Genomic DNA, 56,746 nt, shown 5'->3' with positions numbered 1-56,746 from the left:
GCGAGGTCGAAGGTTTCAAGCGCTATGTGCAGACGCCCCAGGTAGCGCCGCTCAGCGATGGCCGCGGCGGCACCCTGGGCGGCCAGCGCGAGGACAGTGTCAGCTATGTGGCCACGGCCGCCGGGGATTTCAGCCTGCCGGCCATCGAGCTGAAGTGGTGGGATGGCGCGACGGGCGAGGCGCACACGGCTTCGCTGCCTGCGGTGCAGGTGCAGGCACAGGCGGGCACCTACCAGGCACCGTTCTCCCTCACGCAAGACCTGCAGGCCCTCGGCCAGGGGGCGCAGGTCAGGCTTTCCGGCCATTGGCTGGTGCTGCTGGTAGCGCTGTCGCTGTTGGCGGCATTGGCATGGGCCGGGCGTGAATGGGGGCGGGCAGGCTGGCACTGGCTGCGCGGTTGGCAGGCCCGGCGCCACCAGGCCTGGCTCGATTCGCCAGGCTTTGCCCTGCGCCAGGCCCGGCAGCAGGGCGCCCGCCTGCCGGTGCGCCTGGACGGCCTGTACCTGTGGGTTCGGCGCCGCACCGGGCGACGTGTGCTGTCGTCAAGTGAACATCCCTGTGGCGAGCAATCGCAGGGCGATTTGCTAGCCTTTTTCCAGGCTGCGTACGGTGCCCAGGGCGAGCCTGCACTCAGCGCCGCTGCGCGCAAGCGCCTGCTGCAGCGCTTGCGCCAGGAGGCTGCCACGGGCCAGCCGAATTGCGCTGACAAACACGCGCTGCATGATCTGAACCCCCGAAGCCGCTGATCGAGGTAAGGCAATGACGCAAGCGAGGCTCACCCTGCGCGACTCGGCCCGCGGCGCTGCGCGCCAGGCCGGTTTGTGCCTGGTGCTCATCCTGCTGCCACTGCTGGCCCAGGCGGCCGACCCGCTGCCGGCCTGGCGCGAAGGCCCTTCACGCAGCGCCATCGTGGCCTTCGTCGAGGCGGTCAGCCAGCAAGGCGGGCCGGACTACGTCGTACCCGCCGAGCGCATCGCCGTGTTCGACAACGACGGCACCCTGTGGAGCGAGCAGCCGCTGTACTTCGAGGTGTTGTTCGCCATGGACGAGGTCAAGCGCCTGGCCCCTGAACACCCCCAGTGGCGTACCCAGCAACCGTTCAAGGCGGTGCTCGAGAGCGACCATCAGGCCCTGGCCGCACAAGGCATGGATGGCCTGCTGAAGATCGTCGCCGCCACCCATTCGGGCATGAGCAGCAGCGACTTCATTGCCCGCAGCCGCGCCTGGCTTGCCAGCGCCCGCCACCCGCGCACCGGCAAGCCGTACACCGAAATGGTGTTCCAGCCGATGCTGGAGCTGCTGGCCTACCTGCGCGACAACGGCTTCAAGACCTACATCGTCTCGGGTGGCGAGGTGGCCTTCATGCGCGCGTTTGCCGAGGAGGTGTACGGCATCCCGCCGGAACAGGTGATCGGCACCACCCTGGGGGCCCGCTTCCAGGACCAGCAGGGCAAATTGAGCATCCAGCGCCTGCCCAACATCCAGCACAACGACGATGGCCCGGGCAAGCCTGTGAGCATCGACTGGGTCATCGGCCGCCGGCCGATCCTGGCCTTCGGCAATTCCGACGGCGACCTGCAGATGCTGCAGTGGACCATGGCCGGGCCAGGCCGACGCTTTGCCGGGTTGGTGCACCACACCGACGCCCACCGTGAATGGGCCTATGACCGCACGAGCAAGGTCGGGCACCTGGACAAGGCCCTGGACCAGGCGCAGGCCAAGGGCTGGACCGTGGTCGACATGGCCGGTGAGTGGCGCCGGGTTTACCCCTTCCAAGCACCATGAAACTTCAACAACCAACCGCAGGAGTACTGGGCCAGCCCCGTGTCGGTAACCCATGTGCCCGAAGTCGTGGACTAAAGCAGTGACGTGAAACGGAGAACGTAGCTATGAAGTCCAGAAGAGCATGGTTGTCGGCGGCCGCCCTCGCGGCCACGGCAACGTTCGCGGCGGGCCTGGCCAGTGCGGCGGACAAGCCGAACATCCTGGTGATATTCGGCGACGATATCGGCCAGACCAACATCAGCGCCTACGGCAAGGGCGTGGTCGGCTACCAGACGCCGAACATCGACCGCATTGCCAAGGAAGGCATGATGTTCACCGATTACTATGCCGAGAACAGCTGTACGGCGGGGCGTTCGACCTTCATCACCGGCCAGTCGGCGTTGCGCACCGGCTTGTCCAAGGTCGGCATGCCGGGGGTGCCGGTGGGCCTGCAGGCGCGCGATGTGACCATTGCCCAGGCGCTCAAGGCCGAAGGCTACGCCACCGGCCAGTTCGGCAAGAACCACCTGGGCGATCGCGATGAATACCTGCCCACCAACCACGGTTTCGACGAGTTCTTCGGCAACCTCTACCACCTTAACGCCGAAGAGGAGCCGGAGCGCCCGTACTGGCCCAAGGATGACCAGGAGTTCATCAAGGCTGCCTCGCCGCGCGGGGTGATCAAGGCCAGTGCCGACGGCAAGATCGAGGACACCGGCGCGCTGACCAAAAAGCGCATGGAAACCATCGACGACGAGACTACCCAGGCTGCGATCAACTTCATCGACAAGCAGGTCAAGGCCAACAAACCGTTCTTCGTGTGGATGAACACCACCCGCATGCACGCCTTCACCCATGTGCGCGAGTCGATGCAGGGGCAGAGCGGCATGGTCGGCAACGAGTATGCCGACGGCATGCTCGAGCATGACGGCGATGTCGGCAAGCTGCTCAAGACCCTGGACGACCTCAAGGTCGCCGACAACACCATCGTCGTCTATACCACCGACAACGGCCCCAACCAGTGGTCCTGGCCGGATGCGGCGACCACGCCGTTTCGCAACGAGAAGAACTCCAACTGGGAGGGTGCCTTCAGGGTGCCGGCGATGGTGCGCTGGCCAGGCAAGATCAAGCCTGACTCGGTAAATACCCAGATGATGTCCGGCCTCGACTGGTTCCCGACCTTGCTGGCGGCAACCGGCGACGTCGACATCAAGGACCGCCTGCTCAAGGGCGCCGATGTCGGTGGCAAGAACTTCAAGGTGCACCTGGACGGCTTCAACCAGCTCGACATGCTCACCGGCAAGACCGACAAGAGCGCGCGCACCGAGTTCTACTACTTCAGCGACGACGGTGAACTGGTGTCGATGCGTTTTGGTGACTGGAAGCTGGTGTTCTGCGAGCAACGTGCGCCGGGCGGTCTGAAGGTGTGGAGCGAGCCGTTCACCTGCCTGCGGGTACCGAAAATGTTCAACCTGCGCATGGACCCTTACGAGCGGGCGGACGTGGTATCCGACCAGTACTACGATTGGCTGACCAAGAACGATTACCTGATATTCGAAGGTACCCGCAAGGCGGCGGCGTTCTTGCAGACGTTCGTGGACTATCCTCCTAGCCAGCGCCCTGCAAGCTTCAGCATCGACCAGATCCGCGCCGATGTGGACAAGAAGATCGAGGAGAAGATGAACAAGCAGTGAGCCCCCCCTGTGGGAGCCGGTTTTCCGGCGATGCGGCCAGCCGAGGCACTAGCGCAGCCTGTTCGGCCGCTATCGCCGGCAAGCCGGCTCCCACAGTCATTCATCGGTAGCAACCTTCACCAGACAAGGGCTTCGTGCATGGCATCACCTGCAGCATCCTCCGTCGTCACCGCTGCGCCGCAGAGCAAGGCGCACCTGCAGGTGCTGTTACCCGCCACGCTGCTGTTCCTCTCCGGCGCCGCCGGCCTGGTCTACCAGGTGCTCTGGATCAAACAACTGTCGCTGGTGGTCGGCGTGGAAGTGCACGCCGTGGCCACCGGCATCAGTGCCTTTTTCGCAGGCCTTGCCCTGGGCGGCCTGCTGTTCGGGCGCTGGGCCGACCGCTTGCAGCGCCCGGTGCAGCTCTACGTAGGCCTGGAGCTGGCAGTGGCGGTGCTTGGCATCGGCGCCACCCTGGGCTTGGCCCACGCCGCCGGGCCGTTCGCCCGCCTGGAAGGCAGCGCCGGCCTGTTGGCCTGGGCCTTGCCGTTTGCCCTGGTCGGGCTGCCGGCCTTGCTCATGGGCGGCACCTTGCCGGTGCTGGTGCGCGCCGTGGCACCGGCCAGCGGCCAGTTGGCGGAGGCGGGTGGCCGGCTGTATGCGGCGAACACCGCAGGCGCCATCGCCGGCACCTTGCTGGCCGCGTTCGTGCTGCTGCCTCGCCTGGGGGTTAGCGGTAGCGCCTGCGCCGCCGCCTCGCTCAACCTGCTGGCCGCCCTGGGCGCCTGGCTGGCCCGCCGGCGCGATGCAGCGTTGCCGCCCGCGGCCCTGCGCACGTCGACCCCGCGAGGTGCTCAAGCGCGCCTGGCCATCGGTTTGTACTGCCTCGCCGGCGGCGTCGCCCTGGGCTATGAGGTGGTGTGGAGCCAGTCGATCGTGGCGTTCATGAGCACCCGTGCGTTCGCCTTCGCCGTGGTGCTGGCCACCTACCTGGGCGGGCTGCTCGCCGGTAGCGCTCTGTATGCGCGGCGTGCCGATCGAATTCGTGATCCCTGGGGCCTGTTCGGCCTGCTGATCGCCCTGGCCGGCTTGCTGGCCCTGTTGCAGCTTGCCGGGCTTGGACGCTGGCTGGTGCTGGCCCAGACCCAGGCCGAAATGCTCGCCCTGCAGTTGTTCGGCAGCGAGCTGGCCGGGATGTGCGCCCGCTTCGCCACGGCGGCGCTGTGCATGGTGCTGCTGCCGACCACCTTGCTCGGCGCGGCCTTCCCCCTGGCCTTGCGCCTGGCGGTGGACAGCGGCCATGTCGGCCGTGACGTGGGCGCGGTGGTGGCGCTCAACACCTTGGGTGGCATCGTCGGCGTGTTGCTGACCGGTTTCGTGCTGGTGCCGCAACTGGGCCTGGTGCGCGCCCTGGGGGTGCTGGCCGGCCTAGCCGCAGTGGTCGGCCTGCTGGCGGTGTGGCGGGGGCAGGGCGTGCGCCGGCCCATGGCTTTCGCGGTGGTTGCGGTGGCCGCTGCGACCCTGCTGGTGGCGGCCCTCACGCCGCCCCAGCGCCTGGCCGAGCTGCTGCCCGGTGCGCGTAACGGCCAGCTCACCTACTACCACGAGGGCAAGGGTGGCACCGTGGCGGTGGTCAGCCAGGGGCGCCAGGGCCAGACCTTCAACCGCCTGTACATCCAGGGCGTATCCAACACCGGCGATGCCATGCCCTCGCTGCGCTACATGCGCCTGCAGGCCCTGTTGCCGCTGCTGATCCACCGCGGCGAGCCGCGTTCGGCGCTGGTGATCGGCTTCGGCACCGGCATCACCGCCGGGGCGATGCTGCGCTACCCGGGGCTGCAGCGCCCGGTGGTGGCCGAGCTGCTGCCCGAGGTGCTGCAAGCAGCGCCACAGTTCAAAGGCAATTTCTCCGCCGTCAGTGATCCTCGCCTGGAAATTCGCCTGCGCGATGGCCGCCGTGAATTGCTGCGCAGCGAACAGCGCTACGACCTGGTGACCCTCGAACCACCGCCCCCCTCGGCGGCGGGTGTGGTCAACCTGTACTCGCGCGACTTCTACCAGCTCGCTGCCGCACGCCTGGAGCCAGGCGGCCTGGTCGCGCAGTGGCTGCCGCTGCCGACCCAGAACGAAGAGGACAGCCGCGCGCTGGTGCAGAGCTTCATCGAAGTCTTCCCCCATGCGTCGCTGTGGACCACCGAGTTCCACGAAATGCTGCTGATCGGCTCGCTGCAACCGTTGCAGCTGGATGTGCCCAGGATTCGCCAGCGCCTGGCGCAGCCTGCGGTGGCCCAGGCGCTGGCGGAGGTGGGTGTGGACTCGGCGCAGGCGCTGCTGGCGACCTGGGTCACCGACCGCGATGGGCTGCAACGATTTGCCGGCGACGCCAAGCCTGTGACCGACGACCAGCCGCGCATCGAGTACGCCGGCTGGGTACGGCCGCGGGAAATCACCCGGGTGCTGCCGGCGCTGCTGGCGCTCAAGGGCGCGCCACCCCTGCAAGGCGCCGACCCTGCCTTCGCCAGTGCGGTGAACGACCGCTGGCAGGCGCTTGCGCGCTTCTACAGCCTCAGCCTGCATGCCTACAACGGCAACCGCCAGGCCTGGGCGCGGGAGGCCCGCGAGCTGGCCAGAAGCGACGGCGACAACCCTTATTTCCGCTGGTTCCTGGGGCCAGGCCCCGGCCAGTGAACCCTGTGCTATCACTACACAGATGCCGTGCGTCCGAGTGCCCATGGAGTGTGCAATGAACCACCTTTTCCGCCTGCTGCTGGTGTGGCTGCTGCTGTTGCCCGCCGTGGGGCAGGGCAGTGACAGCGCCGCCAGCGCCACCGACGGTGTGCCCGCCGACCCGGCCGAGCTGGTCATCGCCAACCGCAGCATCTTCACCTTCAACGCCACGCTGCTGGGAGAAACGCCGGCCGCCCGGGTGCAGCGCGCCACGGCGGTGATCGAAGAGGCGCTGCGCGGCACCGACGACCTGCAGGTCAGCGTCGACAGGATTCTCAACAGCCACATGGTGCTGCTCGGCGGTCATCGGGCCTTCATCGTCGCGCCCCTGGATGTGGGCGTGAACGGCGGCGACACGCGCCTCGCCGCCGAGCAGGCCGCCGCGGCGCTGCGCCAGGTGGTGGAAGAAACCGGTGAAGCGCGCAGCCTGCGCTTCCTGCTCAAGGCGGTGGGCTGGTCGGCAATGTCCACCTTGCTCTTCGTGGTGCTGATCAAGGGCGCCAACTGGGGCCGACGCAAGCTGCGCGGGGTGCTGACGCGGTTGATGCGCGAGCGCGCCAAGCAGATCCGCGTCGGCCAGCTGCCGCTGTTCGACATGCAGTACGTCTACTACCTGATCGATCGCCTGCTGCGCCTGTTGTACTGGGTGGTGGTGTTTCTGCTGAGCTACCAGTGGCTGAGCTTCGTGCTGTCGCAGTTCCCCTATACCCGGCCCTGGGGCGAGAGCCTCAACGTGCACTTGCTCGACCTGCTGCGCTATCTGCTGCATGGCATGCTGCAGGCCATCCCCGGCATTGCCGTGGCGGTGATGATCTTCTTCATCGCCCGCGGCATCAGCGGCTTCAGCCGGCGCATCCTGGAGCGCATGGCGCGCCCCGGCACGCTCAAGTGGCTGACCGAGGAAACCCTGCAGCCCACCACCCGCCTGACCTCGCTGGCGATCTGGCTGTTCGCCCTGGTGATGGCCTACCCGTACCTGCCAGGCTCCGGCACCGATGCGTTCAAGGGCTTGTCGGTGCTGCTCGGCTTGATGATCTCGCTGGGCGCCTCCAGCGTGGTGGGGCAGGCCGCAGCCGGGCTGATCCTGACCTATTCGCGCACCCTGAAGGCGGGCGAGTACGTGCGGGTGGGCGACAACGAAGGCACGGTAACCGAAGTGGGCATGTTCAACACCACCATTCGCACTGGCCTTGGCGAGGTGCTGACCTTGCCCAACTCGATGATCACAGGCTCCGTGACGCGCAATTACTCGCGGGTGGTGCAGGGCCGCGGCTATATCGTCGACACGGTCGTCACCATCGGCTACGACACGCCCTGGCGCCAGGTCGAGGCGATGCTGGTGGAGGCTGCCGAGCGTACCGAAGGCATCGTTGCCAAGCCCCGGCCGCAGGTGTTCCAGACCGGGCTTTCGGACTTCTACCCGGAATACCGCCTGGTGGCCCAGGCCGTGCCCAGCGAGCCGCGGCCGCGGGCCGAGCTGCTGAGCCTTTTGCATGCCAACATCCAGGACGTGTTCAACGAGTACGGCGTGCAGATCATGTCGCCGCATTATCTGGGTGACCCGGCGCAGGAGAAGTGGGTGCCGCGGGAAAAATGGTTTGCCGCGCCGGCCCGGGATCCCTCCAGCAAGCCGCAGGACAGGCAGGGTTAAAGCTGGGCGACCTGCGGGTCGCCATGCTGGCGGCGGTGTTCCAGCGGCGTCATGTCGAACCAGCGCAGGTGGGCGCGGCAGAATGACGTGGTGCGCCGGTAGCCCAGCTCGCTGGCGATCTGGCCCACGCTCAGGCCGGTGCTGCGCAGCATCTGCTGGGCCTGGCGCCGGCGCATGCCATCGAGGTAATCCTCGAAGTCGATGCCATCGCTCGCCAGGCGCCGCTGCAGCGTGCGCGGGTTCAGCTCAAGGGCCAGGGCAACTTGCTCCAGGGTGCAGCGTTGGCTGGGCAGCAGCATCTGGATGATGCGTTCGACCTGGGCGCGCAGGCTGTCACAGGGCGCCGCCTGCTGCTCCAGGTAATGGCGCACGATGGCATGCAATGCCGCGTCATGGTGAACGCAGGCCTCTTGCAGCACATCCGCCGGCATCAGCAGGCAGTTGTGCGGCTGATCGAACAACACCGGGCAGTCGAAGTAGCGCAGGTAGCCGGCCGGCTCGCCCAGCGCCAGGTGGCGCAAGGTCACGGCCTTCGGGCGCAGGGGCGTGCCGCGCAGCTCGCCGATCAACAGCCTGGCGCCCATCACCGATTTTTCGACGACCTGCGGTGTGTGCCGCGAATCGGGCAGGCCACTGTCGAAGTACAGCAGTGCCTGGCCGGCGCGGTGCTCCAGGCGAAAATGAATGGCCGGGCTGTAGTGGCGCATGTAGCGAATCACCGCCACCAGCGCATGGCCGACGGTGGGCGCCGAGTTGGCCAGGTGGCGCAGCGGGCCGACCAGGGTCGCGCCTTGCAGCAGCGCCAGTTCCAGGCCGAAACGCGGCAGGCTGAGGGCGTGCGCACTGCCCTCGAACAATTGCACGAGGTTGAGGTAGGGCAGGCGCTTGGCATAGTTGCCGACCACCTGCGGGTCGATCTTCAGTGGCGCCAGCAAGTCGCGCTGCCGAGCGCCGTGCTCGGTCAGCAGTTGGTCGAATTGCAGCAGAGCGCTGCCGCGAATGCTGTCCATGGGATCGCGCCTCGGTGGTGCCGAGTAAGGGTGCTACGCCCCACTGCAGGCTCGGCCCTGCAGTGGGGTGGGGCGGTTTACTTTCTCAGGGCCTGGAACGAGCTGACCATGTCCTTGGCCCAGCCATCGAGCACGGCCTTGGCGTCCTTGGCCTGCATCACCTGGGACGAATCATCCAGCTCGGTGCCGGCGCCCTTGCGCACCACCTCGGCCACTACCTGGTTGGTCTCGCCATCGAGGAACGCCGCTTCCGTGGCGATGCTGGTGTCCTGGTCGCGGATGCCGGTGGCGGTGCTGATGCCGGCGGCAATCAGCGCGATCGGGATCACTTCATACGGGCGCAGGCTCTTGGTCTGGGCGCTGACGGCGGTGATCGCCGGGCGCACTACCAGTACCCGTGGGCCAGGGCTGCTGGCCAGTGGCAACACTTGGGAGAAGTGGTTCTTGAGGGTCTGGTCGTAGTACTGGGTGATGCCCTGCAGGGTCGACTGCGGCACCTTTTCGGTCGGCTGCGGTTTCGGGTAGAGCTGGCTTGGCTCGATGTACACGCTGGTGTAGCGCTTGGCATCTACCCCTGATTTGATCCAGCGCATCACCGGTGCGCCCGAGGGCGACTTGTCTTCCTTGAGGATGCTGTAGTCCTTGAGGAAGCCCGAGTACTGGTCGGACTCCACGTATTTGCTAGCGCAGCCCTGCAGCATGAGCGTTGCAAGGCACAGCGATGCAGCTAACGTCTTGGTGTTCATGCAGCTTCTCCTTCTTACGATGATCGGGTCTGCGGGCGCGCAGGGTGGTTCAGAAACGCCAGGTCGCGCCACCGCCGAGAATGTGCAACGCACTGTTATCGTAGCTGCCCGCCAGCGTGCTGCCAGAGCGCGCCTTGGTCTGGTCGATGTCCATGTCGCCGAGCCACACCAGGGTGTAGGCCAGGTGCAGGTCCAAGCCTTCCTCGACCTGGTAATTGACCCCCGCCGCCAGCCGCCAGGCTTCGCCCATGGGGTTGTCGACGGTGCGGTCCTTGTCGTCCACGGCCGAGCTGTCGTAGCCCAGGCCCAGGCTCCAGCGCCATTGCCGGGTGGCCTGGTACTGGGCGCCGACAGAGGCGTGCCAGGTGTCCTTGTATTTGCGATCGACCGTGCGGCTGGTGCCGCCGGCATTGCTGTCGACCTCGACGCCGACATCGCCGAAATCGCTCCAGTCCTGCCAGTTCAGGCTGCCCAGCAACGTCCATTGTTCGTCCAGCTCGTGGGCGATGCTGAAGGTCGCTGTCTGCGGCACGTTCAGGTCAACCTCCAGCGAGTCGACGTCCAGCCGGCGCAGGGCGACGTTGAGCAGGGGGTTGCTGATGTCCTTGAGGTGCGGCTTGTCGTCGAACTCCAGCTTGACCTTGCTGGTGTAGGCCAGGCCCACGCGGGTGCGCGGCGTGACTTGGTAGAGCAGGCCGAGGTTGACCCCCACGCCGACATCGGTGTCCTTGTATTCAAGCTGCCCGTCCGGCCGGTCGGCCAGGCCCAGCAGGTTGTTGTTGATGGCCATTTCGGTGCGGTAGTAGCCGACCATGATCCGCGGGCCGATGCCGATCGACAGGTCGTCGGTGAACTTGTAGGCCAGGGTCGGTTGCATCGACACGCCGATCACTGCCGCTTCCTGGGTGAAGTAGCGCCCGGCCCAGTCATCGTCGTAGTCCAGGGCCAGGCCGAAATTGCCGTACATGCCAAAACCGATGGCGGCACGGTCGTCGATCTGGTGGCTGATGAACAGGCTGGTGCCGGGCAGGTACTGCAGTGCGTTGCCGCCTTCGTTGCCGTCGAACTGGTTGCCGCTGCCCCGCGAGAAACGGATGTCGCCGAGGATCACCTGGGCGTTGGCGCTGATCTGCGTGCCTTGGAGCCGGGTGATGCCTGCCGGGTTGCTCATCAGCACGCTGGGGTCATTGGCCAGTGCGGCGGAGCCGGCGTTGGCCAGGCCGTTGCCCTCCTGGCCGGCTTCGTAGATGAGGATGCCGCCAGCCCAGGCGGGGCTGTCCAGGCACAAGGTGGCGAGGGCTACGGCGGCGGCGAACCTGGCGCCCTGGGCCTGAACGTTTCGATAGATGGACATGACGATGACTCCGCTTCCCATGCCGTTGATCTTGGTACCAAGCGGTATTGCCGGTGAGCAGGGCAGGGCCTGCGGCCCTGCCAGCTGCTCGTGCCTCCATTACGGCGTGACGATGGGGAACCAGAACTCGAAGTTGTCCATGTAGCTCATCAGCTCTTCGAGCTTGCCTTCGGTACCGTCGACCTTGACCTGGCCAGCAGCGACGGCGTCCTTGAGCGTGGTTTCCTTGAGCATCAGCTTGTTCAAGGTGTCGCGGGTCAAGGTAACCGTGGCATCGGCCTTGTCTGCCTGCAGGCCTTCGGTGTGGTTGAGCACGCCGTTGACCATTTCCAGCAGGTACTTCTGCTTGAGATCGGTGAAGTCCAGGTTCAGGGTAATGTGCTTGTCTTCCACCTCAGGCCCTTTCAGGCGCATGGCCAGGTAGTCGAAGAACAGGTCCAGGTCCATCGCCTTGACCGTGTCGGGGCTGGCGGTGTCGGGGGTCGGCAGTTGCTTGACGCCTTCGCGCAGCTCCTTGGCGCCAGTGAGGTAGAAGTTGCGCCATGGGCCGCTTTCGGCCTGGTAGCCAAGCTGCTCGAGGGCATCGGCCTGCATGTTCTTCGCGGCCTGGTTGCTCGGGTCGGCGAACACCACGTGGTTGACCACCTCGGCCACCCAACGGAAGTCACCCTTGTCGTAGTAGGTCTTGGCCTTGCTCAGTACGGCGTCGGCACCGCCCATCATGTCGACGTAGCGCTTGGCCTCTTCCTCCGGCGGCAGCTCCCAGAGCGTGGCCGGGTTGCCGATGAACCAGCCCAGGTACAGCACGTAGGTGGCCTTGACGTTGTGGTTGAGCGAGCCGTAGTAGCCGCGGTTGGAGAAGCGCTCGGCAATGCCCTTGGGCAGCTTCACCTGCTCGGCGATCTCGGTCATGGTGTAACCCTTGTTGGCCAGGCGCAGGGTTTCATCGTTGATGTAGCGGTACATGTCGCGCTGCGACGACAACTGCTCGCGCACCTCCTTGTTGCCCCACACCGGCCAGTGGTGCATGGCGTACATCACCTGCACATCGTTGCCCCACATCTTCAGGGCTTCGTTGAGGTACTTGGACCACGGCAGCGGCTCGCGGATCTTCGCCCCGCGCAGCGAGTAGGTGTTGTGCAGGGTGTGGGTGGAGTCCTCGGCGGTGTTGAGGGCCTTTTTCTCGTGGATGTAGTAGAGCATCTCGGCCGGCGCTTCACTGCCCGGCGCGTACAGGAACTCGTAGGTCAGCCCGTCGATGGTGCGCTTCTCGCCGGTCTTCTCGATGATGTCGGTCGGCGGGATGAGGGTCACGGTGCCGGCCGAGGTGGTGGTCCCAAGGCCCGCGCCCAGCTGGCCGGTTTCGCTCGGCGGCAGCAGGTTGCCGTACATGTAGCTGGCCCGCCGGCTCATGGCGGTGCCGGCCATCACGTTTTCGGCCACCGCGTGTTCGAGGAAGCCCTTGGGCGCGTAGATCTTGACCTTGCCGGCCTTGACGTCGTCTTCGCTGATTACGCCGCGCACGCCACCGTAGTGGTCGACATGGCTGTGGGTATAAATCACGGCCACCACCGGCTTTTTAGGCCGATGCTGGTAGTAGAGGTCGAGTGCCGCCTTGGCGGTTTCACTGGAAATCAGCGGGTCGAAGATGGTGATGCCATCCTTGCCTTCGACGATGGTCATGTTCGACAAGTCGTAGTTGCGCACCTGGTAAATGCCATCGGTGACTTCGAACAGGCCGGAAATATTGATCAGTTGCGATTGGCGCCACAAACTTGGGTTGGTGGTGGCCGGGGCTGTTTCACCTTCTTTGATGAACCCGTATTTGTTCGGGTCCCAGATCATGTTGCCACTGGGGCCTTTGATCGGCTCGGAGGGCAGCGGCGCGATAAAACCCTTGTGCGCCAGTTCGAATGAAGTCTTGTCATTGAACGGCAACTCTTTGAGCAATGCGTCGTTGGCGGCCTTGGTGGCTTCGGTGGCCGGCTTGGCTTTTTCTTCCGCCCACGCCAGCGGGGCGGCGGCAATGGCACGGGCCAGCAGGAAAGACGAGCCCAGTTTCCACAGGCTGGACGACCTTGCAGTGTTCTTGTGGCGCGCGAACGGTTTGGCAGTCAATCGCATGACAAGCTCCTTTTGAGCTGACGTGCTGTACCGAAACGGCAACTACCAGCAACTTCGTTAAGCGGCAAAGGCAGATTAGCGCTGTTCAAGCCGGTTCACGTTGGCGGCCCATGCTCTTTTCACGACAACCAAGCGAATCTGAATAAACAGCGAATCTGATAGTGAGAATTCATACCTTAGCCGACACATTTTGACCTGCAAGTTCGCTATTGCTTATTGGCAATTAGGTTTATGCGCTTATTCCATTCAGCACTCAGGCGAAGGCGATGATGATCGGGCCGCAAACGGCCAGCAATACATTGGAAACGGCATAGCAAACAGTAAAACCGATGACGGGCGTATTACTGCCGGACTGTTCGATGATCTTGTTCATCGAGGCGGCCTCGGTCTGTGCGCCGGCCAGGGCACCGAACAGGATCATCGGGTGCAGGCGCAGGATGTAGCGCCCGAAAAACAGCGTCACCAAGGGCGGGATGAGGGTTACCAGGGCGCCGGCGATCAGCAAGTCCAGGCCTTGCTCCTTGATGGCCGTGAGCGCCGCCGGCCCCGCCAGCAGGCCGATCACGGCGCCGAAGGCCGTCAGGCCGAACTCGGAGAAGGCCCACTGCGCCGCCGGGGGCAGGGCGCCGAGTTCGGGGTGCCGCGAGTTGTACCAACCAATCAGCAACCCGGCCAGCAGGATGCCCCCACCGACACCCAGCTCCACCGGGATCATGCCGATATGGGTGGATAGCAGCCCGGCCAGCGACCCCACGACCAGGCCCATGGCGTGCAGGGCAATGTCGCTGCGGTAGCTCGCTTCGCGGATACGGCCCAGCTGCAGGGCCAACGCCTCGACGCTGCTGGCGCGCCCGGTCAGGCTGATGACATCGCCACGGCGCAGCACCGTTTCGGGCAACAGCGGCAGCGCCAGGCCCTGGCGGGTGATGCCGGTGAGAAAGCAGCCCATGCGCTCGGCGCCGGTCAGCGCCGCTTTCACCTGATGCAGGGTGCGCCCGGCCAGGCGCCGGTTGGTCAGCACGATGTCGGCGCTGCGGGTGGGAAAGGACAGGCTGTCGGGGTGGTCGATCTCCGGGCCGATCCAGTCATGCAGGTCGCTTACCGCCTCGCGCAGGGCATAGATGCCGAGAATGTCGCCCTTCACCAGCACTTGCTCAGGGTCGCGGTCGAACACCTTGCTGCCACGGGTGATGCGCTCGACGCTCAACGATGGGTGCAGGGCTTCGACATCGGCCACGCTCAGGCCGATGGCCGTGGCCGCGTTCAGGCGATGGGCGCGCACCACGATGCGGGTGTAGGGGATGCTGATGGCATCTTCGTTGCGCTCGATCCCCAGTTCACGCTCCAGCGCCTGGGCGCTGGCGCGCAGGTCGACGCCGAGCAGGCGCGGTGCCAGGCTGCCGACGAAGACGATCAGGCCGACCGTGCCGAACACATAGGTGATGGCGTAGGCCACGGCCATGTGGCTGTTGAGGGTGGCCTTGGCCGCTTCGTCCAACGGCAACTGGGCGATGGCGCTGCTGGCGGTGCCCATGATCGCGGTGTCGGTCAGGGCGCCGGCGCCAAGGCCTGCCGTGAAGCCTGCGTCGAAGCCGTAGAAGGCATTCATGGCCAGGATCACCGCCAGTGCGGTGGCGCACAGCACCACCGACAGCAGCACCAGCTTGAGCGTGCCGCGGTTGAGGCTGCCGAAGAATTCCGGGCCGCTCTTGAAGCCGACCGCATAGATGAACAGCGCGAAGAACACCGACTTGAGTTCGTGGGGCACCTGCAGGCCGACCTGGCCGATCAGCAACCCCATCAACAAGGCCCCGGCCACCGAGCCGAGGTGAAAGCTGCCCAGCTTCACGCGGCCCAGCACGATGCCCAGGGCGATGGCGAGAAACACGGCGATTTCCGGGTTGGCGCGCAAGGCGCCCACAAGCAGGTCCATGTTCCAGTGCTCCCTCGCTGCGGACCTGCTTGAGTATGCGCACAAACGCGGCGCTGGCCACGGTTGTCAGCAAATGTTCAGGCAGGCGCTAGCGTACTCGCAGCACACGGTCCAGCGACCAGGCGCCGCCGCCGCGGGCGATCAGCAACAGCAGCAGCCCGGCCCACGACAGGTGGGTCGGCCAGGCGTCGGGGTAGACGAACACCTCGATTACCGTGGTCATGCCCAGCAGGGCCAGGGCCGACAACCGGGTGCACAGGCCCAGCACCAGCAGCAGCGGGAACAGGTGCTCGGCGTAGGTGGCAAGGTGCGCCGCCAACCAGGGGGAAACCAGCGGCAGGGCGTATTCGGTCTGGAACAGGTCGTAGGTGCTGGGGGTGATGCTCAGCAGGCCCTCGACCTTGGTGCGGCCGGACATGAAGAACACCGAGGCGATGCCCAGCCGCGCCACCAGGCACAGCACGCTGTCGGTCAGCCAGCCTTGCAGGTGCTCGGCCAGGCTGTTCCAGCGCTGGCGCAGGCTGTGGGTGGGGGCGTTGGAGCGCAGAGTTTCCATGGCCGTTACCTTCAGGCGAATGTGAGGGGGCGAAAGGCCTTGGCTTGCAGCAGCCGGCCGAGCAGGCCGCTGAAGTCCAGGTCGGGTTGGCATTGCTGGGCGAGTTGCGAGGCCTCTTGCAGTGAGTGGCCTGCGGCGCAGGCGTCGAGGAAGGCGCAGGCGCCGATTTCCAGGGGCTGATGGCTGACGCCGTCGCAGCCGCCGCTCAACAGGGCGCCTTCGGCGACCCAGGGCTGCTCGGGCGACCACGGCAAGCCTTCGCGGCTGACGCGCCACAGGCTATAGGCCGGGTGCGCGGCGAACCACTGCCAGCGCACGCTGCGCCGGGGCGCCAGGTGGCCGCGGGCGAGGTCGGCGGCGGTCATGCCGGCCAGCTCGGCCAAGGTCAGGCAGGGGTCTTGCTCGGCGCTGAAGACTGCGCACCAGTGCCAGTCCAGGCGCGCGACGTCGGCCAGGTACGGCAGGTCGTGGCTGGCCTGCAGCGCTTGCAGGAAGTCGGGAAAGGCTTCGCCGTAGTGGATCAGCCGGGGGTCGTGCGGCGGCGATTGCTGCGCATAGGCGCTGGCCACCTCCTGCATCCAGCCGGGGCCGACCAGCGTCTCGATGCTGGGGAAGTTGGCGCGCAGTGCCTCGACACAACCGCTGAGCACGGTATTGCGATAGACCGCGAACGCCGCCTGCCCGGTGAGGCTGGCCAGGGCCGGGGCAGGGCGCTGCTGCAGCGCTTCGATGAAAGCGTCCTGGAATTGGCCGAGGGACAGGTTCATGGCAAGGCTCCTGCGCGGGCAAGTGTGGCTTGGGCGATGGCGCGTTCGGCCAGCAGGTCGGCGAAGGCGGGGACGTTGCCGTCGCGCTCGATCAAGGTCGGGCGCGGGCCGATGCGGCTGATCAGCTGGCGATACAGCGCCCATACGGGTTCGGCGATGGCCGCGTCGTGGGAGTCGATCAGCAGCGCCGCCTGTTGGTCCTGGCTGTGCCCGGCAAGGTGCACTTCGCTGATGGCCTGGGCCGGGAAACGGTCGAGATAAGCAGCCGCGTCGTAGCCCAGGTTGTGCGCACTGACGTGCACGTTGTTGACGTCCAGCAGCAGCGTGCAGCCGGTGCGGCGTACCAGTTCGTCGAGAAAATCGATTTCGTCCCAGTCATGGCCTTCGAGGTGCAGGTAGTGGCTGGGGTTTTCCAGGGCAATGCTGCGCCCCAGGGCATCCTGGGTGCGCAGGACGTTTTCGCTGATGCGGTTCAAGGCTTCATGGCTGCGCGGAAACGGCAGCAGGTCGGGGTGGTACTGGCCACGCCAGGTGGACCAGGCCAGGTGCTCGGACACCAGCACCGGCCCGACCCGCTCGATCAGTGCGCGCAGGCGGCGCAGGTGGCCGGCATCCGGTTCGGCGTCGGCCGCCAGTGACAGCGCCACGCCGTGCAGCGACAGGGCATGGCGCTCGGCCATGCGTTCCAGCCAGGCCAGGCGCGGCCCGCCGACCATGTAGTTTTCCGGGTGCACCTCGTACCACAGGCCTTCGGCATCGCATGCCAGGGCCTGGGCATAGTGCTCGGCCTTGAGCCCGAGCCCGGCGCCGAGGGGGTTGTTCCGGTTCATGGTCGGCGGCCTCCACTCAGGACTTGGCTGGGGTCAGCGAGCCCATGCCGTTGGGGGTCTTGATCGAAGTGCAGGTGCCGGCCGGGACGTTCTTCCAGTGCATGGCGTCGTAGTCTTTCTTGGCGCTGCCCGCGCAGGTGGTGCCGGCGCCGGCCTTGCAGTCGTTCTGGCCGGCCATGGCGACGCCGTAGCATTTTTCCATGGCAGCACCGGTGCTCGGGGCCGTGGCGGCAACGGCGACACCGGCCAGCGAAGCGAGGGCCAGGGCGGCGGCGGAAAGGGCGAGGTTGTTCATGGTGATGACTCCAGGGTAGGGGGCCGCGGCGAATTACCGGCGGCTCATCGAATAGTTCGCGGGGTTTGCGGTTACGGTTACAGCGCCGCGAAAAAATATTTTTTCGCCGCCAGGCCAATCTCCCGGTGCGCTTGGCGCAGCGTCTATGGTTGGATAAAAAGAAATGCTTCCAAGGTGTAACCCTGGCGCGCCATGCAACGAACTAACTCACAAGACCTGCTCCGTGCACGCGAGACGCATCTGCAGGCGCTGCTGCTGCGCGGCCTGGCGGGCGATGCGCGGGCGTACCAGGCGTTTCTCGCGGCGCTGGCCGCGCACCTGCGCGGGTTTCTGCGGCGGCGCCTGGCACAGCGCCCGGCCGAAGTCGAAGACCTGCTGCAGGAGGTGCTGCTGGCCGTGCACAACGCCCGCGACACCTACCAGCCGCAGCAGCCGCTGACCGCCTGGGTGCAAGCCATCGCCCGCTACAAGCTGGTCGATTACCTGCGCCGCTACGGCCAGCGCGAGGCGCGGCACGACAGCCTGGAGGAGGACAGCGAGCTGTTCGCCGCCAGTGACGAGGCACCCGCCGAGGCCCGCCGCGACCTCGGCAAACTGCTGGGGCAATTGCCTGAGCGCCAGCGCCTGCCGATCGTCCACGTCAAGCTCGAGGGCTTGTCGGTGGAAGAAACCGCGCGCATCACCGGGCTGTCCAGCTCGGCGGTCAAGGTGGGCATACACCGTGGGCTCAAGGCCCTGGCCAGGCGGATTCGAGGTGGTAACGACGATGAAGACCGATGAACTGATTGCCCTGCTGGCCAGCGGGGAAGGGCCGGTAGACCGGCACGTGGCGGCCCGCCGCCTGGGCCGGGCGCTGCTGCTCGGCATGCTCGGCGCGCTGCTGCTGGCGGCGACCCTGTATGGGGTGCGCAGCGACCTGGCCGAGGTGGCGCGCACGCCCTTGTTCTGGGCCAAGCTGGCGCTGCCGGGCAGCCTTGCGCTGCTCGGGCTGTGGCTGACCCAGCGGCTGGCCAGGCCCGGGGTGCAGGGCGGCGCGCTGTGGGGCCTGCTGGGCGTGCCGTTGCTGCTGGTGTGGCTGGGCGCGGCCATCAGCCTGGCCGGCGCCCCGGTCGATGCCCGCGCCGAGTTGATCTTCGGGCGCACCTGGCGCACCTGCGCGCTGAACATCACGCTGCTCTCGGCGCCGTTGTTCGTCGCCGTGTTCTGGGCCTTGCGCGGCCTTGCGCCCACACGCCTGCGCCAGGCCGGCGCGGCCGGCGGCCTGCTGGCGGGGGCGACGGCGACACTGGCCTACTGCGTGCACTGCCCGGAGATGCAAGTGCCGTTCTGGGGCGTGTGGTACCTGCTGGGCATGCTGTTGCCCACCGCCCTGGGCGCGGCGCTGGGCCCGCGCCTGCTACGCTGGTAGAACTGCGGGGAGTATTTCCGCTAGAATGCCGCCCGGGTGCTAGCTGCATGAAGCAGTGAAGCAGGTTAAACAGCTACGCAGGTCGGGCCGCCTTGCGGGAGTGCTTGCGCCCATGCAAAAACATGTCTTGCCCCGTGCCCAGCGAATCGCCCAGCGCGCATTCGCCAATCTAGAGCGTTTCCTGCATATCGAGGCGGTCAGTGGCATCGTCCTGCTGATCGCTGCCGTGGCGGCCCTGATCTGGGCGAATTCGCCCGCTGCCGACAGCTACGATGCCCTCTGGCATGCCCCGGTGACCTTCGGCATCGGTTCGATGGTGTTCTCCCAATCCCTGCACTTCTGGGTCAACGATGGCCTGATGACCATCTTCTTCCTGGTGGTCGGCATGGAAATCCGCCGTGAAATCCACGAAGGCGCGCTGTCGAGCCTGCGCCAGGCCACGCTGCCGATGGCCGCGGCGGTCGGCGGGGTGGTGGTGCCCGCGCTGATCTACCTGGCGTTCAGCCATGCGCCCGCCGAACAGCAAGGCTGGGCGGTGCCCACCGCCACCGACATTGCCTTCGCGGTCGGGGTGCTGGCCTTGCTCGGCAAGTCGATCCCCTCGAACGTGCGGGTGTTCCTGCTGGCCCTGGCGATCATCGATGACATCATCGCCGTGCTGATCATTGCCTTCTTCTACACCGGCGGCCTGGATTACAGCGGCCTGGCGGTGGCCGGCGTCGGCCTGCTGCTGGTGCTCGGCCTGCAGAAGATCGGCATCGGCTCGGCCTACGCCTACGTGGTGCCTGGCGCCATCGTCTGGCTCGGCGTGCTGATGACCGGCGCCCACCCAACCCTGGCCGGCGTGATCCTCGGCCTGATGACGCCGGTCCGTTCGATGCCCCTGGGCCAGCGCCCGGTGGAGGCGATTTCCCGCGTGACCGATGAACTGCTGGGCCGCGCCCAGGAAAGCGACAGCAGCAGCCTGAACCACCCGTTGAAGCAGCTGCGCCTGGCCCAGCGCGAGCTGGTACCACCGGTGACCCGCGTGCAAACCAGCCTGCACCCGTGGGTGGCCTACGGCATCATGCCGCTGTTCGCCCTGGCCAACGCCGGGGTGAGCCTGGCCGGGGTCGACCTGTCCGCGCCCGGGCCTTACTGGGTGATGGTTGCCGTGGCGGTGGCGCTGGTGCTGGGCAAGCCGGTGGGCATCGTCCTGGTCAGCTGGCTGATGGTGCGCCTGGGCTGGGGTGCGCTGCCGGCGGGGGTGACCTGGCGCAGCGTCACCTTGATCGGCCTGTTGGCGGGTATCGGCTTCACCATGTCGATCTTCATCGCCAACCTGGCCTTCGCCGACCCAGCCGCCCTGGGCGCCGCCAAGCTCGGCGTGCTGTCGGGCTCGGTGATCGCCGCGGTGCTGGGCCTGGCGTGGGGCACCCTGAGCCTGCGCAAGGCAAGCAAGGCCGTGCACGCCGAAGCGAGTTGACCGCGGCCCAACGCGGCCAGGCAAAAAAAAGCGACGCTCAGGCGTCGCTTTTTTTATTCAGTGCGCTTGCTCCAAACGCCGCTTGCGTGGGGCCGGCACGTCGCCATGGCCGTCGTCCTCCGCCAGCACCGGCACTTCGTTGCCGTCGCAGTCGAACAGCTTGCCATCGCGGAAGAAGTCACCGTCATGGAGCCCGGCGATATCGCGGTAGCGCAGGGTGCGCTCGCTGGCGGCGACGAACACCGACTGCTGGTCGGAGTTGCCGGTGCGCATGTGGTTGAACAGCAGGTTGAGCAGGATCGCCATGATCGCCGCCGAGCTGATGCCGGAGTGGAAGATGGTTTCGACCCAGGCCGGGAAGTGGTGGTAGAACCCAGGGGCGGCGATCGGGACCATGCCGAAGCCGATCGAGGTGGCGACGATGATCAGGTTCATGTTGTTGCGGTAGTCCACCTGGGACAGGGTGCGGATACCACTGGCCGCCACGGTGCCGAACAGCACCACGCCGGCACCCCCGAGCACCGAGGTGGGCACGGCGGCAATCAGCCGGCCCATCACCGGGAGCAAGCCCAGGGTCAGCAGGATCAGCCCGGCGCTCGCCACCACATAGCGGCTCTTCACGCCGGTGACGGCCACCAGGCCGACGTTCTGAGCAAAGGCGCTCTGGGTGAACGAGCCGGCGAAGGGCGCCAGCACGCTGGAGATCATGTCGGCACGCAGGCCATTGCCCAGGCGCCTTGAGTCGACCTTGGTGCCGATGATCTCGCCCACGGCGAGAATGTCGGCCGAGGTTTCGACCATGGTCACCACGATCACGATCAGCATCGACAGGATCGCCGCCAGCTCGAAATGTGGCGCGCCCAGCGGCAGCACCTGAGGCAGCGCGACGATCGGGCCTTGCCATACCTGGGAGAAGTCCGTCATGCCGAAGGCGGTGGCCACCAGCGTACCGATCACCATCGCCAGCAGGATCGACAGGCGCGAGATGCTGGCGTTGCCGAGCTTGCTGAGCAGCAGCACGGTGGCCAGGGTGAAGGCTGCCAGGGCGATGTTGGAGGTGCTGCCAAAATCGGCCGCCTGGCTGTTGCCGCCCATGGCCCAGCGCGCCGTCACCGGCATCAGGGTCAGGCCGATGGTGGTGATGACGATGCCCGTCACCAGCGGCGGGAAGAACTTGATGATGCGCGAGAACAGCGGCGTTATCAGCAGGCCGATCAGCGACGCGACGATCACCGCGCCGAACACCGAAGCCAGGCCGCCACGGCCATCGCTGCCGATGATCGCGACCATGGTCGCCACCCCCGCAAAGGACACACCCTGCACCAGCGGCAGCTGGCAGCCGAAGAAGGGGATGCCCAGGGTCTGCAGCAAGGTGGCCAGGCCACCGGCGAACAGCGAGGCGGCGATCAGCAGGCCGATTTCGGCAGGGGTGAGGCCCGCTGCCTGGCCGATGATCAGCGGAACGGCAACAATGCCACCATACATCGTCAGCACATGCTGAAGCCCGTAGGCCACGTTGGCACTGACGCCGAGGTTCTCGTCTTCCGGACGAGGTGTAGCGGGAGAAGTCATGGTGAGTAGCTCGCTTTTTTTATATTTGATGCGTCTAACAGCACGGTCTCAGTCGCGGTGGGTGAAGCGGGGTAGCAGATAGGGGCAGGCCGTTGCCTCAAGGCGACGGGCAACGGCCTGGGTTGGGTTACTCGCCGATCACCAGTTGGTGTGCCAGCTGGTTGTGGCGCTCCAGCACGCGCGGCAGGTCGACGGTGGTGATGCGGCCGTCCTTGACCACCACGCGGCCGTTGATGACGCTGGTGTCGACGTGGGTCGGGGTGCAGAACACCAGCGCGGCCAGCGGGTCGTGCAGGGCGCCGGCATAGGCCACGTGGTTGAGGTTGAAGGCCACCAGGTCTGCGACCATGCCCGGGGCGAGGGCGCCGATGTCGTTGCGGTTGAGCACCTTGGCGCCACCCAGGGTGGCGATTTCCAGGGCTTCGCGCGCGGTCATGGCGTCGGGGCCGAAGCCGACCCGCTGCAGCAGCAGCGCCTGGCGCACTTCGCCGATCATGCTGGCGCCGTCGTTGGAGGCCGAGCCGTCCACGCCCAGGCCCACCGGCACGCCGTGGTCGCGCATCTTGCGGATCGGCGCGATGCCCGAGGCCAGGCGCATGTTCGAGCACGGGCAGTGGGCCACGCCGGTGCCGGTGCGGGCGAACAGTTCGATGCCGTGCTGGTCGAGCTGCACGCAGTGGGCATGCCACACATCGTGGCCGACCCAGCCCAGGTCCTCGGCGTATTCGGCGGGGGTCATGCCGAACTTTTCGCGGCTGTAGGCGATGTCGTTGACGTTCTCCGCCAGGTGGGTGTGCAGCGACACGCCGTAATGGCGCGCCAGCACCGCGGCTTCGCGCATCAGGTCACGGCTGACCGAGAACGGCGAGCACGGCGCCACCACCACGCGCAGCATCGAGCCGTGGCTGGCGTCGTGGTAGTCCTCGATCAGGCGCTGGGATTCCTTGAGGATCGCGCTTTCCTTCTCCACCACCGAATCCGGCGGCAGGCCGCCCTGGCTCTGGCCCACGCTCATGCTGCCGCGCGCGGCATGGAAGCGCATGCCGATTTCTTCGGCGGCATGGATGCTGTCGTCGAGCTTGCAGCCGTTGGGGTAGATGTACAGGTGATCGCTGGAGGTGGTGCAGCCGGAGAGGATCAGCTCGGCCATGGCGGTCTGGGTCGATACCGAGATCATTTCCGGGGTCAGCCGGGCCCAGATCGGGTACAGGTTGGTCAGCCAGTTGAACAGCTCGCCATCCTGCGCCGCCGGCACCACGCGGGTGAGGCTCTGGTACATGTGGTGGTGGGTGTTGACCAGGCCTGGGATGACCACCTTGCCGGTCATGTCGAGGATTTCGTCGGCGTGCTGGGGCAGCTCGTCGCTGGGGCCGACCTGCTTGATCAGGTTGTCTTCGATGTACAGGCCGCCGCGTCTGATTTCGCGGCGTTCGCCGTCCATCGTGACCAGCAGTTCGGCGTTCTTGATCAGTAATGTCTTGGGCATAGGTGTTCCATTCCCGCGTGGGGTTCTGGTTGCAATTGAAGGTTTGCAGACACCCGGTTTTCGATTAGAGCCAAACCCTAGAAACCAGGCGCTGATCAGGGTTGGTCAGAGCAACGGCGCACGCGTCGACGGCGCCTGGGCACATGGGCTCGGCGTGGGGCGACGGGGGGAGTGGCGGCTCGGTGAAACAGCGGCGAATGCGGTGCTTCGCGCAGCGGGCTCGGGCGGGGCGAGCAGGTAGGGGTAATGCATGGCTTTAGCCTGTCGCAATACGCAGCGGCGATTACCGCTGTCGTAGGCGTGGGCTAATGTAACCAGAATTGTGGTTTTTTGTATACGAAAAAAATGCCTGTCTTGGGGGGGGTGGGGATGCACAGATCGAGCGCCGCCCGCGCGGCGCATCGCGGATAAATCCGCTCCCACATTTGTTGCAACGTACCAATGCCTGATGGGCCATGGTTGTCAGCCTTGTTTGTACGACGCGGTTTCTCGGCGGGCACCAAGAGCGGACAACCATGGCCTGACAGACTGCGGCACGTTGCAACAAATGTAGGAGCGGATTTATCCGCGATGCGCCGCGCGGGCGGCGCTCGATCTCACAGGCGCCAAAAACCCCAAGCCAAGCCCCCGCAGCTACAGCGCCTCAATCCCGCGCGGCGCCATGAAGTACAACCACACCAGCGCCACGAAATACACCGCCGGAATCAGGGTGAACAGCACCGCATAGTTGTTGTGGGTAAGCGTCAGCACGCTCCCGACGATCTGCGTCATGAACATCCCCCCCACCGCCGCGCACATGCTGCCGAAACCGAACACCGTGCTCACCAGGTGCTTGGGCGTGTAGTCCATCAGCAGGCTCCAGATGTTCGCCGTCCAGGCCTGGTGCGCGCCCACTGCCACGGCAATCGCCAGCACCGCCAGCCACAGGCCGCTGGCGTGGGCGGCGAAGGTGACGCTGACGATGGTGCAGGCGAACAGCAGCATCGACACCAGCCGCGCGCGGGTGGCGCGCATGCCACGGCCGATCAGCCACGACGACAGGATGCCGCCGCCGATGCTGCCAAAATCCGCAGTCAGCCAGATCAGGATCAGCGGGATACCCATCTGGGTCACGCTGATGCCCAGGTCATACTGCTGGTTGAGAAACGGCGGCAGCCAGTACAGGTAGAACCAGAACACCGGCGCGGTGATCGCGAACGCCACGGCAAAGGCCCAGGTGCCGCGCATGCGCAGGATGCGGGTGAATGGCACGCGCACCGCTTCGGGCTCCACCTCCTGCTGGATGTAGGCCAGTTCGCTCTGGCGCACATGGGGATGGTCCTCGGGGTTGTAGTACTTAAGCCCCCACAGCGCCACCCAGGCAAGGCCCAGGCAGCCCATGGCGATGAACGCCGCCTGCCAGCCCCAGGCCGCCAGGATCACCGGCAGCAGCGCCGGGGTGATCATCGCGCCGACGTTGGTGCCGGCGTTGAACAGCCCGGTGGCGATGGCCCGCTCGCCGGCCGGGAACCACAGGCGCGTGGTCTTCACGCAGGCCGGGTAGTTGGCCGCCTCGGTCAGGCCGAGGATGAAGCGGCAGACCATGAACCCTGCAGCCGACGTGGCCAGGCCATGGGCACCGGTGGCCAGGCTCCAGAGCAGCACCGCGACGAAGAACGCGCGCTTGACCCCGACCTTGTCGATCAACCGGCCTTGCAGCAGGAAACCGATGGCATAGCCCACCTGGAACCAGAAGTTGATGTTGGCGTAGTCCATCGCCGTCCAGCTCATGTCCTTGGCCAGCATCGGCTGCATGATGCCCAGGGCGGCGCGGTCGATGTAGTTCAGGGTGGTGGCGAAGAACACCAGGGCGAGCATGCCCCAGCGCGTCTTGCCGACGGCGAAGGCGCCGCGCATCTTGCTGCCGATGGAAGCCTGGGGCAGGGGGCTGTCGATTTTCGAGGGCGTCATGGGCGTGTTTCTTGAATTTCTTGAAATTGTAGTGAGCGGCTGGTGGCTGCGGCCAGGTTCGGGGCAGGCGGGCGCGCAACGCCAGGGAATGGTGAGCAGCGCAGGCTCGAGCGTCAATGCAAGGTTGCGGGCAAGGGTTCGATTATCGAACGGCATTGCTCATCCACGCCTTAAATGCACGATATTTCCCAACAGATGGGAATCGAATTTCACCCTTTGGGAAAACACTGTGCACCATGACGCACCTAGGAGGCACACATGACCTACAACAGCCCCACCGACCGCCTGCTGCAAATTCTCGTCGCCCTCGGGCAAGCCGATGAGGCGGTGGCGGCCAAGGAGCTCAGCCTGCAGCTGGCGCAACCCTTGAGCAGCACCTACCGGCACCTGAAGACCTTGCTGCGCTGGGGCCTGGCCGAAGACAACGGCTACGGCCGCTACCTGCCAGGGCCGGCCTGCCTGCAACTGGCGAAAAAGTTCGACCGCCAGGCACTGCTGGTGTCGCAGGCGCTGCCCGAGCTCAAGCGCCTGGCCGAGCTGAGCCGTGAAAGTGTCGCCTTGATGGTGCCGAGCAACGGCCAGGCCATTTGCATCGAAATGATCGACAGCCCGCAGCCGCTGCGCTGCTGCTACCAGAAGGGCCTGGCCCAACCCCTGTTGGTGGGGGCTTCGGCGCGGGTGCTGCTGGCCCACATGGAGCCCGAGCGCAGCCAGGCGTTGCTCCACGAACAGGGCGTGGATGGCGCAGGCATTGCCCAGTACGCGGACAGCTTCGAGGCCATCCGCGCCCAGGGCTTTGCCGTCAGCCTGAGCGAAATCGATGACGGGGTGTGGGGCGTCAGCGCACCGGTGCTCGACAGCCGCAACCGCCTGCACGGGGCGATCAGCCTGATGGCGCCGGCCTTCCGTGCCCAGAAAAACAGCGAGCGCCTGACCCACTGGACCTGCGAAGTCGCCTTGCGCGTCGGTGCGCGGCTGGACTGAATGACACCTGGAGTTCTTATGACAGACCCTCTTTCCCTGCCGGTGTGGCAGGGTCGTATCGACGCGGCCGAAGGCGGCCTGGCCTTGCGCTGGCACCAATGGGTGCAGCCCTGGGCGGCCGAGCAAGCCCCAGGCTTTGCCCTGGTGGGCCTGGCCTGCGATGAAGGCGTGAGCCGCAACCAGGGCCGCACCGGCGCCCGGCAGGGCCCGCAGGCCCTGCGCAAGGCGCTGGCCAACCTGGCCTGGTGCGGCCAGCGCCCGGTCTATGACAGCGGCGATATCGCCTGCCAGGGCACCGACCTTGAAGGCGCGCAACACGCCTATGCCCAGCGCGTGGCGCTGCTGCTTGGCCAAGGGCACCTGCCGCTGGGCCTGGGTGGCGGGCATGAAATCGCCTATGCCAGCTTTCTGGGCCTGGCCCGCCACCTGCAAGGCCTGGAGCAACGCCCGCGCATCGGCATCGTGAATTTCGATGCCCACTTCGACCTGCGCAGCGCCGAGCAGAGCAGCTCCGGCACGCCGTTTCGGCAAATCGCCGAGTACTGCGAGCAAGCCGGGCTGGCGTTTGACTATTGCTGCCTGGGCGTGAGCGAAGCCAACAACACCCAGGCCTTGTTCGAACAGGCGCGGCGCCTGAACGTGCGCTACCGCCTCGATCGGCAGATGCAGCCGTGGAACATCGCGGCCATCGAAGCCTTCGTCGATCAATTCCTGGCGGGCATCGACCATTTGTACATGACGATCTGCCTCGACGTGCTCCCGGCCAGCCAGGCCCCTGGCGTCAGTGCGCCTTCGGCCCATGGCGTCGACCTGATGGTGGTCGAGCACCTGGTTCGGCGCGCCAAGGCCTGCGGCAAGTTGCGCATGGCCGATGTGGCCGAGCTGAACCCCGCGCTCGACCAGGATTCGCGCACGGCAAGGATTGCCGCGCGGTTGCTGGCGAGCCTGGTCGACTGACCCCACTCCCTCTCTCTCTACGTATAAAAACAAGAGTGTTTCCCATGCTGACGCTTAAACTCGATGCATTGACCACCGTCGCCCTGGCGCTATTGCTGCTGGCCATGGGCGCGCAATTGAAAAAGCACAGTTACTGGCTGCGCCAGCTCTGCGTCCCGGCCCCGGTGATCGGCGGCTTCGGTTTTGCCCTGGTGGTGTGGTTGCTGCGCAACCAGCAGTGGCTGGACATCACCCTCGACACCGCCATGCAAACGCCGTTGATGGTGGCCTTCTTCACCACCGTCGGCCTGGGCGGCAGCCTTGGCCTGCTGCGCCAGGGCGGCAAGATCCTGTTCGTCTACCTGGGCGCCTGCTGGGGGTTGGCGCTGCTGCAGAACCTGGTGGGCGTGGGGATGGCCAAGGCGCTGGGGATCGACCCGCTGCTAGGCATCATGGCCGGCGCGGTCTCGCTTGAAGGCGGCTTTGGCGCAGCGGCCGCCTTCGGCCCCATCGCCGAGAGCCTGGGCACTTCCGGTGCAACCACCGCGGCACTGGCTTCGGCCACCTTCGGCATGGTCGCCGGCGGCCTGCTGGGCAGCCCGGTGGCGCGCTACCTGATCGACCGCAAGAAACTCGCCGTGCAGGCCGACAGCGCCGACACCCTGGTAGCGCTGGAAAAAGCCCACGAAGCGCCCAGCGTTGCCATCGACGCCAAGGTGCTGCTGCGCCTGCTCACCTGCATGCTGGTGATCATGGTGTTGGGCTTCTGGATTGGCGATGCGCTGAAGGCGCACCTGGGCATCGTCTTGCCGGTGTATGTCGGCGCCATGTTCGTCGCGATCATTGCGCGCAACTTCAATGACCGTGCGCGCTTGCTCGAGATCCCGGACAACGCGGTCAGCACCTTGGGCGACATCAGCCTGGGCATGTTCCTGACCATGGCCATGATGAGCCTGAAGTTCTGGGAGCTGGAACAGCTGGGCCTGCCGTTGCTGGTGATCCTGGTGGTGCAGGTGCTGATCATGGTGGCGCTGTGCGTGTTCGTGCTGTTTCGCCTGTTCGGCGGCAACTACGACGCCGCGGTGCTGTGCGCAGGCTACATGGGCCATGGCCTGGGGGCGACGCCCAACGCGGTGGCCAACATGGGGGCCATCTGCGACCACTACAAGGTGTTCTCCTACAAGGCCTTCATCATCGTGCCGCTGTGCGGTGCGGTGCTGATCGACATCGTCGCCTTGCCGGTGATCACCTGGTTCATCAACGCCTTCAGCTGATTGAAAGCAGCGCCTGCCACGCAGGCGCTGCTGCATCGAACCTGCCGTTGCCTCAGCCAGGCTGGGCGGCCAGGCTGTTGCTGACGTTACGCCCCAGCACCAGCACCGTGACGAAGCCCACGCCCACCAGCGCCGTGGCCAGGCTCAGCAGCATCGCGCTGCCGAACTGGTCGACGATGCGCCCACCGAAGAATGAGCCCAGGGCGATGATTACCTGGAACATCGCGACGAACAGCGGCATGCCGCGTTCCACGTCCTTGGGCGCCACCACGAACATCCAGATGCTGGCACAGGCCGGGAAGGCGCCGAAGGCGAAGCCCCAGAGCGCGATCAGCATGGCCGCGCCGGTGAGGCTGGTGGCGAAGTAGGGGAACAGCGCGGTGCTGATGGCGATCAGCAGTGCCACCAGCATCAAGGTGTAGCGCACGCTCTGGTTGGCGGCAAAGCCGGCGAACAGGTTGCCGATGACCCCGGCCACGCCGTACAGCAGCAGCAACGAGCCGATGGTCGGCCCATCGAAGCCTGCGCTTTGCTTGAAGAACGGCGCCACGTAGGTGTAGGCGGCAAAGTGCGCCAGGCCGATCAGCAGCACGGCAATCAGGCCAACCCGCGCCAGTGGGTTGATGAACAGCGCCGGCAGGTCACTGATGCGGATGGCCTTGTCCGGGTTGAGCCGCGGCAGCAGCAGTACCTGCGCCAGCAACACCGGGATGCCCAGCAGGGCGGTGACCAGGAAGGTCATGCGCCAGCCCATCAGGCCGCTCAGCCAGGTGCCCACGGGCACGCCCAGCACCGTGGCCAGGGTTACCCCGACCATGATGATCGAGGTGGCCTGGGCCACGCCCACACCCTTGGGCGCCAGGCGCCCGCTCAGGGCAATGGCCGTGGCCCAGAAGCCGCCGATGCTGATGCCCAGCAGCACACGGCCGAACAGCAGCAGGCTGAAATCGCTGGCGTAGGCCACCACCGCGTTGGCGATGATCATGATCAGCGTCAGGCCGATCAGCAGGTAGCGCCGGTCCATGGCGCCGATGCCCACCGACAGCAACGGGGCGGCGAGGGCGGCCATGATGCCCGGCAGGGTCACCATCAGGCCGGCGTGGCCGGCGCTGATGCCCAGGTCGCTGGCCACATCGTTGAGCACGCCCACCGGGAGGAATTCGCTGGTGACCAGGGCGAAGGCGCCCACGGCCACCGAGAGAATCGCCAGCCACTGCTGTTTGACGCTTTGTTGGTTATGTTCGGGAAGGCCGTGAGAGGCCTGGCTGTCGCTTGGCATGGTGCAGGTTCCAAGGGGTATGTCGCCTGGGGCAGGCGAGGGGAAGGGAGAAAATTGAAGGCGATTATAAAAGTCGGTTTCGCCAACCTCACAGGCGGCCGGCTCGATAGTAATCATCAGTGCTATCGATAAGTCGCTCTAGGACGAGCGCTTGCGGCCATCAGGGCGCGGCTGTGCCGGCGTTCGATGAGGGCCTGTCGGCCACCAGTTTGTAGGCGACATAGTACTTGTAGATGTTGCCCACGTAATCCACGGTCTCCCGCCCGACCACCTGGGCCGCTGCCTGTTCGACATTGCCGAACCCGATGTTCTTGTCGAGCCCGGACTGCTCGGCCAGCGCCCGGAACTTGCGCAGGTTGCCGGGGCCGGCGTTATAGGCGGCGAAGGTCATCAGGGTCTTGTTCATCTCCGTCAACTGCGGGTCGTTCAGGTATTTGTCCGCGAGCAGGCGCATGTACTTGCTGCCGGCTTCGATGTTCTTGTCGGCGCTCTTGTCGATGCCGCTGATGGCCACCGTCGGGTCCATGGCGGTCCTGGGCAGCAACTGCATGACGCCGACGGCGCCGCGGGGGCTGTGCGCCTTCTGGTCGAGCTGCGACTCCTGGAAGCCCTGGGCCATGAGCATCAGGTAATCGAACCCGTAGGTACTGGCGTGGCGGCTGAACACCGCCACCATCTCCTGGAACTTCTTCAATTGTGCTTCAGAGGTGGCGTTGAGTACCCGTTTGCTGCTGTTGGTGACGTATTTGTTTTTAAGGCTGTTGCCGAAGGCGGTGCCGACCTTGTGGGTTTCACGAATTCGGCCAGTTGGCTTTTCAATTGCGGGCTGCCCTTGCGAATGGCCCAGGCAAATTCCGAGTTGCCGTGCAGCACGATCGCCTCGTGTATCTGCATGTCGGTGTACAGCGGCGCCCAGATCCTGGCCAGGTAGCGGTCGACCACCGTGGCCTTGAGCAGCCCGGCGTTGACCATCTGCATCAGGTCTTCGGACTCCAGGTTTTCGTCGGCCGCCTTCAGCTCGATCGGCGCAATGCCCTTTGCCTTGAACGCGGCGTTCAGTGCCTGCAGGTGCTCGTAGTAACTGCTCGACGCCCTGACGGTGATTGCCAGGCCAGACAAGTCCTCGAGTTTTTCCAGCGCCTTGGTGCCGGGTGCGGTGACCAGGATTTCCGGGATGTTCACGGCAAAGGGGTCGGCAAAGTCCATGTTCTCAAGCCGCCCCTGCGTCACGGTCAGGCCACCGGCGGCGATATCGCCCACGCCTTCATTGAGCTTGCTCATCAATTCATTGCGCGCAGTAGGGATGAACATCACCCGCCATTGCATGGACTTGCGGGCGTAGGGCTGGGTCTTGTTCAGCCAGGCCTCCAGCCCCTTGCCCAGCTCATAGCTCAGGCCGCGCTGACGGCCGCGGTCCAGTTCGAAGAAGGTCTTGCTGTAGGGCACCAGCACGCGGATCAGCCGGCGCTCGCGCATGCCTTCGAAATCCCCGGCCCAGCTCTCGGGGATGGGCAGCACCAGGCGCTGCACTTCGGCTTTTTCGGCGGGCGTCAGCTCTACGGCGGGCAGCTCCGGTTGCGTGGCGGCCAAGGCGATGTTCAGCCAGCAAAGCAGGCTCAACAGGGCCAACTTGTGAACGCAAGGCCAGGCGATGTTCATGTTCGCGCACCGGGAGGGGCAGGGGAACGGGGCGTCTTTGAGTATGGCAAAGGCTGGGTCTTTTACCCCTGCAGGGTTTTCGAAATATTTTGAACAGATTTTTTACATCAATTGTTATAACGTTACGAACCGCGTTGCGGAGGACCGTGAACCCGGGGGGCACGGCACGCAGCGCCCGGTACTTCCTGGAGTCTTCATGAGCGTCGATCTAGACACCGAGGCAATAGACCTCGATGGGTTGCCCCGTTTTCAGCGTTCGCCGGTGCACACGCGCTGGCTGGTGCCGCTGACCTATCTGTCGGCGGCTGCCGCCCTGCTGTTGTGCTTGCTGCAAGGCGCTGTCGGGCTGTTCAGCCCGAACACTTGCTGGTTGGCCCTGCTGGCTGTCAATGCCGCCGCGCTGTGGCTGCTGGCTGCAGCGGCGCAGTCGGCCTGGTGGGTGGCGAGCTGGCGTGCCACGGCCATGGGCAAGGCGCCCGCGGCGCTGGCGTTCTGGCGTGGCGCCGAGGTGACGGCGGCCGAGCCTGGCTCGCTCAGCCGCTACGACCGCTGGTGCCAGGCGGTGGCGGCGGCTTGCCGGCGCCAACTGGGCAGGATCGGCGCGCAGCGGCTGTGGCTGTTCGGCCTGGCCGGGCTGGCGATGGGCTTGGTGAACAGTGCCTGGCGCTTCGATTTTGCCGTGCCGGCGCTGGCCGGCCAGGTGAGCTGGTTTGCCGTCTGCCTGCTGGCCGCATCCGCGTTCGGCCTGGTGGTGCTCGAACGCCACCTGGTGGCCGAAGGCGAGGCGGCATGGCCCGAGGCCGAGCCGCTTGCCGCCTTCATTCGGGTGGTCATCGCCGTGCAGGTGCTGAGCATCGTGTGCCTGGTGTGCATCGATGGCGAACGGCTGTGGCCGGCGCGGCTGGCGGCCTTGATCGGCCTGTTGCCGGGGCTGGCGGCGCTGGAGCTGCTGCTGCGCACCGGGTTGTCGATGTTCCGCCCGCAGCGCCCGCGTGCAGAACCGACGCTGGTGGCCCGCAGCGTGGTGGGCGGCCTGCTGCAATGGCCGCCCCGGCCAATGGCGGCGCTGCACGACGAACTGCAGCAGCGCCTGGGTATCGACCTGCGGCAGGTCTGGGCGTTTTCGTTCATGCGCCGGGCGTTCCTGCCGGTGGCGTTGCTGGTGGCGCTGGTCGGCTGGCTGCTGACTGGCATCGGCGAGGTGCCGATGAACGGGCGCGGGGTGTACGAACGCTTCGGCAAGCCCGTGCAGGTGTACGCACCGGGGCTGCATGCCGGCCTGCCGTGGCCTTTTGGCAAGGTGCTGAAGGTCGACAACAGCGTCATCCACGAGCTGGCCACCTCGGGCGCCGATAGCAGCGCAGACCCACTGGCGGCCGCCGAGGGGCCGGCGCCCGGCACCTCCAACCGGCTGTGGGATGCCACCCACCTGAGCGAGAACTCGCAGGTGATCGCCGGCAGCGAGGGCGGCCGCCAAGGGTTCCAGATCGTCAACATGGATGTGCGCTTCATCTACCGCATCGGCATGAGCGACGCGGCGGCGCTGGCCGCCACCTACCACAGCGCCGACGTCGCGCAACTGCTGCGCAGCATTGCCAACCGCGTGCTGGTTCATGACTTTGCCGGCCGTTCGCTGGATGGCTTGCTGGGCGCCGAACGTGAAGCGCTCGGCCGCGACATCGGCCGCGCAGTGCAGGCAGACCTGGACCGCATGGACAGTGGCGTGGAACTGCTGGCGACCTCGGTGGAGGCGATCCACCCGCCTGCCGGCGCCGCCAATGCCTACCACGCCGTGCAGGCGGCGCAGATCACGGCCCAGGCGCTGATCGCCCGCGACCGCGGGCGATCAGCGCAGCAGGCCAGCCAGGCCCGCCTCACCGCCACCGGGCTGACCGACCAGGCCACGGCCCAGGCCCACGAGACGGCCACCGGCGCCAGCATCGCCGCGCTGCGCTTTGCCGCCGAGCGCACCGCCTGGCAGCAAGCCGGCCAGGCTTTCATCCTCGAGCAGTACCTGGACAAGTTGTCGCAAGGGATGGCCGGGGTGAGCAGCCTGATCATCGACCACCGCCTGACGGCGGGCCAGGCACCCACGCTGGACCTGCGCAGCTATGCGCTGCCGGTCGACCCCACCCCGCAAAAATCCGTATCTGGACGTAGCCAGGAGCGTAACCTTTGAGCGCCAACACCCCCCACGCCCACCACCATCACGCTTCCCACGACCACGACCACGACCACGGTCACCATGATCACGCCCACACCCCAGGCCACGCCCGCCCGGCCTGGCGCCGCATCGGCGTGGCGGCGCTGCTGGTACTGGTGATGGCCGCAACGGCCTGTTTCGTCCAGGTCCGCGTCGGCGAGGCAACGGTCATCACCCGTTTCGGCAACCCTTCGCGCGTGCTCACCGAACCCGGCCTGGCCTGGCGCTGGCCGGTGCCCTTCGAGGCCGCGGTGCCGGTAGACCTGCGCCTGCGCACCACCTCCAGCGGCCTGCAGGACGTGGGCACCCGCGATGGCCTGCGCATCATCGTGCAGGCCTACATCGCCTGGCAGGTAGCGCCCGACGCGCCGAGCATCCAGCTGTTCATGCGGGCGGTGCAGAACCAGCCCGACGAGGCGGCGCGGCAGATCCGCACGCTGGTGGGGTCGGCGCTGGAAACCACCGCCAGCGGTTTCGAGCTGGGCGACCTGGTCAATGTCGAGGCGAACAAGGTGCGCATCGATGACTTCGAGCAGCGCCTGCGCGAGCAGATCGAGCAGCAGCTGATCAAGACCTATGGCGTGCGCGTGGTGCAGGTGGGGATCGAGCGCCTGACCCTGCCCAAGGTCACCCTCGATGCCACCGTCGACCGCATGCGTGCCGAGCGCGAAACCATCGCCACCGAGCGCACCGCCGAAGGCAAGCGCAAGGCCGCCGAAATCCAGTCCGCTGCCGAGCGCGACGCCAGGATCGTGGAAGCCGATGCCAACGTGAAGGCCGCTCAGATACAGGCGCAGTCGCAAGTCCAGGCCGCGGACATCTACGCCAAGGCCTATGCCGGCGCGCCCGAGCTGTACACCCTGCTGCGCTCGCTCGACACGCTGGGCTCGATCATCAACCCCAGCACGCGCCTGGTGCTCAGGACCGATGCCGCGCCGTTCCGCGCCCTGGTCGACGGGCCGCTGCTGCCACCAGCCAGCGGAGGCGAACATGGCCACAAGTGAGCGCCGCGCTGGCCCCTGGTTGCAGGCCGGGCGTATCGGCTTCATTGCGCTGTACGCGGTGACGCTGCTGGCGGCGCTGGGCTGGCTGTTCGGCAATGTGCGCGAGGTCGGGCCGCAGAACCGCGCCGTGGTGCTGCGCCTGGGCGCTGAACAGCGCATCCAGAATGCCGGCCTGTTGCTGGCCTGGCCGCAGCCGTTCGAGCAGGTGGTGATGCTGCCATCGGCGGGGCGTGTGACCGAGCGGCGGGTCGAGCTGCTGCTGCGCTCGGCGCTTGCGCAGAAGTCCGACAAGGACGGCACCCTGGCCAGCGATGCCACGGCAGGTTCCGGCTACTTGCTGACCGGCGACGCCGGGGCCGTGCAGCTGGACGTGCGGGTGTTCTACAGCGTCACCGACCCCTATGCCTTCGCCCGCCAGGGGGCGCATGTGGAGCCCGCCCTGGACCGCCTGGTGGAGCGCAATGCAGTACAGGTCTGCGCCTCGCGCGACATGGATGCCATCCTGGTGGCACGCCCCGAGCTGGTTGGCGGCGACGCGCAGCTGGCCGAGCGCCGCGAGCGGCTGCGCGGTGACCTGCAGCAGGGCGTCAATGCCAGCCTCGCACGGCTGCAGGCGGCTGGCGCCGGCCTTGGCATAGAGGTGGTGCGGGTCGATATCCAGTCGTCGTTGCCCTGGTCGGCGGTGGGCGCCTTCAACGCGGTGCTCACCGCCAGCCAGCAGGCCGAACAGGCCGTGGCCAAGGCCCGCAACGACGCCGCCCGGCGCCTGCAGGAGGCCACCCAGGCGGCTGACCGCACCTTGCAGATGGCCGAGGCGGCGGCGACCGAGCGGCTGTCCCGCGCCCATGCCGACACCGCCACGATCGTCGGCCTGAGCCAGCAGCAGGATCCGCAGCTGCTGCTGCGCCTGTACCGCGAGCGGGTGCCGGCGATCCTGGCCCGCGCAGGCTCGGTCACCACCGTCAATGGCGAGGACACGGGGCGGATGATCCTGCAGGGGCCCAAGCCATGAGCATGCCCCTTGCTGCACCTGAACGTTCGGCTCACCTACCTTGCTGGAGGTACTCGCGATGAGTGCTCATCATTGCCACGGGCATCAGCATGCCCACACCCACCTCACCTCCGGCTTGCTGACCCAGAGCGAGCGGCGTACCGCCGCCCGCCAGCTGAGCCTGGCCATGCTGGCCCTGGGGCTTTTGGCCCTGGGGCTGGTGTGGCGCTGGCTGGCCCCGGAGCAGGAGGGCGTCAGCCAGTTGCTGCTGGGCGCGGCCTCGCTGCTGGTGGCCGTGCCGGTGCTGCGCTCGGCCTGGCACAGCCTGCGCCAACCCAGCCTGCACGGCATCACTGACCAGTTGATCGGCCTGGCCATGCTCGGCGCCTGGGCAACCGGGGATCTCGCCACCGCGGCGCTGCTGCCGATCATCATGATCTTCGGCCACATGCTCGAAGAGCGCAGCGTGCTGGGCTCGCAAGAGGCCATCGAGGCGCTGGGGCGGCTGACGCGCAGCCACGCGCGGCGGATCGGCGCCGATGGCCAGGTCGAGGAAGTGGATAACGCCAGCCTTGCGCCGGGCGACCAGGTGGAGGTGCGCGCCGGTGACCGGGTGCCGGCCGATGGCCGCGTCCTCGACGGCCAGGCCAGCCTGGACACCGCGCCGATCACCGGCGAGGCGGTGCCGCTGGAAGTGGCCAAGGGCATGGACATCTATGGCGGCTCGATCAACCTCGACGGGCTGTTGCGGGTGGAGATAACCCGCGTCGGCGACGATTCCACGCTGGGCAAGGTCATCGCCCTGATGCAACGCGCCGAGCAGGCCAAGCCGCCGATCACCCGGCTGCTCGAACGCCATGCCGGGCGCTATTTGGTGCTGGTGTTGCTGATTGCCGCCGTGACCTGGTTCATCACCAGCGACGCCCAGGCCATGCTCGCCGTGCTGGTGGCCGCCTGCCCCTGCGCCCTGGTGCTGGCCGCGCCGGCGACGGCGGTGGCGGGGATTGCCGTGGCCGCCCGGCATGGCATTTTGATCCGCGGCTCGGCCTTCCTCGAAGAGTTGGCCGACCTGTCTTCGCTGGTGATCGACAAGACCGGTACGCTGACCTACGGCGATCTGCGCCTGCACAGCGTGGTCGGCCTTGCGCAGGATGCCTCGCAGCCTGCAGCCCTGCGCCTGGCCGCCAGCCTCGGCGCGGCCAGCAGCCACCCGGTCAGCCGCGCCTTGGCGGCCCTGGTGCCCCATGACCAGCATGTGCCCATGGCCGAGATTCACGAGCGCCAGGGCTTTGGCGTAGTCGCAAGCACCGCCGAGGGCGATGCGGCGCTGGGGCGCCCGGAGCTGTTCCGGCAACTGGGGCTGAATGTGCCCGCCGTGCCCGACCACGATGGCCCCATCGCCGGGCTGGCGCTGAACGGCCGCTTCCTGGCCTGGCTGCTGCTGGCCGACAACGTGCGCGCCGAATCGGCCGAGGCCATGCAGCAGCTGCGCGAGCTGGGCCTGCAGCGCCAGCTGTTGCTGACCGGCGATCGCCGCCGCGTGGCCGAGGCCATCGCCGCGCAGGTCGGCATCAGCCGGGTGGTGGCCGAGGCGTTGCCGGAAGACAAGCTGCGGCAGGTGAACCAGGAGCTCGAGGTCGGCTTCCGCCCCTTGGTGGTGGGCGATGGCATCAACGATTCGCTGGCACTCAAGGCCGGTGTGGTCGGGGTGGCGATGGGGGCGGGCGGTGCCGACATCGCGCTGGCGGCGGCGGATATCGTGCTGATCAATGGCGACTTGCGCCGGCTGGGCACCTGTATTCGGCTGAGCCGGGAATGCCGGCGCACGCTGCAGGTGAACGTGCTGATCGGGCTGGGCTGGACGCTGGCGATCGTGCTGGCGGCCGCCTTCGGCCTGCTCGGTGCGGCCGGGGCCATGGTGGCGGCGCTGTTGCACAACCTCAGCACGCTGTTGGTGCTGACCAATGCCGGGCGCTTGTTGCGCTATGACGAGCGGCTCGTGGAGGGGGGCACAAGCTTTGACGTTCGGCAGTGAAAAATGCGATCTACCGCGCAGATGGCAGGCCAGCCCAGCGGCCTTCAGGCATCGTCCACAGGCCTGGTAAGCTTTGGCGGCAGCGGACCAATGAACATCATCTTGAGCCGTTCACGACCAATGACGCGTGCCAGTTCTGCGATGACGCAGTACATGAAAATCAGGGTCATGAGCAGAATCTGAATAGCCCAGAAGCGCGGCCAATTCATCGAGGACCACAGCAGGGCATTGGCCTCCATGAAGCTGGGCGCCTCCTTCCAGTAGTCGTAAAGCCGCTCCAGGTAGTGCACGACAAGTGCGACCAAGGCATACATGAGGGTCTTCCAACTGACATTCCATATCAGTGGCTTATCAGGGAAACGGTTGATGAAGGGCAACATGTCTGCCACCAGAACAGACTTCCCAAGTACCAGGGATGCGATGAGCACGGAGGCTGAAACGGGAAGGTCTACGCCTGACCCCTTGATCATCAGTGAGCGAATCAGCGCCACAATGTGCAGAATGATGAAGAAAAAGAGGGTGGGGGGAAGCGCCTTCATGAATTCATGTTTGGCTTTGAGCAGCACGGTTTTCATTGTCGCTCCTTCACATTGTCAAAGGCTTGGGCAGGCGGACATCCGTTAATGGGGAAACAGTAGTGTCACCGCTACGCGCAGTCCCCAGCCTTGAGGTCCTTGTCCTGATCTATCCAGCCAATACCTCGGGCCTGCCTGGATGGTCAGGGGCTGGCCGCTGATTTTCAGCAGTTGAGTGACTGTCAGGTTGATGGGTACGGACCACTCGCGAGCTTGCCAATCATAGGTTGATTCGGAGTTGATACCGTACGTGGTGTGCGTGTTGGTGGTGTAGGACACAAAGGGCTGCAGGAAGGTCTGGTTAACCTTTTGCTTCTCATCCGGCGGGCTACCCTCTAGGCCCCAGATGTGGTTGGCGAGTACGCCGCGGGTCCAACCATTTGATTGTTTGAGCGCAACTGCGGTGGGGCCCAGGCCCCATTGCTCGTTACCCAGCAGTTGATCACTGCCGGTGGGAATCAATAGAGCCGGGCCAGCGCCAAGAATCCAACCACTGTCGGTGGGTTTGCTGGGGGAGAAGAAAAAGCTTTGCGTGATATCCCCTGCACCCGATTTGTCCGCCGCGCCGTTGGGGGCCAAACCATGCTGGTCGATGAGGGGCAGGATGGTACGTGAAATGAGGTTCCAGTCACCGTTCAACGTGAACGGCAACACGGGCTGGATGTTGGTGACGCTGTGCATCCCTTCACCGGTGGGCCCCATCTTCTGATCCCAGTTGTACTGCACCGGCAAGCTGTACATGGCCGCTACCGGGTTGAGTGCTGCCTTGGCCAATTCCGCCGAGTCTTCGGCATGTACACTATCAGGCGCTACGCAATCCATCATGGCTAACAAGCACGCGAGATAAGTTCTTTGCATGTGCTCTCTCTACTGATCGGTCATCAGCGCAGACCCGGCGCAGGTCACTCTCAGGCCAGAAGTGACTTCCAGCGGGATGACGGGCTCATGTTCGCGCCTGCTCTCAATTGAGTTTGCAGCAGTGTAGATGAGGTTTGCGGGAGGGGGCGTACATCCTCCTTTTGCCTATTGTTTGCCTATTGCTGGCAGCGCCTCCCGAGAATGTACACCGATGGCCCGGTTCAGCACGCTGCGCGGAGCGTCAGAAGTTGTACCTGATACCCGTCATGATGTTTCTCGGCGCGCCATACATGCCGTGGTCGCCGGCATAGCTGAGGTATTGGCGGTCGAACACGTTGTTCAGGTTCACTGACGCACTCAGGTGCTGGTTGAAGTCGTAGCGCGCCAGGAGGTTGGTCACGGCGTAGCTGCCCTGGGTGAAGGTGTGCAGGTCGGCACCGGTTTTGCTCTGCCAGTTCACGCCGCCGCCAAGGGTGACCTTGTCCAGAACTCCCGGCAGGCGATAGCTGGTGAAGGTCTTCAGGCTGTGGCGGGGCAGGGTGGTGACGATGCGCTGGTCGTCGGCGTCGGTGCTGACCGCATAGGCATACCCGGCAGACGCCTGCCAGCCTTCGGCCAGCTCGCCGTCCAGGGTGAATTCCGCGCCCTTGGTCGTGGTGCCCTGTTCCGACTTGTAGGTGTTGCCGCCTGGGGTGTCGATCCAGATCGCCAGGTTGTCCTGCTCGATCTTGAACAGCGCGACGCTGGAGTTCAGCCTGCCGTCGAAGTGGCTGCCTTTCACACCCACTTCATAGCCGGTGCCTTCCATGGGGTCGAGGGGCTTGTTGTCGATGTCGCGCACCCACGACGACTGCGGGTTGAAGATTTTCGTGTAGCTGGCATACAGCGACCACGTGTCGTTGACGTCATACACCACGCCGGCATACGGGATGTAGACACCGGTTTCCGATTCCTTGGTCTTGGTCTTTTCGGCGTTGTAGGGTTTGTCTTCGATGTCGCGATGCCAGTCGATCACCCGGCTACCTAGCAAGACACTGAGGTTGTCGGTGGCGTGCAGGCGCGTGGCGAGGTAGGCGGCGTACTGGGTTTCGTCGGCGGTGGATTTGCCCGTGACGTCGAACGAAGGTTTCGCCGAGTTGCCGTTCCAGTTCAGCAGGTTGTCGATCGCGCCGGCCGGCGAGCCGGAGTAGTCGTATTTCCAGCCGCCGTAGCTTGGCACGTTCTCGTAGGCGTTGGACAAGGTCACGCCGGCGATCAGCTCGTGCTCTCGGCCCAGCAGGCTGAACGGGCCGGTCAGGTAGGCATCGATGTTGTTCTGCCGCGGGATACCGGAGAAGCGCACGGGCAACTGCGTGGTGCCGCTCCCGTCCGGGGCGAGGCCGCCGTTGACGTAGTTGAAGACTTCGTCGAACTTGTTTTCCGAGTGGGTCAGTTCGACCTTCCCGCTCCAGCCATGGGCGAACTGCTGTTCGATCGAGGTGAAGAAGCTGGTTTGTTCATGGTCGTTGTAGGACCAGGTTTGCGCCGAATTGAGCGAGCGCTTGAGATTGCTGCGTGAGCCGTCGGTAAAGCGCGTCGGCAGGCCGGAGCGCATCGGCGAGTCGACGTCCGTGCGCTGGTAGCTGAAGCCCATGGTCAGCAGGGTGTCCTCAGTGAGATCGAACTCGGTGATGCCGTAGATCAGTTGCGAGTCCTGCTTGTAGCGGTCCACCCAGGACTTCTCGGTCTTGAAGTCGGCGACCAGGCGCCCGCGTACATTGCCGGTTTCGGTCAGCGGGCCGGACACATCGAAGCCGGTGCCGTAGCGGTCCCAGTTACCGGCTTCTGCCCAGACGCTGGCCTGAGCCTCGACGGTCGGGCGCTTGCGGATCAGGTTGATCGTCGCTGACGGGCTGCCCAGGCCGCTGATCAGGCCGGTGGCACCGCGCACCACCTCCACACGGTCATACATGGCCATGCTCTGGGTGTAGTTGTCCATGCGCTTGACGGTGGGCACGCCATCGATCTCGAAGTTCTGGATCTCGAAGCCGCGCGAAAAGTAACCGTCGGATTCGGCGCCCAGCCCGTCGCGCAACACGATGATGCCCGGCGTGGCATCGAGGGTATCGCTGAGGTTGGTCAGGCGCTGGTCATCCAGGCGCTGGCGGGTCATGACGGTCAGCGACTGCGGGGTTTCCTGGGGCGTCAGGTTCAGGCGGGTCGAGCTGCTGGAGGAGTAGGTGGTGTAGAGCCCCGTGCCCTCTGTGGTCGACCCGGGCGCCTTGCCCGAAATCGAAATGCTCTGAAGCTCGATGCCGGTAGTGGCCGGCGCCGGCTGGAGGGTGTAGCGCCCATCCGGCAGGCGCACCGCAATCAGTTGGCTGCCCGCAAGCAGTGCCTGCAAGGCACCCTCGACCGTGTAGTCGCCGCTCAGGCCCGGGCTGCTGTGCCCGGCAATCAAGTCGTTGGGGAACGACAACAGCAAATGGGCTTGCTGGCCCAGTTGATTGAGCGCAGTGCCCAGCGGCGCCGGGGGGATTTCGTAGTGCTGCACGCTGCTGTCGGCGGCGGCCCACACGGGCGATGAAGTGGCGATCAGCACCGCTGCGGCGCAAGCCGCGAGCGAGGTGTTGTAGCAGGACGAAAGACGGCGGTGGCGCATGCGAAGGTTCCCGATGATTTTTGATGTATGGCCTATGAGTCTCGCCAGAAATCAAAACGGCTCATCGAGGACGAAAAAACGTCAAACGTTAGCTGGCGAGGGGCGCAAATTGACCCACAGGCGCGTGAAGCGTTGTACATCCAGCTTCAGTGTCTGGGCCACGGCATCGATGATCCGGTCACTGTCTGCCAGCGGGTAGGTGCCCCACACTTGCAGGTTGGCCAAGGCGGCGTCGCACCCCAGGTGGCCATGGCGATACCGGCCAAGTTCATCGAGAAACGCCTGCAGCGGTTGCCCGTCGGCGACGATCATGCCCTCGGCCCAGGCGGCGGTGGAGGCTTGCACTGCATGCTGATCGAGCACCCCCAGCGGCCCGAAACGTGCCTGTTGCCCGGCTTGCAGGGGCGTCCAGTCGCCAGCCTTGGTGGGCGTGACTCGCAGCGAGCCCCGATAGACCGCCAACTGGGTCGAACCATTGTCGAACTGGCGCACCGTGAACCGCGCCGAGGGCGTCTGCGCGCGAACCTGGGCGGTGTCGACAGATACCGCCGGGTTCAAGGCCGTGTCGATCAACACCTCGCCGCTGAGCAGCCGAAGGTGCCAGCGATGCTCAGTCGCCCGAGCGTTCAACGCACTGCGGGTATTGAGCTCAAGCGACAGGCCCGGGGCCAGCGCAACAGCTCGCTGCTCGCCCACGCCGGTGGTGTAGTCGGCACTCATGCGCGACACCATCTCGCTGTCGCGACTCGCCCATGCGCCGGCGCTTGCAGCCAGCAGCAAGGCCAGGCCCTTGATTGCCCGGCGCCTGCTCAGCCCTTCCTGGGAGGGCAGCAGCAGGGCCTGGCGGGCCAGGTTGGCATCGCCGCGGGTGCGCAGTGAATCGAGCTGCTCGCCCAGCGCCAAGGCTTTTTCCCAGGCCAGCTCATGCAAGGGGTGTTCACTGCGCCATGCCATGAAAGCGGCCTGTGCGGATGAATCGAAAGGGGCCTCCTGCATATCGAGCCACCATTCCATCGCCTCCTCGCACATTTTCGGCGATAGCGCAGGTTCCCGGGCAAGGGCATTGGTGGCGATGGTCATTGCAGCGGGCCCGCAACCAGCATGCATCGGGCGCCAGCCTTGATGATGTGGCGCTTGACGGTAGCGATTGAAATACCCAGGCGCTCGGCAATTTCCCCGTGGCTGAGGCCATCGAGTTGCGACCAGAGAAACGCCTTTTTGACGGCGACATCCAGTTCGCAGAGCGCTTCGTCGAGGCGTACCAGGGTCTCGAAAACGATCAACTGGGTCGCCAGATCCGGCAGCACGCCTGGGTCTTGTGCCTGCAGTGCATCCAGGTAGGCCTTTTCCAAGCGTGCGCGGCGGTAGTGGTTGCACAGGACACTGCGCGCCACCTTGGCCAAAAAGGGCCGAGGCTGGCGGATTTCGAACGCCTCCTGGCTGACCAACAGGCGCATGAAGGTGTCCTGCATCAGGTCGGCAGCGCGGTGTGAGCAGCTCAGTTGCCGATACAGCCAGCTACGCAACCAGCGGTGTTGCTGTTCGTACAGAGCGGTGAACTGAGCGGTATCGACGGATGCCATCGGCGGTCACGGTATCGATGCAAATGAGACGTAGTATCATATTTGACTAATCGAGTGCCGACAAGAACGTTGAAGATGGCTGTTAGCCAGCGCCGCCTTGGTCGAGCATCAAACCGCCTTACCCACTCTCTGGAAGGTGACACAGTTCCCGTGGGAGCGGGCTTGCCCCGCGAACACCGGCGCAGCCGGTGCCATCCACCGCGTTGTCTGTTTCGCGGGGCAAGCCCGCTCCCAAAAGTGCTCCGCTGTACTTGATCGGGCGCAACCTCAGCCAAGTCGCTGGCAGAGGTACGCCTGGGTCTGATAGGGAAACGCGAGGGTTTCCACGCCCCGCAGCGCCGGGTGCGTCTGGATCAGTTCGCGCAGTTGCCGGGTAACCTCGGCCTTGTCCGCAGGCGGCAGGCTGGCGATGAAACTGACCGACAGAAACCGCTCCATGATCACTGTTTCGACGCTGCCGATGTGAGCGTGCTCGAAGCAGGTAAGTTCAGGCTTAGAGAAACCAGAGCCGTCGAACGCGTCGCGCCATCGGCCGGTATGAAAGCGCGGTGTATCGCCCTCGTAAGGGGCAATGATGCGGGTGATCGCCGCGACCCAATCGACCGATTCATCCCTAACGTTCCACACCAGCCCCAGGCGCCCGCCAGGGGTGAGCACCCGATGGATCTCCGCCAGTGCCTGGGCGTCTGCGAACCAGTGGAAGGCCTGGGCGCACAGCACCACCTCGGCGCTGGCAGTGGGCAAGGGGATTGCCTGTGCCGTTCCGGCAAGCACCTCGATGCCGGGCACACACTTGGCGAACTCCTGGCGCATCGCCTCGACGGGCTCGACGGCAATCAGCCGGTCAGTCAGTGGTTGCAACAGGCGAGTGAACTTGCCAGTGCCGGCGCCAAGGTCGATGACGCGGGTTTGCCCATCGATCATCAGCGCCTGGTGCAGCCAGGTGGATAGGGCTTCGGGGTAGGTTGGCCGGCCCTGCGTATAGGTCTGGGCCTGGCGGGAGTATCCGGTCTGGGCAGCGTCATGGACGTGAGGCATGACGGTGGGCTCCTGGTAGGGCTGGGGATGTGCGGATTATAGGAACTGTGCAGGGGCGTGAAGATGAAGAAGTCCCTGCACTGACCGCTATCGAGCCGAAGCAGACACCTGTTACCGGGGCCGCTTCGCAGCCCATCGCCGGCAAGCCGGCTCCCACAGTACAGCGCAGGCCTGAAGGCGGGTGATATTCCTGTGGGAGCCGGCTTGCCGGCGATGAGGCCGGTTCTGACCATAGAGCTTTGGATCGCTGTCTGCTTCGGGTCGACAGCGGCCACCCAAGATTCACTGTCAGCCATTTATTCTAGCTACTCGAATTGATCAAGCCAGTGTAGGTTCTGTACGAAATCCCGCATGCTCACCCCCCCCCTCGCCATCGACAACTACCGCTCGATCAACCAACTTGTATTGCCGCTAGGCTAGCGAATTCGAGCGCAGCGCAAGTGGACATGCTCCAATCGGTGGGCGTCGCAAATTCTAGTTGCGCATGGGGTGCCTAAATCTGGCTTTGCCCTGTGACCACCCTAGTCGTTTCTGCCTGCGGCAACGCCAAGGCGGGCAGTACTGAAGGCAAATTCAACTGCCGCAATAGCGGCGTGTCGTAGCCATAAATGTCGGGCTTGAACGTCACCCGCCCCTCGGTGCTCAAGTCGACCGTCCAATAGGCCAGCAACACCGGTACCTTGACCGGAAGCTTGATGTTCTTGGTTTTGCCATTGGCCAACTGCTTTTGAATCCCCTCGCTGTTCCAGCGCACCGGGTCGTTGAACAACAACTCGACCAACTGCAGTGGATTCTCCACCCGAATACATCCGGAGCTGGTGGTGCGCACGGGATTGGCGAACAACTCGCGATGCGGCGTGTCGTGCAGGTAAATCGCATAGTCGTTGGGGAAACGAATGACCACCTGCCCTAACGAGTTGGTAGGGCCGGCGTCCTGGCGCAGCGTGAGGCCGCGCGCGTTGTACCAGTCGACGTTCGCCGGATCGAGTTCGTTGCCAGCACGATCAAGGACCCTGATCCGGCTGGCTGCAAGGTAACCCGGGTTCTGCTGAATCTTTGGCAGCATATCCTTGACCAGAATCGTCGGCGGCACAGTCCAGGTGGGGTTGAAGGTGATGTAGGTGATCTCGGACTGAAACACCGGGGTGCTGCGCACAGGCTTGCCGACCTGTACTCGGGAACGCCAGATGGGTTCGCCGTCGCGGTAGAACGCCACTTTGTAGCCGGCGATATCGACAACGACAAAAGTGCCATGGAGTTTGTGGAGCAGCCAACGCGCCCGTTCCATGTTCACCCGGACCTGATCAATCCGTGCCTCGACAGGCACATTCAGCGCCGCCAGAGTCGCCGCCCCAGCCACGCCATCAACGCCAAGATACTGATCGACCTGATACTTCTTCACCGCAGCAATGACTTTATCGTCGTAAGCATTGCGTTTGCCCTTATGCGGCTCCAGATAACCACCGGCCACCAGACGAGCACGCAACTGTGCGACCACAGCGCCGTCCATCCCCGGCTTGAGTGACTGCCCTTCGGCGACTTTCGGCCAACCACCGGCATCGCGAACCTGACGCAACTGCGCCAATGCCTCACGCATGCTGCTATAAAGCGCCTCTTGCGGCGGCGCCTGGGCGAATGCACGGGCCACATCGTGAGCATCCAGGGCAGCAAAGAAACTGTTCACATCTTCACGGGGATCAACACCGATCGGGTCGAAGTTCCAATGAAAATCCAGCCGCGACGGATTGACCTTGCCGCGCCGCAATTGCAGGAGCGCGGTGATGTAGGTGCGGGTCAGCGCGATATCAAAAGCCGCCGTTTGTGCTGGCGTCGAGGAGGCCTGCAAAAACGATTGAGCCTCGGCCAGCTCGTCGCCCCGAAAGTCCGCAGGGTTCAGGCCGTCAGCTTGTATGTCATTCAGGCTCTTGAGCAACTGGGTGATATCGCGCCCGTCTGTCCAGGCAGCGCGATAGCTGCGATGGGAGTAGAAATCAAGAACAACGCGATTGATGTCCGCGCGTTGATGTTTACGAGAGGTAATCAAGGGAGGAAATGACGATGCCAGGGGTTCAAGTGCGGCCTGGATCCCTTGTCCAACGATGTCGTCAGGCGCTGCAGCCGCCGCACTGACCTGCGCAGACACCGACAAACCGATCTGCGACGTTTCACCCAGCGCAGTGCCGCTGATCAGAAAGACCATAAATAAAGCACGGCTTATGACGAATACCCTTGATAACTGCACCTTGGATAATCCTTGAGTCTCTCGCAACTCATAAAGCTAGCGTCCAAACCGCTGCCAGGCTCGACATATTCTTGATGAGATTTACATATGGCGCTACATAGTGATCGGTAGTGATCGACTGTGGGATGGGTAACCGACCGCCTCTGCCTATTTCTGCCCTTCGCGAGCGGCCGCTTTGGGTCGATAGCTGTCACTCTGCGACTGACAGCTTCCGACCCGAAGCGGACATTGAGCGCAAATGAATTGGGTACTCGCAGAATCCTGAAATAGGATGGACCATCCACACTCAAGATGGCGCACTACCGGTGAGCATATCCATGGCGCGAAAAGAAACCCCGTCATCCACCTCCGATTGGGTCATACGCAGCACGACACCTGGCAGTGTGGAGCGCATCGAAGCGTGGTTTGGCGGCCACGGCTACGACTCGCATCGCCACGATACCTATTCGATAGGCCGTACCCTTGCCGGCGTTCAGAGCTTTCACTACAAGGGCGCGCTGTGCCACGGCGTGCCAGGCAACACACTTGTGCTGCATCCCGACGAAGCGCATGACGGCATGGCTGGCACGGAGGTGGGTTTTCGCTACCGGATGGCCTACATCGACCCGTCGCTGATACAGAACGTTCTCGGGGGAGAACCGCTGCCTTTCATCGCTGGCGGACTATCCTGCGACCCGCGCTTGTACCAGGCGAGTGAGGCTTTCGTGCAGGCGCTGGATCACCCTCTGGAAGCACTGGAGGAACAGGACGCCGTCTATGACTTGGCAATGGCGCTTCGTGTAGTCGGCGGCAAGCCGCGTGGCCGCAAACGCCTGGATTATCGCTCTGCCGAGCGCGCCAGGGCGTTCATCATGGAGCACCTTCACCTGGGCATCACGCTGGAGATGCTCGAACAGGCGAGTGGGCGCGAGCAATGGAGCTTGTCGCGAGACTTTCGGGCCCTCTATGGCACCAGCCCATACCGTTTTGTCACGCTAAGGCGGCTGGACTCTTTCCGCAGACTGATTCTGGATGGTTTCACATTGGTCGATGCCGCGCTCGCCTCAGGCTTTCATGATCAGAGCCACATGACTCGGCACTTCACGCGAACTTACGGCGTGCCGCCTCTGCGTTGGCTGGAACGCTTACGCACTGTTCGCTGAGTTGCAGGATCGTACAAGAACAGCGCGCTTACCGTTCGATAGGCTGGTCACTCCAATTTGGAGAGAATCAGTTATGTCCCGCATGCATCAGCAATTGGCAGCACAGCCTGTGAACCTGGCTCAAAAAGCTTCTCTGATCGAGCAGCAATGGAGTCCGAGGGTCGTCGCGCAAATGAACGACTACCAGTTCAAGGTGGTACGTATCGAAGGTGAATTCATCTGGCATTCACACCCGGAAACCGATGAGGCTTTTCTGGTGCTCGAAGGCCTCTTGCGCATCGATCTTCCCGATGGCTGTGCTCATGTGAAACCGGGCGAGTTATATGTCGTACCGCGTGGTGTAGAGCACAGAACGGCGGCAGAGACGGAAACAAAAATCATGATGATCGAGCCGCGAGGCGTGTTGAATACCGGTCATGAAGGCGGGGAGCGAACAGCGCTGAATGACGTCTGGATCTGAGTCGACATCGACTGGGCGTGGCATTGACCAGTAAGGTCGCGCACTTCGGTCCGCAGCCGACTACCAAGTGATGGGGCCGATATTGGATAAAGAGCCCATGGTAGACAGCGATTCAAAGCGCTGTGGTCAGTACCGGCCTCATCGCCGGCAAGCCGGCTCCCACAGGAATATCACCCGCCTTCAGACCTGCGCTGTACCTGTGGGAGCCGCGCTTGCCGGCGATGGGCCGCGAAGCGGCCCCGGGCGCTACAATGCCTGCCTGAACCACCAGCAACGGAACGCATCGATCGAAATCACCATGCACCCAAACAAAGCCTGCCCAATCCTGCTCTCACCCGAATCACCGCCCAAGCTCCTGCTGTTCCGCCACCCACTGGCCGGCGTGCAACTGGTAAAGGGCACCCTCGAGCCCGCAGAAGCCCCGCGCGCTGCGGCATTGCGTGAGTTGGCGGAAGAGTCCGGCATCAGCGACGCCCAGGTGCAGGACGACCTGGGCTGCTGGGATGCCGGCCACGCAGGCCAGGTGTGGTCGTATCACCTGTGCCGCGTCGAGCGCGCACTGCCGGCTGCCTGGACGCACCAGACGCTGGATGACCACGGCCACTGCTTCGCGTTCTTCTGGGCTTCGCTCGACGCTTTGCCCTATGCCGAATGCCACCCCGTCTTTCAACGCGCGCTGGCATTCGTCTGCCAAGCCCTTAAGGCGCGGCAGGGCAGGGTGGTTCACGGCTCCTGAACAACCGATTAGAATGCCGCCTCCTTCCTTTTCGGCCACTGTGCCGTGCTCCGCCCAGGCGTTGATTCGCGAAGCGGGCATACACCATGCCGACGTCCACAGGCTCGCCCACCAACGGCGTGCCACGCTTCCATCAACTTGTGAACGAGGATGATTCGATGATCATTCGCCAGGGCATTGCCGCGGACCATCCGCTGCTGCTCGACATCTGGCTGCGCGCGGTGCGCACCACCCACCACTTCCTGCAACCTGCCGATATCCAGGCGCTGATCGCGCCGCTGCGCGACAGCTACCTGCCCGCTGTCGCACTGAGCGTCGCGGTCGATACCGATGACACCCCGCTGGGTTTCATCGGCCTGAGCGACGACCACGTGGAAATGCTCTTCGTCGACCCCGACCTGCATGGCCAAGGCATCGGCCGGGCGCTGCTCGACCATGTGCGCGCCTCACGCCAGGCGCTGAGCGTCGACGTCAACGAGCAGAACCCGCAGGCGGTGGGCTTCTACCTGCACTACGGCTTCGTGCAGACCGGCCGCTCCCCGCTGGACGGCGAAGGCCGGCCATTCCCGCTGCTGCACATGAGCCTGCTCAGGCCCAGCTAAGTTTCGCCCGGTAGCGTGCCTCCTTGAATCCACCTCAGGAACCAAGGAGGCACCCGCGATGCACGCGCAAAGCACTGGCTGGCTCAACAAAGTCCCGGAAGTGACGCTGTCCTTCTGGATCATCAAGGTCATGTCCACCACCGTGGGCGAGACCTTCGCCGATTTTCTCGCCGTCGACATCGGCTGGGGCCTGGGCATCACCAGTGTGGTGATGGCCCTGCTGCTGGCCGCCGCGCTCACCCTGCAGATGCGCAAGCGCGAGTGCGAGCCCTGGATCTACTGGCTGTGCGTGGTGCTGGTGAGCATCCTCGGCACGCAGATCACCGACATCCTCACCGATGAACTGAACATCAGCCTCTACGCCAGCACGGCGGCCTTCTCGCTGTTGCTGATCGGCAACTTCGCCGCCTGGTACGCGCTGGAACGCACCCTCTCTATCCGCCGCATCGTCACTGCCCGACGCGAGTTGTTCTACTGGACCACGGTGCTGTGCACCTTCGCCCTGGGCACCGCCGCAGGCGACCTGGCGACCGAAGCGCTGGGCCTTGGCTTCGACCTCGGCACCCTGATCTTCAGCGCCTTGATCGCCGCGTGCCTGCTGGCCTGGCGCCTGGGCGTGAACACGGTGCTGGTGTTCTGGGTCGCCTACATCCTCACGCGCCCGCTCGGCGCCTCGCTGGGCGACCTGCTGACCCAGTCCCGCGACTACGGCGGCCTGGGCATGGGCGCCAGCTGGACCAGCGCGATCTTCCTCTGCGTCATTTTCATCCTGGTCGCCGTTGCCCAGTTCGGCGCCGTCCAGGCCAAACGCGTCGCACCTTGAACCTGCTCCCCGATCACGAGGTAATCCCCATGGCTATTCGTCACAAACTGCTCACCAGCCTGTCCATCGCCTGCCTGGCCGCCGTGCTCGGCGCAAGCCAAGGCTGCTCCAAGGTCGATGCCCCGCCAGCAGGCGCCGCCGGGGTGCATGCGCCCAGCAAGCTCGGTGACCTGAGCGCGTTTCGCCGCATCGCCGACGATGTCGCCGCCAAGGTGCAGGCCCAGGACCTGCCCGGCGCCAAGGTGCGCATCAAGGACCTGGAAAAGACCTGGGACGATGCCGAGGCCGGCATCAAGCCGCGCGCCGCCAGCGACTGGCACGTGCTGGACAAGGCCATCGACCGCGCGCTCGACGCCCTGCGCGCGAGCCAACCGCAGCAGGCGGCCTGCAAGGCGGCGATGGATGACCTGCTCAAGGCCTTCGACAGCTTGCAAGGCCCGCGACAAGGCTGACCTGGGGAGGCTATCGTTGCCTCACCGGTTCGCGCCCCTGGAGGCCGCATGCGCATATTGTTGGTCGAAGACGACGCGATGATCGCCCAGGCCCTGCAGGCGGCCCTGCAGGCCGCGGGCTATGCCGTCGACTGGGTCGCTGATGGGCTGACGGCCGAAGCGGCGCTGCGCACCCAGGCCTACGACCAGGTGCTGCTCGACCTCGGCCTGCCCGGCCAGGACGGCCTGCAACTGCTCGAGCGCCTGCGCGGCGCCGACAACCCGGTGCCGCTGCTGATCATCACCGCGCGCCCGGGGCTGGAGGACCGCCTGCGCGGGCTGGACGGCGGTGCCGACGACTTTCTGCAAAAGCCCTTCGAGATGGCCGAGCTGCTGGCGCGGATGCGCGCCGTCATGCGCCGCAAGGGCGGCCGTGCTGCGCCGGAGCTGGGCAATGGCCGGGTCAGCCTCGACCCTGCGCTCAAGCGCGCGTGGGTGCAGGGCCAGCCGCCGGTGCAACTGTCTGCCCGCGAATTCGCCTTGCTCCAGGCCCTGCTGGTCAGGCCCGGGGCGATCCTTTCGCGCGGCGAGCTGGAAGACCGGCTGTACGGCTGGGGCAACGAGGTCGAGAGCAACGCCGTGGAATTTCTCATCCATGGGCTGCGGCGCAAGCTGGGCAAGGATGTCATTGGCAACGTCAGGGGGCTGGGATGGATGGTCTCGAAAGGCGACTGAAGCATTCGCTGCAACTGCGCCTGTCGCTGGCGCTGGGCGTGGCGATTTTGCTGGTGGCCACGCTCACGGGCGTGTTCAGCTACCTCTCGGCCTTTGATGAAGCCCTGGAGTTCCAGGACAACAGCCTGCGCCAGGTCGCCGCCTTGCACACCCGCCAGGGCCTGGGCTTCCATTACCCCGCCGCCACGCCAGGCGCTGGCGAGGACGATGAGGAAACCCGCATCGTGATCCAGTACCTGGCCGATGGCGCCAACGCCGTGCATGGCGATGACAGCCGCCTGCCACTGCCCATTCCCGCGTCTGTGGCCGATGGCCTGTCGACGGTGGACGTGGGCCATGAACCGTTTCGCGTCTGGGTCGGCAAGGACGCCTCGGGCGCGCGTTTCGTGGTGGCCCAGGAAATCGGCAGCCGCAACCGTGATGCGCGGGGCAGCGCCTGGCGCGCCTTGCTGCCGTTCGCCATTTTGTTTCCGATCCTGTTGCTGGTGGTCGCCGACCTGATCCGCAAGCTGTTCAAGCCCGTGGCCACCGTGGCCGCCGCGCTCGACCGGCGCGAAGACCACGACCTGCGGCCGATCGATGACCAGGCCATGGCCTGCGAAATTCGCCCGTTCGTGCAGGCCATCAACCGCCTGCTCGGGCGCGTGTCGCGCAGCGTGGAGGGGCAAAAACGCTTCGTCGCCGATGCCGCCCATGAACTGCGCACGCCGCTGACGGCGCTGTCGCTGCAGGCCGAAGCGCTGGAAGCCGAGCCGATGCCCGCCGCTGCCCAGGCGCAAGTGCAGCAGTTGCGCCGCGGTATCGGCCGCAGCCGCAAGCTGGTCGAGCAGTTGCTGGCCCTGGCCGGTGCGCAACTGGCCGAGCCGCTGGCGGGCAATGTGTCGGTGCACGCGGCTTGCCGCCGGGTGCTCGAAGACCTGATGCCGCTGGCCACGCGCAAGCAGCTCGACATCGGCGTCGAAGGCGAGGATGCCAACCTGCCGCTGCGCGAACTGGAGCTGCGCGCGGTGATCAAGAACTTGGTCGAAAACGCCATCAACCATGCCCCGCCAGGCGGGCAGGTGGATGTGCGCATCCTGAGCACGCCGCAAGCGGTGGAAGTCGTGGTCAGCGACGACGGCCCAGGCGTTGCGCCAGAAGAATGGGGCCGCGTGTTCGACCCGTTCTATCGCGGCCAGGGCCACCAGGTGCCGGGCTCGGGGCTGGGGCTGTCCATCGTTCAGACCCTGGTGCAACGCTCCGGCGGGCAGATCGAGGTGGGCTTCAGCGATGCCGCCAGGCGCTGCGGCTGGTCGGTGCGCCTGCGCTGGCCCCGGTGAATTTGCCCCATTTACTGGCGCTCTGGAGCAGCGCTGCTAAAGTCACGGGCCTCACAACTTTCACGAACCGGACAAGGAACGTCTGCTCATGTCTGCTCCATACCCCTGCGCGCTCGTTACGCCAAGGCCCTCTGCGGCTGCCCCTGAATATCTTCAGCACGCTTTATTAACAAATATTTCATCCACGGCCCTTTAAAAGGGTGGCCATGCGTGCTCGTGCGCGGAGGGTGGGCCATGCCTGATTCCATGTTCGCCTATCGGTTGCTGTTTCTCATGCTGTTCATGGCATCGATCGTGACCTGGGTGTTTCTCTGGCTGGTGGGCTACATCCGCCACCATCCCTTCACGCGCACGCATCCTGGCAACCCCGGCTCCGTTTCGTTGGCGGGGGTGCTGCTGGTGCTGCTGTGCGCGGCATTCGATTTCTTTCGGCTGGTCGAGCGCAATACCTTGCTGCTCGCCCTGGTCACCATCGGCCTGGTGATCCCGTGGGGTGCGGTGCTGATCATCAAATGCCATGCCTACGTGCGTCATCGCAAGTTTCCAACACATAACTAGAACGTGTTTTGCCAACCTGATTGTGGAGCGGTAGGTCAATGAACAAGGACGCGGTAACTTCCCAGGCGCTCAGCCGGGAAAGCAAGGGCATCAACCCCCTGGGGGTCATTCTGCTGGTGGCGCTGTGGATGACCGTGGCGGTCAACGCGGTGTTCTGGTCGAAGGTCTGGCGGGCCATCGATGGTTTCGACAACGGCAACCCGCTGTTTCTGATCAGCCTGCCGCTGTTCGTGCTGGCCTGGCACTTCATCATCCTCTGGGCGCTGTGCTGGGGGCGCCTGCTGCGCCCGGTGCTGGCGCTGCTGCTGGTGGTGGCCTCGGTCGCCAGCTACTTCATTTCCCGTTACGGCATCGTCATCGACGCCTCGATGCTGGCCAACCTGCTGCAGACCGACCCGGCCGAGGCCCGTGACCTGCTCAGCACTGGCATGCTGGTGTGGCTGCTGGCCACGGCGCTGCTGCCCATCGTGGTGCTGTACCGCCTGCCGCTGCAGCGCCCGCGCTGGCGCCGCCAGGCCATGTGGCGCGTGGGCAGCCTGGTGGCGGTGCTGGCCATGGTCGGGGTGATCCTGGCGACCCAGTACCAGTCATACGCCTCGCTGCTGCGCAACAACCGCGAAGTGCGGCTGATCCTCACCCCCTCGAACGTGCTGGGCGCCATGCACAGCTATGCCAAGCAGAGCCTGGCCAAGCCCAAGGCCTTCATCCAGGTCGGCCTGGACGCCCACCAGCGGGTCGACGCCAGCGCCGATGGGCGGCGCAAGCTGCTGGTGCTGGTGGTGGGCGAGACGGCCAGGGCGATGAACTTCTCGCTCAACGGCTACCCACGCCAGACCAACCCCGAACTGGCCCGGCGCGACGTGCTGAGCTTCGCCGATGTCAGCTCCTGCGGCACCGCCACGGCGGTGTCGGTGCCTTGCATGTTCCAGGACCTGGGCCGCAAGGAGTGGAAAGACCAGTACGGCAGCCACCGCGAAGGCCTGCTCGATGTGCTGCAGCGTGCCGGTGTCGGCGTGCTGTGGCGCGACAACAACTCCGGCTGCAAGGGCGCCTGCGACCGCGTGCCCAGCCAGGACATGTCCCACGCCGGCATCGGCGCGTTGTGCATCACCGGCGAATGCTTCGACGAGGTGCTGCTCGCCGGCCTGCAGGACTACCTCGATAGCGGCACGGGCAACACCGTGGTGGTGCTGCACATGAAAGGCAGCCACGGCCCGGCCTACTACAAGCGCTACCCGGCCGCCTTCGAGCGCTTCACCCCGGTGTGCCGGGACAACCAGCTCGACCAGTGCGAGGACCAGGCGATCCGCAACGCCTACGACAACACCGTGCTCTACACCGACCACGTGCTGGCCCAGGTGATCGACCTGCTCAAGCGCAACGACCGCCACTACGACAGCGCCATGCTCTACGTCTCCGACCACGGCGAATCGCTGGGCGAGAAGGGCGTGTACCTGCACGGCCTGCCTTACGCCATGGCGCCGGCGGAGCAGACCCATGTGCCGATGGTGCTGTGGCTGTCCCGGCAGCTGGCCGCCAGCCGCGGCATTTCCCAGCCGTGCATGGCCCAGCGCACCGGTGCGAGCTTGTCCCACGACAACCTGTTCCATTCGGTGCTTGGCCTGATGGATGTGCAGACTGCGGTGTACCGCGACCAGCTGGACCTGTTCCGGCCCTGCCAGGCAGGCCAGCTGGTGGGTGAGGCGGCGGCTATCGGGCCAGTGGCAGAGCAGTAAGGCGCGGGGCATGCTGCGCGGCCAGCCAGCGCGGCGGCACCTGCCCGCGACCGATGCCGTAGTAGGTCAGGCCGGCGGCGGCCATGTGCTCGGGCTCGAACAGGTTGCGCCCGTCGAACACCACGCGGTCGGCCAATAGCTGCGGCATCTGCTCAAGGTTCAGCACCCGGTAGTCCTGCCACTCGGTGGCGATCACCAGGGCGTCGGCGCCGTGCAGTGCCTCGTCCTTGCCGGCCATCAGTTGCAGGTCTGGGCGCGGGCCGTAATGCCGGTGGATCTCGTCCATGGCCTGCGGGTCGTGGGCCTGCACCCGGGCGCCGGCGGCCCACAGCGCTTCGAGCAGCACGCGGCTGGGGGCCTCGCGGATGTCATCGGTGTTGGGCTTGAACGACAAGCCCCACAGGGCGAACACCTTGCCCCGCAGGCCGCCGGGGTAATGCCGCTGGATCTTGTCGAACAAGCGCTGCTTCTGGCGCTGGTTGACCGTTTCCACCGCCTGCAGCAACTGCGGCTCGAAGCCCTCGGCCTCGGCGCTGCGGCGCAGAGCCTGCAGGTCCTTGGGGAAGCACGAGCCGCCAAAGCCACAGCCGGCGTAGATGAAGTCGTAGCCGATGCGCGGGTCCGAGCCGATGCCACGGCGCACCATCTCGATGTCGGCGCCCAGGTGTTCGGCCAGGTTGGCCATCTCGTTGATGAAGGAAATCTTCGTCGCCAGCATGCAGTTGGCCGCGTACTTGGTCAGCTCGGCGCTGCGCGCATCCATCACCATGAGCTTTTCCCGGTTGCGGCTGAACGGCAGGTACAGCTCGCGCAACAGCTCCACTTCAGCCGGCGCGGCGCCGCCGATGATGATGCGTTCGGGGCGCATGCAGTCATCCAGGGCCGTGCCTTCCTTGAGAAACTCCGGGTTGCTGATGACCTGGAAGCGTTCGCCGTCGGCCACGGCCTGGGCGATGCGCGCCTTGATCCGGTCCACCGTGCCGACCGGCGAGGTGGACTTGTTGACGATCACCTTGGGCTCGCTGGCGTGCGCCAGGATGTTGTCGACCACGGCGAACACTTGGCTCAGGTCGGCGCTGCCATCGGCTTGCGGCGGGGTGCCCACGGCGATGAACAGCAGGCGGGCGTGGTTGCTGGCAAGGCCCGGGTCGGTGGTGAAGCGCAGGCGCCCGCAGGCCAGGTTCTTTTCCAGCAGCGGCGCCAGGCCCGGCTCGAAGATCGGGCAGTGGCCCTGGACCAGGGCCGCGACCCGCTCGGCATCGACATCCATGCACAGCACCGAGTGTCCCACCTGGGCCAGGCACACTGCCTGGGTGAGGCCGACATAGCCGGTACCGAATACCGTAACCTTCATTTGACAGCTCCGTGATCGTTTCTAGGCGAATGCGGCTAGCTGAAAAAAAATGTCACGTTTGTGTTTAGTAATTGTGACCGGGCCGCTCAGCCGAGCCTGCGTACCCGCCGCCACACGGTGCTGCGGCTGACGCCCAGGCGGCGTGCGGCCTCTTCCATGTCGCCGGCGCAATGCTCCAGCACCTGGCGCGCATTGTCCGTTTCGGCGGCCTTGCCCAGGCTGCGCAGGTTGTCGGCT

The 56,746-nt window shown here is 65.4% G+C and carries 49 protein-coding genes (1 of these 49 cut by a window edge); 25 read left to right on the top strand and 24 right to left on the bottom strand.

Annotated elements, in window-relative coordinates; genetic code table 11:
* The 5 genes from L6D75_RS22635 to L6D75_RS22615 form a co-directional block, all read left to right on the top strand.
* Positions 1–746, top strand: partial view of a BatD family protein gene (locus L6D75_RS22635; RefSeq protein WP_176515595.1) — the 3' portion only. It extends 574 nt beyond the left edge of the window; the window shows 746 of its 1,320 coding nt (coding positions 575–1,320); its start codon lies beyond the left edge, outside the window; it ends in the stop codon at positions 744–746.
* A gap of 13 nt (positions 747–759) precedes the next feature.
* Complete coding sequence (locus L6D75_RS22630; protein WP_236193840.1) at positions 760–1,785, top strand: HAD family hydrolase; 1,026 nt, start codon at positions 760–762, stop codon at positions 1,783–1,785.
* 104 nt (positions 1,786–1,889) lie between these two features.
* Entirely contained in the window at positions 1,890–3,458 is a 1,569-nt protein-coding gene (locus tag L6D75_RS22625) for an arylsulfatase (RefSeq protein ID WP_176515593.1), read from the top strand.
* A gap of 138 nt (positions 3,459–3,596) precedes the next feature.
* Complete coding sequence (locus tag L6D75_RS22620; protein WP_176515591.1) at positions 3,597–6,125, top strand: fused MFS/spermidine synthase; 2,529 nt, start codon at positions 3,597–3,599, stop codon at positions 6,123–6,125.
* A 55-nt stretch (positions 6,126–6,180) separates the two neighbouring features.
* Positions 6,181–7,815 carry a mechanosensitive ion channel family protein gene (locus L6D75_RS22615; protein ID WP_176515589.1) on the top strand — a complete coding sequence of 545 codons (1,635 nt, stop codon included), beginning with the start codon at positions 6,181–6,183 and terminating at the stop codon, positions 7,813–7,815.
* On the opposite strand, the gene L6D75_RS22610 is transcribed toward L6D75_RS22615, so the two are convergent.
* The 9 genes from L6D75_RS22610 to L6D75_RS22570 all read right to left on the bottom strand — a co-directional run bounded on the left by L6D75_RS22610 (position 7,812) and on the right by L6D75_RS22570 (position 17,430).
* Positions 7,812–8,825: an AraC family transcriptional regulator gene (locus L6D75_RS22610; RefSeq protein ID WP_176515587.1), complete on the bottom strand. Its 1,014-nt coding sequence runs from the start codon at positions 8,823–8,825 to the stop codon at positions 7,812–7,814. The genes L6D75_RS22615 and L6D75_RS22610 overlap by 4 nt on opposite strands.
* Positions 8,826–8,902: 77 nt before the next feature.
* On the bottom strand, positions 8,903–9,571 hold the full coding sequence (locus L6D75_RS22605) for a DUF3313 domain-containing protein (RefSeq protein WP_176515585.1): 669 nt from the start codon (positions 9,569–9,571) through the stop codon (positions 8,903–8,905).
* A 49-nt stretch (positions 9,572–9,620) separates the two neighbouring features.
* Complete coding sequence (locus L6D75_RS22600) at positions 9,621–10,925, bottom strand: OmpP1/FadL family transporter (RefSeq protein WP_236193839.1); 1,305 nt, start codon at positions 10,923–10,925, stop codon at positions 9,621–9,623.
* Between the two features lie 99 nt (positions 10,926–11,024).
* On the bottom strand, positions 11,025–13,049 hold the full coding sequence (locus tag L6D75_RS22595) for an alkyl/aryl-sulfatase (RefSeq protein ID WP_176515583.1): 2,025 nt from the start codon (positions 13,047–13,049) through the stop codon (positions 11,025–11,027).
* Between the two features lie 253 nt (positions 13,050–13,302).
* Positions 13,303–14,982: an aspartate-alanine antiporter gene (gene aspT / locus L6D75_RS22590; protein WP_176515581.1), complete on the bottom strand. Its 1,680-nt coding sequence runs from the start codon at positions 14,980–14,982 to the stop codon at positions 13,303–13,305.
* Between the two features lie 88 nt (positions 14,983–15,070).
* The gene (locus L6D75_RS22585) at positions 15,071–15,538 is read right to left on the bottom strand and encodes a DoxX family protein (protein ID WP_176515578.1); all 468 of its coding nucleotides are present in this window, start codon (positions 15,536–15,538) and stop codon (positions 15,071–15,073) included.
* Between the two features lie 11 nt (positions 15,539–15,549).
* Positions 15,550–16,305, bottom strand: coding sequence for an HvfC/BufC N-terminal domain-containing protein (locus tag L6D75_RS22580; protein WP_176515576.1), 756 nt, complete (start codon positions 16,303–16,305; stop codon positions 15,550–15,552).
* Complete coding sequence (gene bufB / locus L6D75_RS22575) at positions 16,302–17,135, bottom strand: MNIO family bufferin maturase (protein ID WP_176515574.1); 834 nt, start codon at positions 17,133–17,135, stop codon at positions 16,302–16,304. The genes L6D75_RS22580 and bufB overlap by 4 nt, the downstream gene beginning before the upstream one ends.
* Before the next feature lie 16 nt (positions 17,136–17,151).
* Positions 17,152–17,430 (bottom strand): BufA1 family periplasmic bufferin-type metallophore, encoded by a 279-nt coding sequence (locus L6D75_RS22570; RefSeq protein ID WP_176515572.1) that lies wholly within the window; start codon positions 17,428–17,430, stop codon positions 17,152–17,154.
* A gap of 192 nt (positions 17,431–17,622) precedes the next feature.
* On the opposite strand from L6D75_RS22570, the gene L6D75_RS22565 reads away from it, so the two are divergent.
* The 3 genes from L6D75_RS22565 (at position 17,623) to nhaA (ending at position 20,303) form a co-directional block, all read left to right on the top strand.
* On the top strand, positions 17,623–18,210 hold the full coding sequence (locus L6D75_RS22565) for a sigma-70 family RNA polymerase sigma factor (protein ID WP_176515570.1): 588 nt from the start codon (positions 17,623–17,625) through the stop codon (positions 18,208–18,210).
* Positions 18,197–18,838: a DUF1109 domain-containing protein gene (locus L6D75_RS22560; RefSeq protein WP_176515568.1), complete on the top strand. Its 642-nt coding sequence runs from the start codon at positions 18,197–18,199 to the stop codon at positions 18,836–18,838. The genes L6D75_RS22565 and L6D75_RS22560 overlap by 14 nt, the downstream gene beginning before the upstream one ends.
* A 112-nt stretch (positions 18,839–18,950) precedes the next feature.
* Complete coding sequence (gene nhaA / locus L6D75_RS22555) at positions 18,951–20,303, top strand: Na+/H+ antiporter NhaA (protein WP_176515567.1); 1,353 nt, start codon at positions 18,951–18,953, stop codon at positions 20,301–20,303.
* Between the two features lie 57 nt (positions 20,304–20,360).
* Here nhaA and L6D75_RS22550 read toward each other — a convergent pair whose 3' ends face one another.
* From L6D75_RS22550 to L6D75_RS22540, 3 genes are all read right to left on the bottom strand, one after another.
* Positions 20,361–21,875 carry a nucleobase:cation symporter-2 family protein gene (locus tag L6D75_RS22550; RefSeq protein ID WP_176515565.1) on the bottom strand — a complete coding sequence of 505 codons (1,515 nt, stop codon included), beginning with the start codon at positions 21,873–21,875 and terminating at the stop codon, positions 20,361–20,363.
* Positions 21,876–22,002: 127 nt separating this feature from the next.
* Positions 22,003–23,361: an 8-oxoguanine deaminase gene (locus tag L6D75_RS22545; RefSeq protein ID WP_176515564.1), complete on the bottom strand. Its 1,359-nt coding sequence runs from the start codon at positions 23,359–23,361 to the stop codon at positions 22,003–22,005.
* Positions 23,362–23,994: 633 nt separating this feature from the next.
* Positions 23,995–25,311, bottom strand: a complete 1,317-nt coding sequence (locus L6D75_RS22540; protein WP_176514025.1) for an MFS transporter — start codon at positions 25,309–25,311, stop codon at positions 23,995–23,997.
* A gap of 258 nt (positions 25,312–25,569) precedes the next feature.
* Here L6D75_RS22540 and L6D75_RS22535 point away from each other — a divergent pair, with 258 nt between their 5' ends.
* The 3 genes from L6D75_RS22535 to gltS are packed head-to-tail and all read left to right on the top strand — an operon-like array spanning position 25,570 to position 28,505.
* Positions 25,570–26,295: an IclR family transcriptional regulator gene (locus tag L6D75_RS22535; RefSeq protein WP_176514023.1), complete on the top strand. Its 726-nt coding sequence runs from the start codon at positions 25,570–25,572 to the stop codon at positions 26,293–26,295.
* An 18-nt stretch (positions 26,296–26,313) separates the two neighbouring features.
* Positions 26,314–27,252, top strand: a complete 939-nt coding sequence (gene hutG / locus L6D75_RS22530; protein WP_176514021.1) for a formimidoylglutamase — start codon at positions 26,314–26,316, stop codon at positions 27,250–27,252.
* Positions 27,253–27,296: 44 nt separating this feature from the next.
* Positions 27,297–28,505: a sodium/glutamate symporter gene (gene gltS / locus L6D75_RS22525; RefSeq protein WP_176514019.1), complete on the top strand. Its 1,209-nt coding sequence runs from the start codon at positions 27,297–27,299 to the stop codon at positions 28,503–28,505.
* 52 nt (positions 28,506–28,557) lie between these two features.
* Here gltS and L6D75_RS22520 read toward each other — a convergent pair whose 3' ends face one another.
* The 3 genes from L6D75_RS22520 to L6D75_RS27360 form a co-directional block, all read right to left on the bottom strand.
* Entirely contained in the window at positions 28,558–29,784 is a 1,227-nt protein-coding gene (locus L6D75_RS22520) for an MFS transporter (RefSeq protein WP_176514017.1), read from the bottom strand.
* A 160-nt stretch (positions 29,785–29,944) separates the two neighbouring features.
* Positions 29,945–30,478, bottom strand: a complete 534-nt coding sequence (locus L6D75_RS27365) for a transglycosylase SLT domain-containing protein (RefSeq protein ID WP_308506867.1) — start codon at positions 30,476–30,478, stop codon at positions 29,945–29,947.
* Positions 30,475–31,443: a transporter substrate-binding domain-containing protein gene (locus tag L6D75_RS27360; RefSeq protein WP_308506866.1), complete on the bottom strand. Its 969-nt coding sequence runs from the start codon at positions 31,441–31,443 to the stop codon at positions 30,475–30,477. The genes L6D75_RS27365 and L6D75_RS27360 overlap by 4 nt, the downstream gene beginning before the upstream one ends.
* Positions 31,444–31,639: 196 nt before the next feature.
* Here L6D75_RS27360 and hflK (L6D75_RS22510) point away from each other — a divergent pair, with 196 nt between their 5' ends.
* The 4 genes from hflK (L6D75_RS22510) to L6D75_RS22495 are packed head-to-tail and all read left to right on the top strand — an operon-like array spanning position 31,640 to position 37,676.
* On the top strand, positions 31,640–33,622 hold the full coding sequence (gene hflK, locus L6D75_RS22510; RefSeq protein ID WP_176514015.1) for a protease modulator HflK: 1,983 nt from the start codon (positions 31,640–31,642) through the stop codon (positions 33,620–33,622).
* Entirely contained in the window at positions 33,619–34,650 is a 1,032-nt protein-coding gene (gene hflC, locus L6D75_RS22505; protein ID WP_176514013.1) for a protease modulator HflC, read from the top strand. The genes hflK (L6D75_RS22510) and hflC overlap by 4 nt, the downstream gene beginning before the upstream one ends.
* A complete protein-coding gene (hflK, locus tag L6D75_RS22500; RefSeq protein ID WP_176514011.1) occupies positions 34,637–35,662 on the top strand; it encodes a protease modulator HflK in 1,026 nt (341 codons plus the stop codon). Before hflC ends, hflK (L6D75_RS22500) begins: the two co-directional genes overlap by 14 nt.
* A 58-nt stretch (positions 35,663–35,720) precedes the next feature.
* Positions 35,721–37,676, top strand: coding sequence for a heavy metal translocating P-type ATPase (locus tag L6D75_RS22495; RefSeq protein ID WP_176514009.1), 1,956 nt, complete (start codon positions 35,721–35,723; stop codon positions 37,674–37,676).
* A 44-nt stretch (positions 37,677–37,720) separates the two neighbouring features.
* Here L6D75_RS22495 and L6D75_RS22490 read toward each other — a convergent pair whose 3' ends face one another.
* From L6D75_RS22490 to L6D75_RS22460, 7 genes are all read right to left on the bottom strand, one after another.
* Entirely contained in the window at positions 37,721–38,251 is a 531-nt protein-coding gene (locus L6D75_RS22490) for a hypothetical protein (protein WP_176514007.1), read from the bottom strand.
* 45 nt (positions 38,252–38,296) lie between these two features.
* Positions 38,297–39,076, bottom strand: coding sequence for a transporter (locus tag L6D75_RS22485; RefSeq protein WP_236193846.1), 780 nt, complete (start codon positions 39,074–39,076; stop codon positions 38,297–38,299).
* Between the two features lie 274 nt (positions 39,077–39,350).
* Positions 39,351–41,750 carry a TonB-dependent siderophore receptor gene (locus L6D75_RS22480; protein WP_176514003.1) on the bottom strand — a complete coding sequence of 800 codons (2,400 nt, stop codon included), beginning with the start codon at positions 41,748–41,750 and terminating at the stop codon, positions 39,351–39,353.
* An 81-nt stretch (positions 41,751–41,831) separates the two neighbouring features.
* On the bottom strand, positions 41,832–42,764 hold the full coding sequence (locus L6D75_RS22475; RefSeq protein ID WP_276574747.1) for a FecR domain-containing protein: 933 nt from the start codon (positions 42,762–42,764) through the stop codon (positions 41,832–41,834).
* 62 nt (positions 42,765–42,826) lie between these two features.
* Complete coding sequence (locus L6D75_RS22470) at positions 42,827–43,333, bottom strand: sigma-70 family RNA polymerase sigma factor (RefSeq protein ID WP_176514001.1); 507 nt, start codon at positions 43,331–43,333, stop codon at positions 42,827–42,829.
* A gap of 267 nt (positions 43,334–43,600) precedes the next feature.
* Positions 43,601–44,371, bottom strand: a complete 771-nt coding sequence (locus tag L6D75_RS22465) for a class I SAM-dependent methyltransferase (protein ID WP_176513999.1) — start codon at positions 44,369–44,371, stop codon at positions 43,601–43,603.
* Between the two features lie 493 nt (positions 44,372–44,864).
* A complete protein-coding gene (locus L6D75_RS22460) occupies positions 44,865–46,571 on the bottom strand; it encodes a L,D-transpeptidase family protein (RefSeq protein WP_176513997.1) in 1,707 nt (568 codons plus the stop codon).
* 359 nt (positions 46,572–46,930) lie between these two features.
* Between L6D75_RS22460 and L6D75_RS22455 the strand changes: the two genes are divergently transcribed.
* The 10 genes from L6D75_RS22455 to L6D75_RS22410 all read left to right on the top strand — a co-directional run bounded on the left by L6D75_RS22455 (position 46,931) and on the right by L6D75_RS22410 (position 55,155).
* A complete protein-coding gene (locus L6D75_RS22455; RefSeq protein WP_176513995.1) occupies positions 46,931–47,755 on the top strand; it encodes an AraC family transcriptional regulator in 825 nt (274 codons plus the stop codon).
* 73 nt (positions 47,756–47,828) lie between these two features.
* Positions 47,829–48,215 carry a cupin domain-containing protein gene (locus L6D75_RS22450; protein WP_176513993.1) on the top strand — a complete coding sequence of 129 codons (387 nt, stop codon included), beginning with the start codon at positions 47,829–47,831 and terminating at the stop codon, positions 48,213–48,215.
* 298 nt (positions 48,216–48,513) lie between these two features.
* A complete protein-coding gene (locus L6D75_RS22445) occupies positions 48,514–48,951 on the top strand; it encodes an NUDIX domain-containing protein (protein ID WP_176513991.1) in 438 nt (145 codons plus the stop codon).
* A 158-nt stretch (positions 48,952–49,109) separates the two neighbouring features.
* The gene (locus L6D75_RS22440) at positions 49,110–49,553 is read left to right on the top strand and encodes an acetyltransferase (protein WP_176514027.1); all 444 of its coding nucleotides are present in this window, start codon (positions 49,110–49,112) and stop codon (positions 49,551–49,553) included.
* A gap of 58 nt (positions 49,554–49,611) precedes the next feature.
* Positions 49,612–50,376: a COG4705 family protein gene (locus L6D75_RS22435; protein WP_176513989.1), complete on the top strand. Its 765-nt coding sequence runs from the start codon at positions 49,612–49,614 to the stop codon at positions 50,374–50,376.
* A gap of 29 nt (positions 50,377–50,405) precedes the next feature.
* Positions 50,406–50,828, top strand: coding sequence for a hypothetical protein (locus L6D75_RS22430; protein ID WP_176513987.1), 423 nt, complete (start codon positions 50,406–50,408; stop codon positions 50,826–50,828).
* A gap of 48 nt (positions 50,829–50,876) precedes the next feature.
* On the top strand, positions 50,877–51,542 hold the full coding sequence (locus L6D75_RS22425; protein ID WP_176513985.1) for a response regulator: 666 nt from the start codon (positions 50,877–50,879) through the stop codon (positions 51,540–51,542).
* Positions 51,518–52,861 carry a sensor histidine kinase gene (locus tag L6D75_RS22420; protein ID WP_176513983.1) on the top strand — a complete coding sequence of 448 codons (1,344 nt, stop codon included), beginning with the start codon at positions 51,518–51,520 and terminating at the stop codon, positions 52,859–52,861. The genes L6D75_RS22425 and L6D75_RS22420 overlap by 25 nt, the downstream gene beginning before the upstream one ends.
* A gap of 234 nt (positions 52,862–53,095) precedes the next feature.
* Entirely contained in the window at positions 53,096–53,419 is a 324-nt protein-coding gene (locus tag L6D75_RS22415) for a hypothetical protein (RefSeq protein ID WP_176513981.1), read from the top strand.
* 38 nt (positions 53,420–53,457) lie between these two features.
* Positions 53,458–55,155 (top strand): phosphoethanolamine transferase, encoded by a 1,698-nt coding sequence (locus L6D75_RS22410; RefSeq protein WP_176513980.1) that lies wholly within the window; start codon positions 53,458–53,460, stop codon positions 55,153–55,155.
* Here L6D75_RS22410 and L6D75_RS22405 read toward each other — a convergent pair.
* Positions 55,130–56,509 (bottom strand): UDP-glucose dehydrogenase family protein, encoded by a 1,380-nt coding sequence (locus L6D75_RS22405; protein WP_176513978.1) that lies wholly within the window; start codon positions 56,507–56,509, stop codon positions 55,130–55,132. The genes L6D75_RS22410 and L6D75_RS22405 overlap by 26 nt on opposite strands.
* An 86-nt stretch (positions 56,510–56,595) precedes the next feature.
* Positions 56,596–56,691: a helix-turn-helix domain-containing protein gene (locus tag L6D75_RS22400; protein WP_276574746.1), complete on the bottom strand. Its 96-nt coding sequence runs from the start codon at positions 56,689–56,691 to the stop codon at positions 56,596–56,598.
* Positions 56,692–56,746: the final 55 nt, after the last annotated feature.

This window comes from Pseudomonas faucium (genome assembly GCF_021602585.1).
Taxonomy (GTDB): domain Bacteria; phylum Pseudomonadota; class Gammaproteobacteria; order Pseudomonadales; family Pseudomonadaceae; genus Aquipseudomonas; species Aquipseudomonas faucium.
Note: the sequence above shows the minus strand (reverse complement) of the source record. Positions and strands in the feature narration are given on the sequence as shown.

Bases quoted from the DNA above. Each gene is read 5' to 3' on its own strand.
- L6D75_RS22630 (WP_236193840.1), top strand. From the start codon at position 760: ATGACGCAAGCGAGGCTCACCCTGCGCGACTCGGCCCGCGGCGCTGCG.
- L6D75_RS22625 (WP_176515593.1), top strand. From the start codon at position 1,890: ATGAAGTCCAGAAGAGCATGGTTGTCGGCGGCCGCCCTCGCGGCCACG.
- L6D75_RS22620 (WP_176515591.1), top strand. From the start codon at position 3,597: ATGGCATCACCTGCAGCATCCTCCGTCGTCACCGCTGCGCCGCAGAGC.
- L6D75_RS22615 (WP_176515589.1), top strand. From the start codon at position 6,181: ATGAACCACCTTTTCCGCCTGCTGCTGGTGTGGCTGCTGCTGTTGCCC.
- L6D75_RS22610 (WP_176515587.1), bottom strand. From the start codon at position 8,825: ATGGACAGCATTCGCGGCAGCGCTCTGCTGCAATTCGACCAACTGCTG.
- L6D75_RS22605 (WP_176515585.1), bottom strand. From the start codon at position 9,571: ATGAACACCAAGACGTTAGCTGCATCGCTGTGCCTTGCAACGCTCATG.
- L6D75_RS22600 (WP_236193839.1), bottom strand. From the start codon at position 10,925: ATGTCCATCTATCGAAACGTTCAGGCCCAGGGCGCCAGGTTCGCCGCC.
- L6D75_RS22595 (WP_176515583.1), bottom strand. From the start codon at position 13,049: ATGCGATTGACTGCCAAACCGTTCGCGCGCCACAAGAACACTGCAAGG.
- aspT (WP_176515581.1), bottom strand. From the start codon at position 14,982: ATGGACCTGCTTGTGGGCGCCTTGCGCGCCAACCCGGAAATCGCCGTG.
- L6D75_RS22585 (WP_176515578.1), bottom strand. From the start codon at position 15,538: ATGGAAACTCTGCGCTCCAACGCCCCCACCCACAGCCTGCGCCAGCGC.
- L6D75_RS22580 (WP_176515576.1), bottom strand. From the start codon at position 16,305: ATGAACCTGTCCCTCGGCCAATTCCAGGACGCTTTCATCGAAGCGCTG.
- bufB (WP_176515574.1), bottom strand. From the start codon at position 17,135: ATGAACCGGAACAACCCCCTCGGCGCCGGGCTCGGGCTCAAGGCCGAG.
- L6D75_RS22570 (WP_176515572.1), bottom strand. From the start codon at position 17,430: ATGAACAACCTCGCCCTTTCCGCCGCCGCCCTGGCCCTCGCTTCGCTG.
- L6D75_RS22565 (WP_176515570.1), top strand. From the start codon at position 17,623: ATGCAACGAACTAACTCACAAGACCTGCTCCGTGCACGCGAGACGCAT.
- L6D75_RS22560 (WP_176515568.1), top strand. From the start codon at position 18,197: ATGAAGACCGATGAACTGATTGCCCTGCTGGCCAGCGGGGAAGGGCCG.
- nhaA (WP_176515567.1), top strand. From the start codon at position 18,951: ATGCAAAAACATGTCTTGCCCCGTGCCCAGCGAATCGCCCAGCGCGCA.
- L6D75_RS22550 (WP_176515565.1), bottom strand. From the start codon at position 21,875: ATGACTTCTCCCGCTACACCTCGTCCGGAAGACGAGAACCTCGGCGTC.
- L6D75_RS22545 (WP_176515564.1), bottom strand. From the start codon at position 23,361: ATGCCCAAGACATTACTGATCAAGAACGCCGAACTGCTGGTCACGATG.
- L6D75_RS22540 (WP_176514025.1), bottom strand. From the start codon at position 25,311: ATGACGCCCTCGAAAATCGACAGCCCCCTGCCCCAGGCTTCCATCGGC.
- L6D75_RS22535 (WP_176514023.1), top strand. From the start codon at position 25,570: ATGACCTACAACAGCCCCACCGACCGCCTGCTGCAAATTCTCGTCGCC.
- hutG (WP_176514021.1), top strand. From the start codon at position 26,314: ATGACAGACCCTCTTTCCCTGCCGGTGTGGCAGGGTCGTATCGACGCG.
- gltS (WP_176514019.1), top strand. From the start codon at position 27,297: ATGCTGACGCTTAAACTCGATGCATTGACCACCGTCGCCCTGGCGCTA.
- L6D75_RS22520 (WP_176514017.1), bottom strand. From the start codon at position 29,784: ATGCCAAGCGACAGCCAGGCCTCTCACGGCCTTCCCGAACATAACCAA.
- L6D75_RS27360 (WP_308506866.1), bottom strand. From the start codon at position 31,443: ATGAACATCGCCTGGCCTTGCGTTCACAAGTTGGCCCTGTTGAGCCTG.
- hflK (WP_176514015.1), top strand. From the start codon at position 31,640: ATGAGCGTCGATCTAGACACCGAGGCAATAGACCTCGATGGGTTGCCC.
- hflK (WP_176514011.1), top strand. From the start codon at position 34,637: ATGGCCACAAGTGAGCGCCGCGCTGGCCCCTGGTTGCAGGCCGGGCGT.
- L6D75_RS22495 (WP_176514009.1), top strand. From the start codon at position 35,721: ATGAGTGCTCATCATTGCCACGGGCATCAGCATGCCCACACCCACCTC.
- L6D75_RS22490 (WP_176514007.1), bottom strand. From the start codon at position 38,251: ATGAAAACCGTGCTGCTCAAAGCCAAACATGAATTCATGAAGGCGCTT.
- L6D75_RS22485 (WP_236193846.1), bottom strand. From the start codon at position 39,076: ATGATGGATTGCGTAGCGCCTGATAGTGTACATGCCGAAGACTCGGCG.
- L6D75_RS22480 (WP_176514003.1), bottom strand. From the start codon at position 41,750: ATGCGCCACCGCCGTCTTTCGTCCTGCTACAACACCTCGCTCGCGGCT.
- L6D75_RS22475 (WP_276574747.1), bottom strand. From the start codon at position 42,764: ATGGAATGGTGGCTCGATATGCAGGAGGCCCCTTTCGATTCATCCGCA.
- L6D75_RS22470 (WP_176514001.1), bottom strand. From the start codon at position 43,333: ATGGCATCCGTCGATACCGCTCAGTTCACCGCTCTGTACGAACAGCAA.
- L6D75_RS22465 (WP_176513999.1), bottom strand. From the start codon at position 44,371: ATGCCTCACGTCCATGACGCTGCCCAGACCGGATACTCCCGCCAGGCC.
- L6D75_RS22460 (WP_176513997.1), bottom strand. From the start codon at position 46,571: ATGGTCTTTCTGATCAGCGGCACTGCGCTGGGTGAAACGTCGCAGATC.
- L6D75_RS22455 (WP_176513995.1), top strand. From the start codon at position 46,931: ATGGCGCGAAAAGAAACCCCGTCATCCACCTCCGATTGGGTCATACGC.
- L6D75_RS22450 (WP_176513993.1), top strand. From the start codon at position 47,829: ATGTCCCGCATGCATCAGCAATTGGCAGCACAGCCTGTGAACCTGGCT.
- L6D75_RS22445 (WP_176513991.1), top strand. From the start codon at position 48,514: ATGCACCCAAACAAAGCCTGCCCAATCCTGCTCTCACCCGAATCACCG.
- L6D75_RS22440 (WP_176514027.1), top strand. From the start codon at position 49,110: ATGATCATTCGCCAGGGCATTGCCGCGGACCATCCGCTGCTGCTCGAC.
- L6D75_RS22435 (WP_176513989.1), top strand. From the start codon at position 49,612: ATGCACGCGCAAAGCACTGGCTGGCTCAACAAAGTCCCGGAAGTGACG.
- L6D75_RS22430 (WP_176513987.1), top strand. From the start codon at position 50,406: ATGGCTATTCGTCACAAACTGCTCACCAGCCTGTCCATCGCCTGCCTG.
- L6D75_RS22425 (WP_176513985.1), top strand. From the start codon at position 50,877: ATGCGCATATTGTTGGTCGAAGACGACGCGATGATCGCCCAGGCCCTG.
- L6D75_RS22420 (WP_176513983.1), top strand. From the start codon at position 51,518: ATGGATGGTCTCGAAAGGCGACTGAAGCATTCGCTGCAACTGCGCCTG.
- L6D75_RS22415 (WP_176513981.1), top strand. From the start codon at position 53,096: ATGCCTGATTCCATGTTCGCCTATCGGTTGCTGTTTCTCATGCTGTTC.
- L6D75_RS22410 (WP_176513980.1), top strand. From the start codon at position 53,458: ATGAACAAGGACGCGGTAACTTCCCAGGCGCTCAGCCGGGAAAGCAAG.
- L6D75_RS22405 (WP_176513978.1), bottom strand. From the start codon at position 56,509: ATGAAGGTTACGGTATTCGGTACCGGCTATGTCGGCCTCACCCAGGCA.